Source organism: Pelobium manganitolerans, from assembly GCF_003609575.1.
Classification (GTDB): Bacteria; Bacteroidota; Bacteroidia; order Sphingobacteriales; family Sphingobacteriaceae; genus Pseudopedobacter; species Pseudopedobacter manganitolerans.
On sequence record NZ_MBTA01000026.1, the window covers coordinates 1 to 55,811 of the forward strand.

Annotated in this window: 59 protein-coding genes (1 of these 59 running past the window's edge); 23 read left to right on the top strand and 36 right to left on the bottom strand. The window is 40.8% G+C overall.

The annotated features are described in order from the left end of the window. Positions 1-266: 266 nt before the first annotated feature. The 4 genes from BCY91_RS11860 to BCY91_RS11880 all read right to left on the bottom strand — a co-directional run bounded on the left by BCY91_RS11860 (position 267) and on the right by BCY91_RS11880 (position 4,653). Positions 267-1,046, bottom strand: coding sequence for a DUF3883 domain-containing protein (locus BCY91_RS11860; protein ID WP_120182271.1), 780 nt, complete (start codon positions 1,044-1,046; stop codon positions 267-269). A gap of 8 nt (positions 1,047-1,054) precedes the next feature. Then, positions 1,055-2,254 (bottom strand): DNA adenine methylase, encoded by a 1,200-nt coding sequence (locus tag BCY91_RS11865; protein ID WP_120182272.1) that lies wholly within the window; start codon positions 2,252-2,254, stop codon positions 1,055-1,057. Positions 2,255-3,455: 1,201 nt separating this feature from the next. Further along, a complete protein-coding gene (locus tag BCY91_RS11875; RefSeq protein ID WP_120182274.1) occupies positions 3,456-3,896 on the bottom strand; it encodes a DUF6680 family protein in 441 nt (146 codons plus the stop codon). Positions 3,897-4,086: 190 nt separating this feature from the next. Beyond that, complete coding sequence (locus BCY91_RS11880) at positions 4,087-4,653, bottom strand: hypothetical protein (RefSeq protein ID WP_182995372.1); 567 nt, start codon at positions 4,651-4,653, stop codon at positions 4,087-4,089. A gap of 359 nt (positions 4,654-5,012) precedes the next feature. On the opposite strand from BCY91_RS11880, the gene BCY91_RS11885 reads away from it, so the two are divergent. After that, complete coding sequence (locus tag BCY91_RS11885) at positions 5,013-6,332, top strand: DEAD/DEAH box helicase (protein ID WP_120182275.1); 1,320 nt, start codon at positions 5,013-5,015, stop codon at positions 6,330-6,332. On the opposite strand, the gene BCY91_RS11890 is transcribed toward BCY91_RS11885, so the two are convergent. The 3 genes from BCY91_RS11890 to BCY91_RS11900 all read right to left on the bottom strand — a co-directional run bounded on the left by BCY91_RS11890 (position 6,329) and on the right by BCY91_RS11900 (position 8,218). Next, a complete protein-coding gene (locus BCY91_RS11890; protein WP_120182276.1) occupies positions 6,329-6,934 on the bottom strand; it encodes a hypothetical protein in 606 nt (201 codons plus the stop codon). The two genes, BCY91_RS11885 and BCY91_RS11890, sit on opposite strands and share 4 nt — an antisense overlap. Then, positions 6,921-7,418 (bottom strand): RNA polymerase sigma factor, encoded by a 498-nt coding sequence (locus BCY91_RS11895; RefSeq protein WP_120182530.1) that lies wholly within the window; start codon positions 7,416-7,418, stop codon positions 6,921-6,923. The genes BCY91_RS11890 and BCY91_RS11895 overlap by 14 nt, the downstream gene beginning before the upstream one ends. Positions 7,419-7,690: 272 nt before the next feature. Continuing rightward, positions 7,691-8,218, bottom strand: a complete 528-nt coding sequence (locus BCY91_RS11900; RefSeq protein WP_120182277.1) for a hypothetical protein — start codon at positions 8,216-8,218, stop codon at positions 7,691-7,693. A 76-nt stretch (positions 8,219-8,294) separates the two neighbouring features. Here BCY91_RS11900 and BCY91_RS11905 point away from each other — a divergent pair, with 76 nt between their 5' ends. Beyond that, on the top strand, positions 8,295-9,674 hold the full coding sequence (locus tag BCY91_RS11905) for a dicarboxylate/amino acid:cation symporter (RefSeq protein WP_120182278.1): 1,380 nt from the start codon (positions 8,295-8,297) through the stop codon (positions 9,672-9,674). A 1-nt stretch (position 9,675) separates the two neighbouring features. Next, positions 9,676-10,167 (top strand): hypothetical protein, encoded by a 492-nt coding sequence (locus tag BCY91_RS11910; protein WP_182995373.1) that lies wholly within the window; start codon positions 9,676-9,678, stop codon positions 10,165-10,167. 155 nt (positions 10,168-10,322) lie between these two features. Here the strand turns inward: BCY91_RS11910 and BCY91_RS11915 are convergent, their stop codons facing one another. The 7 genes from BCY91_RS11915 to BCY91_RS17640 form a co-directional block, all read right to left on the bottom strand. After that, positions 10,323-10,538, bottom strand: coding sequence for a hypothetical protein (locus BCY91_RS11915; RefSeq protein ID WP_120182280.1), 216 nt, complete (start codon positions 10,536-10,538; stop codon positions 10,323-10,325). Between the two features lie 5 nt (positions 10,539-10,543). Continuing rightward, complete coding sequence (locus BCY91_RS11920) at positions 10,544-10,981, bottom strand: VOC family protein (protein WP_120182281.1); 438 nt, start codon at positions 10,979-10,981, stop codon at positions 10,544-10,546. A 46-nt stretch (positions 10,982-11,027) separates the two neighbouring features. Then, positions 11,028-11,444, bottom strand: coding sequence for a VOC family protein (locus BCY91_RS11925; RefSeq protein ID WP_120182282.1), 417 nt, complete (start codon positions 11,442-11,444; stop codon positions 11,028-11,030). Positions 11,445-11,523: 79 nt separating this feature from the next. Next, positions 11,524-12,078, bottom strand: coding sequence for a dihydrofolate reductase family protein (locus BCY91_RS11930; protein ID WP_120182283.1), 555 nt, complete (start codon positions 12,076-12,078; stop codon positions 11,524-11,526). 35 nt (positions 12,079-12,113) lie between these two features. After that, complete coding sequence (locus BCY91_RS11935; protein ID WP_182995374.1) at positions 12,114-12,299, bottom strand: hypothetical protein; 186 nt, start codon at positions 12,297-12,299, stop codon at positions 12,114-12,116. 2 nt (positions 12,300-12,301) lie between these two features. Then, positions 12,302-12,571, bottom strand: a complete 270-nt coding sequence (locus BCY91_RS11940; RefSeq protein ID WP_120182284.1) for a hypothetical protein — start codon at positions 12,569-12,571, stop codon at positions 12,302-12,304. Continuing rightward, on the bottom strand, positions 12,571-12,738 hold the full coding sequence (locus tag BCY91_RS17640) for an SRPBCC family protein (protein WP_182995375.1): 168 nt from the start codon (positions 12,736-12,738) through the stop codon (positions 12,571-12,573). Before BCY91_RS17640 ends, BCY91_RS11940 begins: the two co-directional genes overlap by 1 nt. A 218-nt stretch (positions 12,739-12,956) precedes the next feature. Between BCY91_RS17640 and BCY91_RS11945 the strand changes: the two genes are divergently transcribed. The 4 genes from BCY91_RS11945 (at position 12,957) to BCY91_RS11960 (ending at position 16,034) form a co-directional block, all read left to right on the top strand. Next, entirely contained in the window at positions 12,957-14,189 is a 1,233-nt protein-coding gene (locus BCY91_RS11945) for a nucleoside recognition domain-containing protein (protein ID WP_120182285.1), read from the top strand. Further along, positions 14,186-14,560 carry a methylglyoxal synthase gene (locus BCY91_RS11950; RefSeq protein WP_120182286.1) on the top strand — a complete coding sequence of 125 codons (375 nt, stop codon included), beginning with the start codon at positions 14,186-14,188 and terminating at the stop codon, positions 14,558-14,560. The genes BCY91_RS11945 and BCY91_RS11950 overlap by 4 nt, the downstream gene beginning before the upstream one ends. A gap of 180 nt (positions 14,561-14,740) precedes the next feature. Continuing rightward, entirely contained in the window at positions 14,741-15,511 is a 771-nt protein-coding gene (locus BCY91_RS11955; protein ID WP_120182287.1) for a hypothetical protein, read from the top strand. Between the two features lie 40 nt (positions 15,512-15,551). Then, positions 15,552-16,034: a GAF domain-containing protein gene (locus BCY91_RS11960; protein WP_120182288.1), complete on the top strand. Its 483-nt coding sequence runs from the start codon at positions 15,552-15,554 to the stop codon at positions 16,032-16,034. On the opposite strand, the gene BCY91_RS11965 is transcribed toward BCY91_RS11960, so the two are convergent. From BCY91_RS11965 to gpmI, 3 genes are read right to left on the bottom strand one after another with little or no spacing between them, the layout of a single operon-like run. Beyond that, positions 16,021-16,623 carry a TIGR04282 family arsenosugar biosynthesis glycosyltransferase gene (locus BCY91_RS11965; RefSeq protein WP_120182289.1) on the bottom strand — a complete coding sequence of 201 codons (603 nt, stop codon included), beginning with the start codon at positions 16,621-16,623 and terminating at the stop codon, positions 16,021-16,023. The genes BCY91_RS11960 and BCY91_RS11965 overlap by 14 nt on opposite strands. 3 nt (positions 16,624-16,626) lie before the next feature. Continuing rightward, positions 16,627-17,148 (bottom strand): hypothetical protein, encoded by a 522-nt coding sequence (locus BCY91_RS11970; protein WP_120182290.1) that lies wholly within the window; start codon positions 17,146-17,148, stop codon positions 16,627-16,629. Then, positions 17,148-18,668, bottom strand: a complete 1,521-nt coding sequence (gene gpmI / locus BCY91_RS11975; protein WP_120182291.1) for a 2,3-bisphosphoglycerate-independent phosphoglycerate mutase — start codon at positions 18,666-18,668, stop codon at positions 17,148-17,150. Before gpmI ends, BCY91_RS11970 begins: the two co-directional genes overlap by 1 nt. Positions 18,669-19,041: 373 nt before the next feature. Between gpmI and BCY91_RS11980 the strand changes: the two genes are divergently transcribed. From BCY91_RS11980 to BCY91_RS11995, 4 genes are read left to right on the top strand one after another with little or no spacing between them, the layout of a single operon-like run. Next, entirely contained in the window at positions 19,042-19,428 is a 387-nt protein-coding gene (locus BCY91_RS11980) for a DUF4783 domain-containing protein (RefSeq protein WP_120182292.1), read from the top strand. Between the two features lie 43 nt (positions 19,429-19,471). Continuing rightward, entirely contained in the window at positions 19,472-20,317 is an 846-nt protein-coding gene (gene nadC / locus BCY91_RS11985) for a carboxylating nicotinate-nucleotide diphosphorylase (protein ID WP_120182531.1), read from the top strand. 49 nt (positions 20,318-20,366) lie between these two features. Further along, on the top strand, positions 20,367-21,032 hold the full coding sequence (gene plsY / locus BCY91_RS11990) for a glycerol-3-phosphate 1-O-acyltransferase PlsY (protein ID WP_120182293.1): 666 nt from the start codon (positions 20,367-20,369) through the stop codon (positions 21,030-21,032). Continuing rightward, entirely contained in the window at positions 21,032-21,832 is an 801-nt protein-coding gene (locus BCY91_RS11995) for a M48 family metallopeptidase (protein WP_120182294.1), read from the top strand. Before plsY ends, BCY91_RS11995 begins: the two co-directional genes overlap by 1 nt. 69 nt (positions 21,833-21,901) lie before the next feature. On the opposite strand, the gene BCY91_RS12000 is transcribed toward BCY91_RS11995, so the two are convergent. Together BCY91_RS12000 and BCY91_RS12005 are read right to left on the bottom strand one after the other, a co-directional pair. After that, entirely contained in the window at positions 21,902-23,236 is a 1,335-nt protein-coding gene (locus BCY91_RS12000) for a type IX secretion system plug protein (protein ID WP_120182295.1), read from the bottom strand. A gap of 146 nt (positions 23,237-23,382) precedes the next feature. After that, positions 23,383-25,260 (bottom strand): Nramp family divalent metal transporter, encoded by a 1,878-nt coding sequence (locus BCY91_RS12005; protein ID WP_120182296.1) that lies wholly within the window; start codon positions 25,258-25,260, stop codon positions 23,383-23,385. Between the two features lie 176 nt (positions 25,261-25,436). Between BCY91_RS12005 and BCY91_RS12010 the strand changes: the two genes are divergently transcribed. Both BCY91_RS12010 and BCY91_RS12015 read left to right on the top strand, forming a co-directional pair. Continuing rightward, a complete protein-coding gene (locus BCY91_RS12010) occupies positions 25,437-25,901 on the top strand; it encodes an Lrp/AsnC family transcriptional regulator (protein WP_120182297.1) in 465 nt (154 codons plus the stop codon). Between the two features lie 66 nt (positions 25,902-25,967). Then, on the top strand, positions 25,968-26,987 hold the full coding sequence (locus tag BCY91_RS12015) for a LacI family DNA-binding transcriptional regulator (protein WP_120182298.1): 1,020 nt from the start codon (positions 25,968-25,970) through the stop codon (positions 26,985-26,987). Here the strand turns inward: BCY91_RS12015 and BCY91_RS12020 are convergent. Both BCY91_RS12020 and BCY91_RS12025 read right to left on the bottom strand, forming a co-directional pair. Continuing rightward, positions 26,979-28,232: an anthranilate synthase component I family protein gene (locus BCY91_RS12020; RefSeq protein WP_120182299.1), complete on the bottom strand. Its 1,254-nt coding sequence runs from the start codon at positions 28,230-28,232 to the stop codon at positions 26,979-26,981. The two genes, BCY91_RS12015 and BCY91_RS12020, sit on opposite strands and share 9 nt — an antisense overlap. A gap of 27 nt (positions 28,233-28,259) precedes the next feature. Continuing rightward, complete coding sequence (locus BCY91_RS12025) at positions 28,260-28,727, bottom strand: universal stress protein (RefSeq protein WP_120182300.1); 468 nt, start codon at positions 28,725-28,727, stop codon at positions 28,260-28,262. Between the two features lie 130 nt (positions 28,728-28,857). On the opposite strand from BCY91_RS12025, the gene BCY91_RS12030 reads away from it, so the two are divergent. After that, entirely contained in the window at positions 28,858-29,646 is a 789-nt protein-coding gene (locus tag BCY91_RS12030; protein ID WP_120182301.1) for a C40 family peptidase, read from the top strand. Positions 29,647-29,652: 6 nt separating this feature from the next. Then, positions 29,653-30,186, top strand: a complete 534-nt coding sequence (locus BCY91_RS12035; RefSeq protein WP_120182302.1) for a DUF4256 domain-containing protein — start codon at positions 29,653-29,655, stop codon at positions 30,184-30,186. A gap of 72 nt (positions 30,187-30,258) precedes the next feature. On the opposite strand, the gene BCY91_RS12040 is transcribed toward BCY91_RS12035, so the two are convergent. From BCY91_RS12040 to BCY91_RS12065, 6 genes are all read right to left on the bottom strand, one after another. Next, positions 30,259-31,359, bottom strand: coding sequence for a glycosyltransferase family 4 protein (locus BCY91_RS12040; RefSeq protein ID WP_120182303.1), 1,101 nt, complete (start codon positions 31,357-31,359; stop codon positions 30,259-30,261). Positions 31,360-31,363: 4 nt separating this feature from the next. Then, positions 31,364-32,572: a glycosyltransferase gene (locus tag BCY91_RS12045; protein WP_120182304.1), complete on the bottom strand. Its 1,209-nt coding sequence runs from the start codon at positions 32,570-32,572 to the stop codon at positions 31,364-31,366. Between the two features lie 52 nt (positions 32,573-32,624). Further along, on the bottom strand, positions 32,625-34,109 hold the full coding sequence (locus tag BCY91_RS12050) for an O-antigen ligase family protein (protein WP_120182305.1): 1,485 nt from the start codon (positions 34,107-34,109) through the stop codon (positions 32,625-32,627). 135 nt (positions 34,110-34,244) lie between these two features. Continuing rightward, positions 34,245-35,402: a glycosyltransferase gene (locus tag BCY91_RS12055; protein WP_245989114.1), complete on the bottom strand. Its 1,158-nt coding sequence runs from the start codon at positions 35,400-35,402 to the stop codon at positions 34,245-34,247. After that, positions 35,403-37,598 (bottom strand): exopolysaccharide transport family protein, encoded by a 2,196-nt coding sequence (locus tag BCY91_RS12060; protein ID WP_120182306.1) that lies wholly within the window; start codon positions 37,596-37,598, stop codon positions 35,403-35,405. After that, complete coding sequence (locus BCY91_RS12065) at positions 37,598-38,290, bottom strand: TolC family protein (RefSeq protein ID WP_120182307.1); 693 nt, start codon at positions 38,288-38,290, stop codon at positions 37,598-37,600. The genes BCY91_RS12060 and BCY91_RS12065 overlap by 1 nt, the downstream gene beginning before the upstream one ends. A 402-nt stretch (positions 38,291-38,692) precedes the next feature. Here BCY91_RS12065 and BCY91_RS12070 point away from each other — a divergent pair, with 402 nt between their 5' ends. The 5 genes from BCY91_RS12070 to BCY91_RS12090 all read left to right on the top strand — a co-directional run bounded on the left by BCY91_RS12070 (position 38,693) and on the right by BCY91_RS12090 (position 45,828). Beyond that, the gene (locus tag BCY91_RS12070) at positions 38,693-41,236 is read left to right on the top strand and encodes a T9SS type B sorting domain-containing protein (protein WP_120182308.1); all 2,544 of its coding nucleotides are present in this window, start codon (positions 38,693-38,695) and stop codon (positions 41,234-41,236) included. A gap of 2 nt (positions 41,237-41,238) precedes the next feature. Continuing rightward, complete coding sequence (locus tag BCY91_RS12075; protein WP_120182309.1) at positions 41,239-42,159, top strand: PorP/SprF family type IX secretion system membrane protein; 921 nt, start codon at positions 41,239-41,241, stop codon at positions 42,157-42,159. Positions 42,160-42,167: 8 nt separating this feature from the next. Next, positions 42,168-44,276: an OmpA family protein gene (locus tag BCY91_RS12080; protein ID WP_120182310.1), complete on the top strand. Its 2,109-nt coding sequence runs from the start codon at positions 42,168-42,170 to the stop codon at positions 44,274-44,276. A gap of 116 nt (positions 44,277-44,392) precedes the next feature. Then, entirely contained in the window at positions 44,393-44,947 is a 555-nt protein-coding gene (locus tag BCY91_RS12085) for a carboxymuconolactone decarboxylase family protein (RefSeq protein WP_120182311.1), read from the top strand. After that, a complete protein-coding gene (locus BCY91_RS12090) occupies positions 44,947-45,828 on the top strand; it encodes a hypothetical protein (protein ID WP_120182312.1) in 882 nt (293 codons plus the stop codon). Before BCY91_RS12085 ends, BCY91_RS12090 begins: the two co-directional genes overlap by 1 nt. A gap of 86 nt (positions 45,829-45,914) precedes the next feature. Here BCY91_RS12090 and clpB read toward each other — a convergent pair whose 3' ends face one another. Then, positions 45,915-48,512: an ATP-dependent chaperone ClpB gene (gene clpB, locus BCY91_RS12095; protein ID WP_120182313.1), complete on the bottom strand. Its 2,598-nt coding sequence runs from the start codon at positions 48,510-48,512 to the stop codon at positions 45,915-45,917. A 205-nt stretch (positions 48,513-48,717) separates the two neighbouring features. Between clpB and vapB the strand changes: the two genes are divergently transcribed. Next, entirely contained in the window at positions 48,718-48,924 is a 207-nt protein-coding gene (gene vapB, locus BCY91_RS12100) for a type II toxin-antitoxin system VapB family antitoxin (RefSeq protein WP_182995376.1), read from the top strand. Continuing rightward, complete coding sequence (locus BCY91_RS12105) at positions 48,924-49,307, top strand: type II toxin-antitoxin system VapC family toxin (RefSeq protein ID WP_120182315.1); 384 nt, start codon at positions 48,924-48,926, stop codon at positions 49,305-49,307. The genes vapB and BCY91_RS12105 overlap by 1 nt, the downstream gene beginning before the upstream one ends. 274 nt (positions 49,308-49,581) lie before the next feature. Here the strand turns inward: BCY91_RS12105 and BCY91_RS12110 are convergent, their stop codons facing one another. The 5 genes from BCY91_RS12110 to pyrE all read right to left on the bottom strand — a co-directional run bounded on the left by BCY91_RS12110 (position 49,582) and on the right by pyrE (position 53,427). Next, positions 49,582-50,679, bottom strand: a complete 1,098-nt coding sequence (locus tag BCY91_RS12110; protein WP_120182533.1) for an MBL fold metallo-hydrolase — start codon at positions 50,677-50,679, stop codon at positions 49,582-49,584. 64 nt (positions 50,680-50,743) lie between these two features. Continuing rightward, positions 50,744-51,622 carry a pirin family protein gene (locus tag BCY91_RS12115; RefSeq protein WP_120182316.1) on the bottom strand — a complete coding sequence of 293 codons (879 nt, stop codon included), beginning with the start codon at positions 51,620-51,622 and terminating at the stop codon, positions 50,744-50,746. A gap of 69 nt (positions 51,623-51,691) precedes the next feature. After that, a complete protein-coding gene (locus tag BCY91_RS12120; protein ID WP_120182317.1) occupies positions 51,692-52,282 on the bottom strand; it encodes a Crp/Fnr family transcriptional regulator in 591 nt (196 codons plus the stop codon). A 100-nt stretch (positions 52,283-52,382) separates the two neighbouring features. Continuing rightward, a complete protein-coding gene (locus BCY91_RS12125; RefSeq protein WP_120182318.1) occupies positions 52,383-52,778 on the bottom strand; it encodes an SRPBCC family protein in 396 nt (131 codons plus the stop codon). Positions 52,779-52,785: 7 nt separating this feature from the next. Then, the gene (gene pyrE, locus BCY91_RS12130) at positions 52,786-53,427 is read right to left on the bottom strand and encodes an orotate phosphoribosyltransferase (protein ID WP_120182319.1); all 642 of its coding nucleotides are present in this window, start codon (positions 53,425-53,427) and stop codon (positions 52,786-52,788) included. On the opposite strand from pyrE, the gene BCY91_RS12135 reads away from it, so the two are divergent. After that, complete coding sequence (locus BCY91_RS12135) at positions 53,426-54,031, top strand: NUDIX hydrolase (protein ID WP_120182320.1); 606 nt, start codon at positions 53,426-53,428, stop codon at positions 54,029-54,031. The genes pyrE and BCY91_RS12135 overlap by 2 nt on opposite strands. 5 nt (positions 54,032-54,036) lie before the next feature. Here BCY91_RS12135 and trxA read toward each other — a convergent pair whose 3' ends face one another. The 3 genes in view from trxA to BCY91_RS12150 are tightly spaced (at most 53 nt apart) and all read right to left on the bottom strand, a layout consistent with a single transcriptional unit that may run on beyond the window. Beyond that, complete coding sequence (gene trxA / locus BCY91_RS12140; protein WP_120182321.1) at positions 54,037-54,333, bottom strand: thioredoxin; 297 nt, start codon at positions 54,331-54,333, stop codon at positions 54,037-54,039. Positions 54,334-54,386: 53 nt separating this feature from the next. Next, the gene (locus tag BCY91_RS12145) at positions 54,387-55,562 is read right to left on the bottom strand and encodes a glycosyltransferase family 2 protein (RefSeq protein ID WP_120182322.1); all 1,176 of its coding nucleotides are present in this window, start codon (positions 55,560-55,562) and stop codon (positions 54,387-54,389) included. Beyond that, positions 55,559-55,811 carry the end of a glycosyltransferase family 2 protein gene (locus tag BCY91_RS12150; RefSeq protein WP_120182323.1) on the bottom strand. Its footprint extends 659 nt past the window's final position, so the window shows 253 of its 912 coding nt (coding positions 660-912); the start codon falls outside the window, past its right edge — the gene reads right to left on this strand; it ends in the stop codon at positions 55,559-55,561. The genes BCY91_RS12145 and BCY91_RS12150 overlap by 4 nt, the downstream gene beginning before the upstream one ends.

Consider the following 55,811-nt stretch of genomic DNA (forward strand, 5'->3'; position numbering starts at 1 on the left):
TCAATTTTGTTTTAGTTCGGTTTTTTTGTTCGATTCCTCAAATGCTTTCGGTCAGTTCAAATTATCAGTTTGCATTGGAGAAACTTCGTTAACTGATGCATTTCGTTCGGGGAACATTTGCCTATAACGTTCCGCGGCTTGGCGTAGTGGCGGATTTTTAGCACAAAAGTTCAATCGAAGAACCGCATTTGAACCTACCACAAAACTGTCATACGAAGCACCGCACCCGCCATTACGCCAAACCGCTGTTAGGCGTATGTGCTTTTTCATTTTGGAGTTACTTGCCAAGTGATTGTGTCAAAATTGAAATTTGAAAACAGTTCACTTTGACTTATTATTGTTACGTCACCACGTCTTGTGTCTCTGTTAAAATTATAAACTCGGTAAATAAAAGCGGAGTCTCCATACTCCTCAAAAAAATGTTTTTCGTTTTTGCTCATATAAAATGCTTGATTGAAACCTCCACTTGTAGTCTTAACTTCAATATATCGAGGAGAACCGTCATCATTTATTGAGGAAATATCGTAGCCCAGTCCGTCACCCTGCAATCGGCTCAAATGTTGAACATTTTGTATTGCACTTGCTCTGTTCATTGAGAGAGTTTCAATTAACCTGTCAATTTCAAACTCTAATACAAATTCTTCACCTTGGTCACCAATTTCATTGTTTCGGTCTCTTGCTTTTTCCCAATCGATTTTACGGGCAACGAAGCGTCTTGTTTTTTCCTTAATTGTTGTTACGACAGCAGGTGGAATAACCGTTTGTGTAATAGGGTTTATTAGAGAGAATTTGGCAGGGCGAAAATTCTTGTCAACTATAAAACCTTCATCGTAAATTTTTATTGTTTCTGTTTGGTGAGCAACAATATTGCCTATCCTTTGAATAATAAGAACTTCGTTTCGTGTTGCCGATGGAATATTATCCTCTTCACTAAATTCTAAAACTGTGTGCAAAAGAGTTTTTACTTCTGATGTGTTTAATTCACCATAAACCGTTAACAATGGTTTGATTGCTCTTCTTATCTCTGCTTCTGTATGTGCTGCCATTTTATTCTTTAGTAATTTGTTATTAAAAGGTGTTCCACATTTTTGTCATTACGGTTCATAAAACTAACGAGATAAGTTTTGTCAAATGACCTTATGTTTAGATTGTTATTGTTGTAAAGGTTGAAAATAAATTCTGTGTTTTTAATTATCATCATCCATTTTGCTTTGCAGTGATTAATTAAATAATCTGCAAGTCTTGCTTGGTCGTCTTTTGTAAATTCATTTTGTGCATAGGTGCTAAATTCACTGTCGTATGGTGGGTCAAGAAAAACAAAATCATTTTTTGTTGGTTTGTGCAAATTGAAAAAATCTTCAAAGTCAAGATTTTCAATAGTCGTTTGGTCTAAAAGAGATTTTAATTCTTTAGTTCTTAAATAGTCAACTTTTTTCAGAAAGTTTTTGCGATTGTAAGCAATTCCACCATAGGGGACATTGAAGTCGCCACTTGAATTATAGCGGAACATTCCACTATATGCAAAGTTCCTTATGAAAAGAAATATTGCCGATTTGAAAGCAGAATTTAGTTTGTATTTAGTTGAGTTGTTATAAAGATGTCTAAAGTGCATATAAAATGCACTTTTTAAAGCTGTTTCAATATTGTCAAGAATATCATTGTCAGGCAGCAGGTTTTTAATTTGCTCCAATTCTTTCATTCTTTTACTTTTCCTTACAAGATTTATCTTTATTTCTTTAATGAAGTTTTCAATATTGAAGTTGAATATAACTGAAAACATTCCGTTGAACTGCTCTGAGTTTTTTAAGATAAATTCAAATAAAATGTCCTTTAGTTTTGTTTCATCAATTTTATCTTGCGAATACTGTTTGTATGTAGTTATAAAAAACTTTGAATTGTCTTGAATAACTTTTGTCAACAAGTCCCAATTATGAATTATTTCGTCAACCGCTTTAAAAAATGTTTTTCTGTCGCCATTTGTTATGCTGCGATACAAACTGATTAATTCGTCTGATTTGTCATTTATGAAATAATTGTCAGCCTGAACAGCTGTATAGACAGCACCACCTCCTACAAAAGGTTCGTAGTAGTCTTTAAATTTACTCGGTAAATTCGGGATGATATATTTTAACTCTTGCTCTTTCCCGCCTGCCCACTTTAGTATTGGATAAAGTCGTCTTGTGTCAACATAGTTGCCAATAGCAAGTCCGATTTGGTTATATGTTTCTACTGGTTCTTCAACTATATTTTTCATCTGTCAAATGTAAGGTATGATACTCTTTTTTTATTCATTCTGTCCGAAAGTTTTTAACAACGAACTGTCGTCATAGCATTACGCCTAACGGTTTGCAGGTTTGAGAAATTGCGGTTTTTCCTGCAGAACCTCTGTCAGCCCGCACCAAATTAAATAAAAAACGGCAAAAGAAAGTGCAAGCACTTCGCCCCGCAATTTTGCAAACCTGTGGTTAGGTGTAGGTGTGTTTTTCCATATTTTATCCACGCTTTTTGGTTTTCAGTTCGGTCGGCATTTAAAAATACTTCAGTTTTTTCAATTTGTCCTTAAAGACCGAAAAAAAATCCGGTCGGTTAAGCGTATTGGTCGGCTAAAACCGGTTGAAATTGTCGTTCAATTGAGCAGTTAGGTCGGGCGTTTTGGTCGGTCTGCAAACTTGTTTTTAAAAGCTGTAATTTCTGTTTCGTTTATTCGGTCCGCCGATTCAATTTTGTTTTAGTTCGTTTTTTTGTTTGATTTCTTAAATGCTTTCGGTCAGTTCAAATTTGTCCGTTTGCATTGGAGAAACTTTCGTTAACTAACGCATTTAGTTCGGGGAACACTTACACCTAACGTTTGGCAGGTTTAAGAATTTGCGGTTTTACTTGGAGAACCTCTGTCAGCCCGCACTAAATTTAATAAAAACAATGAAGGAAGTGTAAGCACTTCGCCCGCAATTTTTTAAACCTGTTGTTATAGGTAGATGTGTATTGAGAGTCAACCTGTCTGTTAATTCATTTGTTAGTATCTTGCTTTAAGATATGGAATACAAGTCCGTGAGCAAAAAAGTTACATAAACCTAAATAAAGTGCGTAGCAGAAAACAGAAAGTATTATACTTTGAATGCTATGTATATTAGTAAAAAAAAATATAAATATTAAATATAGTCCTCTAAAAATCCAGCTCATTATAGAAGATAACGTCATTAAAGTTTCTGTACTTCCACGAACATTTCCTATTAAAACTGGAATTCTATTTAAGATTATTCGGGGAATTGTAATTACAAATATTGTTATAATTATTATCCATAATATGTTCTTGTTAAATACCCAATCAACATAATATTTTACTGCAATTGCAATAGTAATATAAATGATGACCATAAATATTGTAGCCCAAAGTAATTTTAATATTTTCATCAGTTTTTTTTAATATTTATTCAAGTGTTTCATTTAAGAATAAATTATGCCGTATCTATTGGTGGTTTTTGTATGTTCCTGTTTGGATAATGTAAGTCTAATGCCTTTGGGTCATAATATGTTCTGATTTCATGTAGTGTCAAATGTTTATATCCACTTGATTGAGCCATCAGATAAATCATTTGGTATAAAGTCTCAACCCATTGTAAATTTCCGTAATGAGGTTCCATAGTCTGAGCAAAAAAAGTGTGGAGTAATTCCCTGATTTTTTTATTGTCATGATAAACTACATCAATAGCATTTAGGGCTTTAATCCAATCTAATTCATTGGCTCCAACGTTTCGATACATCATTAATGTCTGTAATATGTATCTCTTTTCTCGATTGAGTTCGAGGGTGTGTTGATATCTAAAAGCCAAAATTGCACCAATTCCTGCTGATACAAGTGGGATTAAAAACTTTTCAAAAAAGTCAAGTGTCGTCATATTATTTGTAAATTAAATTATTCAGCACTAACAATAAATAGTAGTATAGGCTTCATACATTTACCTATAACGTTTTTGGGCTTTGCGTTCGGGCGGGTATAGAAGCACTAAACTGTCAATTTGTGTTGAACTAGGTTAGAAGCACCGAGTTTCAATTTTGCACATCAGCCCGCCTGACGCAAAACCCGTGTTAGGCGTTGTTGTTTCTTGTCTCCAGTTCAACTGTTAGGTCATTTAATTTGTCAACGTAACTTTTTCTTGCTTTCAAAGGAAACTCTGCCAAATCTAAGTCGCTGTAATATTCAATAACCCTTTTAAGTTCATTATCAGAAAAGTCTTTCGGTGTCTTTTTATGTAAAAGTGAATGGTCAAAAGGTTCTTCAGTCTGTTTGCTGTTTTCAATTTTCCTTGAAATTTCTTTGTTCGGAACGTTGTCAAGGTCTGCAAGTATAAATTTGTTTTTAGGCAAAGTTGTCTGTCCGATTATTTTTAAATAGTCGTCTATAACCACCTTGTCTATAAATATTTTACCTGAACCTGCCCAATGTCTGTCGGTTCCATTTTTTTTAACGCCAGAAACCCAATACTCGTCACCGTTTTCAATGTCAAAGTGATTGCTAATTGTTCCCTGTCCTTTTTTAAGAACTTTGCCGTCAAAATATACTGTCTGTCCGGATTTGGAAAAATGTCCGTAGCCAATCCAGGCTGGTCCGGAATGTCCTTGTTTTAATTCAACGTATAGAATTTCTGTTCTCATACAATTACGCCTAACTTATATATATGTGCAATAAAACCCCCGATAGCACTCCAAATTCTGTTGGATTTCGGGGGTTCTTACTTCTTCTTTCTCCGCTCCAAATTAAATAAAAAAACATGTACAATCTAAAAAATTTTAAATCAAAAATATAATTCCATAACCGAGCGAATCGCTCAATTTCCACCGACCTTGCTTTCAAACGCCCAGCCACAAACCATTGTTTTCAAAACATAAGTTAATTTGTACAAAGCAAGGCAGGCAACATTTATTTGCGATCTGCCTTCTTATAAAGCTATCTATTTGCGGAAATCTGTACCATCGGCTTAGCCGCGCAAATTAAAAACGCCATATTTGCAACAATGGAACAGCTTAATCACAGCCAATATTTACAACGTTTAAACATATCATCGCTAAACGCTATGCAGTTAGATGCCGAAAAGGCCATCGGCACGGCTAAAGATGTGATGATTTTATCTTCTACCGGTTCGGGCAAAACTTTGGCTTTTCTGTTGCCGCTTATCCATCGGCTTAAAGCCAGGCAAAAAACTTTACAATTGCTTATTGTGGTGCCTGCCCGCGAGTTGGCCCTGCAAATTGAAGAGGTATTCCGCTCGCTGCAAAGCGGTTTTAAGGCGACCTGCGTGTACGGAGGCCACTCGGTAAAAACCGAAGAACTGAGTTTGGCCGATACGCCATCGGTGGTCATTGGTACGCCCGGAAAAGTAAGTTTCCACATCAGAAAAGGGAACATCAATCCTACGCAAGTGGAATATTTAGTGTTAGACGAGTTTGACAAATCTTTAGAGCTGGGTTTTCAGCAAGAAATGGAGCTCATCTTTGGCGATTTAAGCCATCTAAAGCAAAAGATATTTACATCTGCCACCAAGCCGGATCGCTTTCCGGCCTTCGCGCGTTCGGCAGACTTGCTGGAAGTAAACCACTTAAACGCACAAGCCACCACACAGCACCTGAACCTGAGGGTTTTGCACACGGCATCAAAAAATAAACTTAAACTATTGATACAGCTGGTGGCCGAGCAACCTTTGGGGCCAACCATTATATTTTGCAACCACCGCGAGGCGGCCGACCGGGTAAGCGATTTGCTGTGGGATAAAGGCGTGGCTAACGGCATTTACCACGGTGGCATGGACCAGCCGGCGCGCGAAAAGGCGCTGGTAAAGTTCAGAAACGGTACCCATACAGCTTTGGTGACTACAGACTTGGCATCGCGCGGGCTGGATATTCCGGATGTGCAACAGGTAATCCACTACCAAATACCTTTTACAGAAGAATCTTTTATCCACCGTAACGGGCGTACTGCGCGTATGAAGGCTAGCGGAAGCGCTTTTTTGCTGTTGAGCGATGAGGAATATAAACCAGATTATATTGATGCCGAAGTAGAAGAGGTGGAGGCGCATGAAATTGCCGAAGTTGAGGAGCAAAGCCATTGGGCTACTTTATACATTGCGGCGGGCAAAAAAGATAAGGTAAACAAAATTGACATTGTAGGCTTGCTGCACAAAAAAGCGCTATTGCAAAAAGAAGAAATTGGCCGTATAGAAGTGTATGACCATATGTCTTACGTGGCGATAGCTAAAAAACAGTTAAGCAAAGTGTTGCGCCTGCTATCTAAAGAAAAAATTAAAGGCAAACGCTATAAAATAGGGGCCGACGCTTAAAGCTCGTCTGCCGAAAACTGCTGGTTTAAACGTTCTAAATCGGCCAACATCTCTTGTAGTTTTGCCTCTTCTTGTTGGATGTACTGCTTTAAAAAATAGAAGTAGCTAAGCGCAAACCAGGCTGCGGTGGCTGTTAGAATGATGCCCATAGTAAGCGGTCCCATTTTGTAAAACAGCTCTACAAAATACAGTAGCGCCCCTAAGCCTACAAACAGGGTGTACAGCTTATAGTTGCGTGTGTGTTGCACATGGCGCGATTGTTTAAAGGCTTTTAAAAAGCGGATATGGTCTGCCGGTTTATCAAATAAGGTATTGCTGTTGGCAATTTTGCGCATATTTATAAACTGCATTACTACAAAATAAGCACAGCAAAGAGCTACCAAGCCCAAGCCCAAATAGCTGGTCCAAAAGTCAAAATCTACGCTGGCAGCAACATAGGCAATGGCGCCTAAGGCAAGCAACATCAACAAAGCTTCGCGCAAAAGTTTGGCGCTCAGCTTGTTTCTGCCACGTTTGTAAGCAAAAATCACCTCCTTGTAATCAACTTTCGGCGCTGTTTTCTGCTCGTTCCAAATCCCTACTAATGAATCAAAGTCTTTCATGTTGATTGTATAATTCAGTAAGCTTATGTTTAATCCTGTGTATTTTAACCCGCAAATTTCCTTCAGAAATGCCCGAGATTTCCGCAATTTCCGGGTAGGGCAACTCGTCCATCACCATGGTGATGATTAAACGTTCGCTTTCTTCCAGTTTGGCAATGCATTTATATAAGGTGGCAATTTGCTCTTGTTTTTCAGAAACTTCTTCTTCTTTGGTTTCGATGATGTTGGGCGTTAGCTCGTCTTTTGCGGCGCGTTTTTCTTTTTTTAGATAGGTGAGGCAGGTGTTTACGGCAATGCGGTAAATCCACGTGGATATCATGGATTGGTTACGGAATTTGTCCAAATTTTGCCAAACCTTTAAAAAAGTCTCCTGCAGTAAGTCATTTGCCGCATCACTGTCGCCGGTATAACCCAAACATAGGTGATAGATTTTTTTGGAGTTCGCTTTAAAAATTTCTTGAAATGCCTGTTCTCTGTCGGACATTAGCTTGCCGTTTTTAGCTATTAGAGTTAGGTGCCGTTTTTTTGTTACAAACCCAAGTTCGATTATTATTAAAATCAAACTTCCAATTGTTAGGCTTTTAAAGCTGATTCAATTGCATCGGGCTTTAGCCCGATGAATAAGATTGTTAAGAATACGGCTTAAGCCAAAACTTTTTGTTCTCATTTTTGGCTAAAGCCAATTATAATTGTCATGTAAAACAGGCTGAAGCCCGTTCTTATCCATGATTTTTGAAATTATTAATCGAAATCAGGTTACAATTTAAAATTTTCCAAATCGTAAATAGGCGTTTTTTGCTTTTTAATTTGCGCCAGCAGCTGTTCAAATTGTTGCTGGTAATCAAAACTTAAATCTTCTTCTAATTTAGGCACTAGGCGCCAAATGCGTTTCAGTTGGCTGGCCAATACGCTTTGTGTGGTTTTTTGATTGTTGCGCGATATAGGATGTGCTAAAAAAAGCTGGGCAAAGTGAAGCGCTATTTCTACTTCCAAATGTTTGCTGGCCATAAATTTAATGTGCTTGTTGGCCGTGCGCAGCAATTTGCGCAACTGCTTGTTGGCTTTGTAAATGCTAGGGTGCAGTTCTTCAAAACCCTCGGCTAGCAGTTCTTTCACTTTTTCGGCATATTCGTCTGTTTTATCGCCGTAAAACAACAAATAATGCAACAGCTCTTTGTTTTCTGTTTTATGCTTGGCTAGGCGCAGGCACGCTTCCTTCAGTTCGGCGGGCTGTAAAAAATTCAGCTCTTTTTTCAGTTCTGCCAGTTTTGGCCCTTCTATCATTCCGTTTTGCTAAAAATTATATTTATCTATTTTTGTTAGGCCAGCCTATTACAGCGGCAAGCCATCAACTAAAGTAATGAAATTTAAGTCAATCCCCTTTATCGCGCTCGCCTTGGTTAGTTTGGCCATTATCCTTAGCGTGCTTTCGCATTACCAATTAATTCCTTTACCGCCGGTTTTAGTGCTTTCGGTACGCTGGGTGGCGGTACTTTCTCTACTGGCTTTTGCCTATCAAAAAAGAACCTTAACCGCATGGATTTTAGTTTCGATGGTGATTGGCGCGCAAATAGGTCACGATTTTCCGGACTTTGCCATCAACCTGCAGGTGCTTAGCAAGGTGTTTTTGAAAATGATTAAAACCATTGTGGCGCCCTTGCTGTTTGGAACTTTGGTGTACGGCATTGCCGGCCATGCCGATTTAAAGCAGGTGGGCCGCATGGGTTGGAAATCTTTGGTCTATTTTGAAGTAGTAACCACCTTTGCCTTGTTTATAGGTTTGTTGGCCATCAATATTTCGCAGGCGGGTGTCGGCATTAATCCGCCTAAAGCGGTAAACGAAACTTTAGAAACCGTGCCTCCGCAAAGTACCACCGATATGATTTTGCACGCTTTCCCAGAAAACATCGCTAAATCTGTTGCCGAAGGGCAGGTGTTGCAGGTGGTGGTTTTCAGCATTGTGTTTGGCATTGCCTTAGCCATGGTGAGCGAGCGCAAACGCAAGCCCATGCTCGATTTTTGCCAAAGCTTATCTGAGGTGATGTTTAAGTTCACCAATATTGTGATGTATTTTGCGCCGGTGGGCGTGGGCGCCGCCATTGCTTTTACCGTTGGCCACATGGGTTTGGGCATTTTGGTAAACTTGTTCCATTTGCTGGCCACGCTGTACTGTGCTTTAATAGCTTTTATATTGCTGGTGCTGTTGCCCATTGCGCTAGTTGCCGGCGTACCCATCAAAAAATTTTTAAAGGCTGTGGCCGAGCCTATATCTATCGCTTTTGCCACCACCAGCTCGGAAGCGGCCTTACCGCGCGCCATGGAGGCGATGGAGCGCATTGGCGTGCCCCGAAAAATTGTGGCTTTTGTGATGCCCACGGGCTACAGCTTTAATTTAGACGGCACCACGCTTTATCTGGCTTTAGCTGCTATATTTGTGGCCCAAGCGGCAGGCATACACATGAGCTTTGGGCATCAGCTGTTAATTGTTTTTACGCTAATGTTAACCAGCAAGGGCGTAGCGGGCATACCACGGGCATCTTTAGTGATTTTGTTGGGCACCGCAGCTTCTTTTGATTTGCCGGTGTGGCCCATATTTATCATTCTGGGTATTGATGAGCTGATGGATATGGCGCGCACCTCTGTAAACGTGCTGGGCAATTGTTTAGCTACGGTGGTGGTGGCCAAATGGGAAAAAGAGTTTGACGAAAACGCAAATCATCAAGAATTAATAGAACTTTAAAATGAGCGATAGAAACAAAAAGATATTTTTAATAACCTGTATAGCTGTTCCGTTTTTACTGTATTGCGTGTACTATTATTCGATTATGATTAAGAATGCGCCTTTTAAGTTTTCGGAGTTTGAAAATATTACGCTTAAAGCGGAGGTAGGAAACCATCTGGATAAATCTTTCGACTCTAAAAGCGGTGATTATCAATATTTAAACACGCGCGATTCTTTAATTAAGATGAACGTGAAAATGACCAAAGACGATTTATTGTATTTGCACCGCAAAGCAGTTGATTTAGGTTTTTGGAACTGGCCCGAAGAAATGATTGGCGATACCAGCGGTAAAGCACCGCGCTATACCATAGCATACCATTACCAGCGCAAAAGCAAAACCGTAACCGTTGACGCCGCCTATGAAGCCGACCCTAAACTAAAGGGCGCTTCTTTAGAGCTTATTAAAACCATTAACACCGCTATTGCTGATGCAGCCGATAGGGGAAGGTAGGGGAGACTATTGACTATTGAGTATTGAGTATTGAGTATTAGGTAGTGAGTATTGAGTAGCAAGATGGCGACTTTCATTACTAATGAACCAATGCCTAATGAACTAACCCCTAACCAACTAACAAACTAACGTTTAACCAACTAACCCCTAACCCCCTACACCAACACTTCCGCAGAGAAGCCATAATCTTGCAGTACTGAAATGATTTCTTGGACTTCAATAGCTGTGCTGTTGCTTTCTACGCGTAAAATACGGTCGCAATCATCCAAGTCGAAATTTACTTCGTAACAAGGGAACAGCTTGTTAAATTGTAGGAGCAAAGCATTTGCATGCTCGCTTTGCTCTACATTGGTGCGGTAAACTTCTACCATGGTGCTTATTGGTTTAATAAGTCGTGGTTAATCATCCAGTTAATCCCAAATTTATCTGTCCACATGCCAAAGTACGATCCCCAAAAAGTATCTGCCAAAGGCATGGTAACCCGGCCGCCCTCAGAGAGGTTCGCAAATAATTCTTTGGCTTTTGCTTTGCTACCCACCCCTAAAGAAACCGAGAAATTATTGCCTACCTGTAGTGGGGGACTCATTCCGGGCATATCATCACTGCCCATTAATACCGTTTCTTTGCTGATGGGCAAGCTCACATGCATGATACGTTGTTGTACTGCAGCAGAAAGTTGCGGAACCCCTTCTTGTGAGGGCATGTCGCCAAAACGGCTAAATGCCGCAAACTCTCCGCCCAAAGCGGCTTTATAAAAATTGAAGGCTTCTTCGCAGTTGCCAGCAAAAACGAGGTAAACGTTTACAGTTGTCATAATTTTTTAATTGAGATTGATTTACAGCTAATTTGTTACGCTTGGTTTATTCGGTTTTTACATCGTTCAGCAGCATCCACGAGGTGCCAAACTTATCCCGCAGCATCGCAAAACGGTTGGCGAAAAAAGTTTTTTCCATCTTCATAAAAACCTCTCCGTCTTTGGAAAGTAAAGCATAAACTTCTTCTGCTTGCGCTGATGATGCAAACTTTAGCGTGAGATAAGCACTGCGCATGGGCTCGGCATATGGCACATCAGCGCCCCTCAAAATGGTGCCGCCAATCTCCATGGTTGCATGTAGAATGGGGTTTTTCCATTCTTTTGGAAAGTTAGCAGGAACCTGTTGGTGGCTAAGCATATCATTGATCTTTCCGCCAAGATGTTGCTCGTAAAACTCAAAGGCTTTTTGGCAATGCCCCGGATAGTTGATATATATTTCGAGCGATAAACTTTTGTTTTCCATATTTTTGTTTTAAATAAACTTAAGTACTAACATCTAACCACCTAACCAACTAACACCTAACCAACTAACACCTAACCAACTAACCACCTACTAGAGGCTGATAATAAAGCATCAAGATTCCGTTATTAAAAGTTTTGGTTTTAAGTAGCTTAAACATCATTTGCTGTTTTATATTTTCAAATAGCTGCAAACCTTTGCTCGCAATTAAGGGATGTATACAAAGCTGAAGTTCATCCACCAAGTTGAGATTTAGGGCTTGTATAATTAAGCTGCGGCTACCTATTAAAACATTTTTTTCTTCGGTTCGTCGCAGGTTTAAAATAGTTTCCTTTAGTTCGCCTTTAGCCAAACTTGCACTTGCCCAATCAACAGATTTAAGAGTGTGCGAAAAGACGATTTTTGGGATTCTGTTAATGGCAACAGCAAAATCTTTCATTGACTGTTGTTCGGCAGAATTGTCTAAAACCGTTCTCCAATATTCCATCAGCTGGTAAGTGGTTTTGCCATAAAGTATTGCATCTGCCTCAGCCAACAATTTTGTATAGTGCTGGTGTAGCACTTCATCCGCAATTCCGGCGGTATGGTCGCAAACTCCGTTGATAGTTACATTAATTGCTGCAATTACTTTACTCATAAAACTTTCTGGCTTTTTTAATTACTTGCTCGCGCTTAGTAGTCTAGGTCTGTATTAATGTCGTAGCTCATGCCCTTTAAACCCAAAAGCTTGCGCATTAGCCCCATTTGCCCTAGCAAATAATCTTCGCGCCCAATGCACATCCCAATCATATTTAGCACGTTTTCATCTACAAAAGGGATGTTCATGCCATCCAGCTTTGTTGATGTTGGTTTATCCATATTTAATTGTTTTCAGATGCTGTTTTTATGATCTGCAGCGCTTCTGCAAAAACTTTGTTGAAGTAGGCTTCCATATCAGGTGCAATATCTACCAGCACCTGCAGCTCGGTCCGTCGCTCACCTTCCTTTTTAAGGCTGTAAATTTCTTTTGCGCCCTGCCAGTCAAAATCTTTCTCTACACCGTCTTTCAGCTCTTTTTGGTGCGAAAAAACCATTTGTTCACCAGGTACCAAGCGTTCAATGTACGAGCTCATCCCGTTTTTGTCGTCCATCAAAATCTGATGGTATTTCCTTCTTTTAGTTCGCCTGTGTAATGGCTGCCTTCCATAAATACGCGCGTCCAGTTGCGGTAACTGTTTGGCTCCCAAAGTACCTTCCATACATTTGCCCTGTCGGCATCAATTTGTATCGAAAAAGAAATGGTTTTAAAATTTTTCATATTGTCCCGATTTGGTGTATCGAAATTAAAACACTCAACATTAAATCGGCTTTACATAGGTCAAGAAAAACAGTAAGAGGCGCACCCGGTCGTATCGTCAGGTTTAGCGTCTCCTGAGGTTGAAAGTTCGCGCGTGGTTGACGCTTCTGTTATAATTCGGCATTGCTTTTTTTTGATTTTCCTAAAATCTTTATAAACTTTAGGCACAAATTCTCCGCATGGCATTAAACTACGTTTGGATTGCTTTCTTCTTAATTTCTTTTGCAGTAGCGCTGGTAAAATTGGTTTTTTTTCAGGATTACCAAATTTTCCAAAACATGGTCAACAGCACCTTTGAGATGTCTAAAACCGGTGCCGAAATTTCTCTGGGCTTAATTGGCTTAATGACTTTTTGGCTCGGCGTAATGAAGGTGGGAGAGAAGGGCGGAATGATCAACGTGTTTGCACGCCTAGTAGGGCCTTTTTTTAATAAGATTTTTCCCGAGATACCTAAAAACCATCCGGCAATGGGGTCTATCCTCATGAATTTCTCGGCAAATATGTTGGGTTTAGATAATGCGGCTACTCCCTTGGGTTTAAAAGCCATGAAAGAACTGCAGGAAATTAACCCGCAAAAAGATACCGCCTCTAACGCGCAAATTATGTTTTTGGTGCTAAATGCCTCAAGTTTGGTGCTTATCCCCACCAGTATTATGGCTTTCAGAAAAGCCGCCGGCGCCGCAGATCCTTCAGATATTTTTGTGCCTTGCCTGCTGGCTACTTTCTTTTCTACCTTGGTGGGTTTAGTGGCAACGGCCATTTATCAACGCATCAACCTGTTTCAGCGAACCATTATGCTTTATTTGGGCGCGGTGACTTTGATAATTTGTGGTGCGCTTTATTATTTTAGCACTCTGCCCGAGGCCGATTTAGCCGTTGTATCAAACGTGGTGGGCAATGTGCTGTTGTTTTCAATTATTGTTTCTTTTATCGTGTTGGCGCTCATAAAAAAAGTAAATGTGTTCGAAACTTTTATTGAGGGCGCTAAAGAAGGTTTCGAAATTGCGATAAAAATTATCCCTTACCTGGTGGCTATTTTGGTTGCTGTTGGGGTGTTTCGTGGCTCGGGCACTTTAGATTTTTTGGTAGAGGGCATTAAGCATTTAGTGGCATTTGCGGGTTTAGATACCAGTTTTGTACCGGCCTTGCCCGTTGCTTTTATGAAACCTTTAAGCGGCAGCGGCGCCAGGGGGTTAATGGTAGAGCTGATGAACACCAGCGGTGCAGATAGTTTTGCATCTCGTGTGGCCTGCGTGATACAGGGATCCACCGAAACTACTTTTTATGTGCTGGCCATTTATTTTGGCTCGGTATCTATCAAAAAAACACGCCACGCTTTGCCCGCAGCCTTAATGGCCGAACTGGCAGGGGTTTTAGCTGCTATATTTATTGCTTATATATTTTTTAAATGATGACGAAGAAAAGGATTGCTTTGATTGCGCATGATGGGAAAAAGGCCGAAATGGTTGCTTTTGTTAAAGACCACCGCCATATACTAGCCGAAATGGAGATTACCGCTACCGGCACCACTGGTGGTTATGTTGAGCAAACCGGGCTAAACGTAAACAAGAAGTTAAGCGGGCCAAAAGGTGGCGATGCGCAAATTGCCGCTATGGCAGCGGAAGGATTATTAGATGGGATTTTGTTTTTTCGCGATCCGCTAGGTAAACATCCGCACGAGCCAGATGTACAAATGCTGATGCGCATTTGCGATGTACACAACGTGCCTATTGCCACCAACCCAGCTACCGCGAGTTTGATTTTAGAAGCTTTGGCGAGTTAACTTTTGTTATTGATGCTTTAACATCGATTTGCAATGCTGGCTTCTATCTTGTTTTTCCTTGGCTAGGGCTACAAGTTTTGAACTAAATCCGTGAATATCCTTACTTTAAAGTACCCAAAATCCACAATAACATAGGCGTGGCTAGCTGTTAATTTAGTGAAATATCTAAAACCACAGCAAATGAAACCACGCCTCAGCATCTTAATTGTATTGTTATTATGCGGCTTTAACAGCTTTGCACAATCTTTTGAAGATTTAGAACGTAAAAACGGTGATAACGCTTTTACCGAAGACTGGTTTAAGGTAATCGTACGTTACACCTCGGTTAAAAGTACGTACACCCCTAATTATAGCGGCGGAACCGTAAACGTTGCGTTTAGATGGGATAAAACCGAGAAATGGGATATCCGTTCGAGATACGAAAATCCGAGTCTGGGTGACTTTATTTATGCCCTAGTGAATTTGTCTAAACAAATATCTAACGGAAGATCAACTAAAGACGACTATGACGACCATGCACATGGCGGGGGCATTTTAGGCTGGGCACAATTTTATGCCAACGCGGTTGCTAAAGATAAGCTCTTAATAAGTCCGGGTATAACCATGGGCGATTATATGTTTGGCTCGCGGTATCAAAAGAACAACCAAAACAAAGCAAAACACGATCCGTATGGCTATTATTTGGCCGCAGGACCTGCCTTCATGGCCACATATCTTGTTAACAAGAAATTGTGGATTGATGGATATGTAAATTACGACATTGCTTTAGTAAAGGTTAAAAATGATTCTGTGGATCCCAAATATCCTAAGCCGTCTTTCTTAACAGTTGGCGCCGATCTAAACACCGTTTATCAATTTTTTGGAGGTTTCCGCATTAACCAGGTGATAGACAGAGGCTACAATAAAGACAAATCATCTAGGCTGGATATTTCTGTGGGAATGTGTTTTTAATATTACGTTTGCCTAGGCTAAAAATGGCGATATTCGCCTTATGGCAGAAGATTTAGCTATACGCAAAGGCAATAAAAGCGAACAGTACCGATCCATTGTTCCTCAAATAAAGTCTCTATTAAGCGGAGAAACAGACTTAGTGGCTAATCTGGGGAATATTTGTGCGGCTTTAAAAGAGCAGTTCGGATGGTTTTGGGTAGGTTTTTATCTGGTGAAAAATGATGAGCTGGTTTTAAGCGCGTTCCAAGGTCCGGTTGCTTGTACACGCATCCAAAAAGGCAAAGGCGTATGCGGACAGGCTTGGGAGCAAGAACAAACATTGATTGTGGAAAACGTAAACCAGTTCGACGGCCACATTGCCTGCAGCAGCAAGTCGCAATCGGAAATTGTAGTGCCGATTTTAAGAAACGGAAAATTTATTGGCGTGTTGGATGTTGATAGCGAACATCTGGCACATTTTGACGAGGTTGATCAGCTGCATTTAGAGCAACTGCTCAGTTTGGTTGATTTTAGTAGTTTATAAGTTGCTTTAAAGCTTCGGGCAAATCTTCTAAAGTATCAATATCCGATAAAGTAGGCGCAATGCCGTAAGATATTTGCCCCTCCTCTAATTGAGCAAGACTTTGTTGAAATACGTTTTCTGTACTCCAGGCTATATTTTCAAACAGACAATCTTGTTGGCTTTTTAAACCGAGAAGGTAATATCCGCCGTCTTTTGCGGGGCCAACCACAGCTTCTTTATCGTCCAAATCAATAAAAACTTGCTCAATAATTTCTGTATTTAGCTCATAGCAATCAGAACCGATGATGATGACTTTGTTGTAGCCCAAGGCAAAAACATCGGCAAAGGCTTGTTTCATCCGTTCGCCCAAATCACCGGGTTTTTGGAAAGCGGTGGCATATCCGGCGCCCCAGTCTAAAGTTTTTCCGGGAGATTTATCGTAATACAAAAACTTATCGCAGCTCAGCTTATCTGTAATTAGGTTGGTATGCTTCAATAATTCCAAATAAACTTTTAGCGCTTTTTCGTCGCCAATATTTTTTGCCAAACGTGTTTTTGCGTGGCCAAGCTCTGGGTATTTTAAAAAAACAATAAGGGCATTTTGTGGCATAAATTAAAACTTACCGTTAATAAGATAGTCATTTGCGCCTAAAAGCAATACTTTTTGGTGCTTCTCTATCCGGTAAGCAGAATCAGCAACAAACAATAAATTTTCGGTGGTATGGTAAAGTAGGTTGGTGCTTTGCGTGCTTATGGCAATTTGTTTCACCTGCCCCTCATTGGCAAAGTTGATTGTAATTTTTTGTACCCGTAAATCGGCTTCTTTGGCGGTGTAAAGCAATTTATTAGCGCCAGAGTCTACTTTGTAACTGTTTTTCCAGGCCGGCTTATTAATATCAGCCTCTGTAAACAAAGCCAACTCTTGTTGCCAATCGCTTATTTCAAGTGTTTTAGTCTCCGACACACCGTTCTTCTGCACCGTTTTTAAAACCTTTTTATTTTTCAATATTTCGGCTTGGCGCTGGAAATAGCCCGCGATATCAAAAAAATATTTTTGTTGTCGGCTGGGCTCACTGCTTTGCGAACAAGCCGACAACAAAATAACTGTAAATAATAAACAGGTTACTTTCCTCATTAAACTAAAACCTCTCCGCTCATTTCTTGAGGTGCGGCAATGCCCATTAATTTTAAAATAGTTGGTGCAATATCGCCCAATTTGCCGTCTTTCACAGCTTTATAATCTTCATCAATTAAAATGCAAGGCACCAAATTAGTGGTATGTGCGGTATTCACCGAGCCGTCTTCGTTAACCATATAATCGGCGTTGCCGTGGTCTGCAATAATGATAAAAGAATAACCGTTTTTTAGTCCGGCTTCGACTACTTGCTGTGCACAGTAATCTACGGTTTCAACCGCTTTTACTACCGCATCAAAAACCCCTGTATGGCCCACCATATCCGGGTTGGCAAAGTTTAAGCAGATAAAATCTGCCCAACCTTTTTCAATTTCTGGGATAATAGCGTCTTTAATTCCGTTTGCGCTCATTTCTGGTTGCAAATCATAAGTAGCTACTTTTGGCGACGGAATCATAATCCTTTTCTCGTTTTCGAACTCTTTTTCGCGTCCGCCAGAAAAGAAAAAGGTCACGTGCGGATATTTCTCGGTCTCTGCTATCCGGATTTGGTTTTTATGGTTCCGTTCTAAAACTTCGCCCAGCGTGTTTGTTAAATCGTCTTTAGTAAAAACTACTTTAACCCCTTTAAAAGTTTCGTCGTAGGTGGTCATGGTTATATAGTCCAAGCTCAACGGCGTCATTCCCTGCTCGGGGAATTCTTTTTGGGTAAGCGCGATAGTAATTTCGCGGCCGCGGTCCGTACGGAAGTTGAAGCAAATCACTACATCGCCATCTGCGATAAGGGCTAAGGGATTGCCATTGGCGTCGGTTTTTACCAAAGGTTTGATAAATTCATCAGTTACACCCTCGGCGTAAGACTGTTGCATGGCTTCGGCCAAGTTCTGCGTTTTTTTGCCTTCGCCTTTTACCAGCAAATCATAAGCTTCTTTTACGCGTTCCCAACGGTTATCGCGGTCCATCGCGTAATACCTTCCGATAACGCTTGCCAATTGCCCAGTCGAGTGTTGTAAGTGCTGGTTCAAATCGTTTACATAGCCTACGCCAGAATTTGGGTCGGTATCGCGGCCATCGCTAAAAGCATGAATAAAAACTTGGTTTAAGCCGTAATGCTTGGCCGCATCGCATAAACCTTTTAAGTGCAGGGTGTGCGAGTGTACGCCGCCGTCGGATAGCAATCCAATAAAATGCACTTTTTTATTAGCCGATTTTGCATATTCAAAAGCTTCTTTTAAAACCGGATTTGTATTAAAATCACCGTCTCTAACAGCTTTATGTATCCGCCCCAGTTCTTGGTAAACCACTCGGCCGGCTCCCAAATTCATGTGGCCCACTTCAGAGTTACCCATTTGGCCTGCCGGCAAACCAACGGCCTCTCCAGAAGCTTCTAGCTTGGAGTTTGGGTATTGTTTAATGCATTGATCAAAAAATGGAGTTTGTGCTGCAATGATGGCGTTTGATGAGTCGTTTTTTCCATATCCCCAGCCATCTAGGATAAGGAGCGCAACTTTTTTATCTTTCACATCGCAAATATAAAGCTTATAGCTAAGAGCCTGTTTAAAATTTATCTAATAATTTGTTTATGCTTCTTTTCGGTTGCAACTTCGTTATGTTTTTTTGAGGTAGAAGCCCCGCTATCTCTACAAAAACAAGCCTTGTTCGCTCAAAAAGGCAATAAGCCTTCTTGAATGCCTTGAACAACAATAAGCAGCTGATGAAAAAATAAGCGATAAACATTTTTACAATATAAATTTTAAACAGGCTCTAACAACATTTTGAACAATTTGTTAAATTATGGCACTCTTTATGGATTTATGCTATAAATTTAGCTGTCGTAAAATTGTTTTGGAAAAATAGCCAACCTCCGCCCCGTAACCAAAAAAACTAAATAAAACTATGAGATACATTTTTACAATTTTATTGTTGCTAAGCCTGAAATCTGCTTTTAGCTTTGATGTGATAGACGACGTAGCGGCCGCGGTAAAAAGCGGCGATGCTAAAAACGTAGCGAAGTTCTTTTCTACCACGGTAGAGCTTTCGGTTAACGATCAGGAAGATATTTATTCGGCAGCGCAGGCCACTTTTATTTTAAAAGATTTCTTTGCAAAACATGCGCCCATCGGCACAAAAATAGTGCATAAAGTAGTTTCAAACCCTAATTATAAGTTTGGTGTTATTTTGCTGACTACCAGCGATGCCAAGTATCGCATTAGCTTTGATTTGAAGATGAATGCGTCTAAATTTATCTTGACGCAGATGAGAATTGAAGAAAATAAAGAATAAAGCAAGCATAAAATTTATATTTTTGGCATCAAAAAATATCATTTTGGACAGTAAAATCCTGCAAAAATTCATTAAAGACGCACTAATTGAGGACCTTGGCGATGGCGACCATACCTCTTTATCTACCATACCGGCTACGGCAACAGGGAAAGCTAAACTGTTAATTAAGGAAAATGGCGTTGTAGCTGGCGTAGAAGTGGCGAAAGCTATTTTTGACGCTGTGGACCCCTCTTTAAAGGTAGAAGTGCTTATTAACGATGGTGCCGAGGTAAATGTAGGAGATATTGTGCTTTATGTGAGCGGTAACTCGCAGTCTGTTTTAACTGCCGAACGTTTAGTGCTAAACACCATGCAACGCATGAGCGGTATTGCTACTACCACCCGCCGCATCGTAAATTTAATTAAAAGCACCGGAACCAAAGTTTTAGATACCCGTAAAACAACGCCCAACCTTCGTTTTTTAGAAAAAGAAGCGGTAAAAATAGGTGGCGGTGTTAACCACCGTTTTGGTCTTTATGATATGATTTTGATTAAAGACAACCATGTTGATTATGCCGGTGGCATTGCGCAGGCCATTGCTTCAGCAAAAAAATACATCCAAGAAAAACATTTAAATATCCAAATTGAAATTGAAGTTAGAAATTTGGCAGAGCTGCAAGAAGTGATGCAGAGCAGCGGAGTGGACAGGATTTTGCTAGACAATTTTACGTTTGATGCTTTAAGAGAAGCCGTAACTTTAATTAACGGCCGGTTTGTTACCGAAGCTTCTGGCGGAATTACTGAAGAAACTATTTTAGATTACGCAAAATGTGGGGTTGATTATGTTTCTATGGGCGCGCTTACGCATTCGGTAAAAAGTTTAGACATGAGCCTTAAAGCAGTTGTTTAATTTATTGTAGACCATTGGAACCTTTATTTAACCATAATTTACAAGCTTCATGATTTCTATTTATTCTGTTGGAGCTTTGATTTTGGCCTATCTGTTTGGCTCTATACCAACCGCAGTTTGGATTGGACAGGCATTTTACGGCATCGATGTTCGCGAGTATGGCAGCGGTAATGCCGGTGCAACAAATACTTTTAGGGTGTTGGGCAAAAAAGCCGGTATCCCGGTAATGATTTTAGATATCTTAAAAGGATGGACAGCCACCAACCTGGTATCGTTTATCGGTCTTTCTGTAACGGGTCCGGCGCATTCCATACAATTTGTTAATTATCAGTTGGCGCTAGGTATAGTTGCTGTAATGGGACATCTTTTTCCTGTTTTCGCAGGCTTTAGGGGCGGTAAAGGCATTGCCACCTTGTTTGGTATGGTTTTGGCAGTTCACCTCCCGTCAGCTTTAATTTGTGTTCTTGTATTTCTCGTTATCCTTTTGTTAACCAAATATGTGTCTTTAAGTAGCATATCTGCCGGTTTCGCCTTCACCTTTAGCGTGATATTTATTTATCAGGTATCCGTGAAAGCGATTGTAATTTATGGGATGTGCATCTGTATTTTAATTTTGGTCACGCATCAAAAAAACATCGAAAGGCTGTTACGGGGTAAAGAATCCAAAGTAAATCTGTTTAAAAAAAGCAGTAATTCTAGTTCTAATTTAAGATGATGAAATTTAAATGGTTAGGCGTGCTTGCATTAAGCGGCCTTATGGTAGCTTGTTCTACAGTTCCGCTTACCGGGCGTAGGCAGGCAAATTTAGTTAGCGATTCGGAAATGCAACAAATGGCCGCAAGCAGCTATAAAGAGTTCCTGTCTGATCCGAAAACTAAAGTGGTAAACAATGCACAAAGCCGGATGGTAAAATCTGTGGGTGCAAAAATAGAAAACGCGGTGACCCGCTTTATGACGCAAAATGGCTATGCCGATCAGATTGCCGGTTTTAAATGGGAATTTAATTTGGTAGAAAGCCCAGAAGTTAACGCATGGTGCATGCCTGGCGGTAAAGTGGCGGTTTATACAGGCATTTTGCCGGTAACGCAAAACGAAGCCGGTTTGGCTACGGTAATGGGGCACGAGATTGCGCATGCCATAGCTAAACATAGTAACGAACGCTATTCGCAAGAAATGATTGCGCAAGGCTTAGGTGCTATTTTGGGTGCTGCCGTGACTAAAAGTGAAGCCGGGATGAATGTGTTTAACCAAGTTTATGGTATTGGCGCACAAGCCGGCGTTTTATTGCCGAACTCGCGCAGGCAGGAGTCTGAAGCCGATCGTTTAGGATTAACTTTTATGGCTATGGCCGGATACAACCCGCAAGAAGCAGTGTACTTTTGGCAAAGAATGGCCGCAAAAAGCAACGGGCAGGCACCTCCCGAATTTTTAAGCACGCACCCTAGTGATGCAACCCGAATTGCGGATATCAAAAAATATATACCAGAAGCTAGCAAATATTACACAGCTAAATAAAAAATACGTCGGAGACGAAAAAGGCTGTTTTGAATGGGATGCATTTTCCTATCAAAACAGCCTTTTGTATTAAAAATTCCTTGGTGCTTTCACACTATTCAACTGGGTAAAAGCAATGAGTTGGTCGTAACGTGCGCCCGGAGCGCGATAATAGATCAAAATCTGATAGTCGTTTTCGGTTTGGTAGTAAGAACCTTCAAAAGCGCTAGTGTCTAAGATATTCCCTTTTTCATCTGCCCATACGTAGCGATAATCAACCACGCCTTGCTTAACTAAGCTGTTAAGTATAAAAGTTTTGCTGTTTTCGTCATATACCATCCGGTTAGCTGCATTTTTTTGGTAGCCATTAAATTTCCCTACTACATAAGCAAAACCCTCATCGTTCGGTTTTTCGGCTTTTAGCACAAAACTTACGTTCGCGTAGTCGCCATCGTAACGGGCGTCGGACCCATCCTGATTGATGGTGAAAAAACTTCCGTTTTCATCAAACTGATGTGCATAGGTTTGCCGGTTGCGGTCTTCATCTGCAAATAATGCCACCTGATAAATGGAGTCGAGCTGGATAGCGTATACACCGTCAGACTTGTATCGGAAACTGCGTGTATCAAAGCGATGAAATTCATTACCGCCGGCAAAATCATTGCTGCTGTTATCGCTATAAACCAGTTGCGCATTGCGGATAAACAGAGGCCTGTTTGTTGTTTTTGCACTGGCTTGTTGGGCGTTTTGCAGCACAACTGCTTTAATTTCTTGATAAGCATTTTGGATGTTTAAGGCGGGGTGAGCGACTGTGAAATTGATTTTTTGATTGCTATCGCGATGTGCAACAGACGGCGAAGGCGCAACTTCGGCCTGTAAACCTACTTTTTGTTGTAAAATATAAAACCGGCGACTGATTAAGAGCTTATTGGGATCGCCATCCTCAAAAACTTTTAATAAATAATTGCCCGAGAGTTTTGGCCTTACTGCAAAATTGGGCAAGCGCAACTGGTAGTGCGTGTATTTTTGATAAGTATTGTAAGAGAAGCGGTAATCTGTAATGCGGTCTTCGCTAAAACTTTCCAAATATTCAATGCTTGAAATAGAGGATGGGGTCCAATCGGAATTACAATGTACTACGCTATAAGATAAATTTCTGCTTCCGCCACGCAGGTCATCAAAGCCCAACAACAACTCTTCGCCGCCGGTTAAATTGATGATGGGGAACGAACCCTCGCGTTTTGCATTGTAAAAAGCAACAGTTTTTATTTCTGGGATGTAGTTTACATCATCATAAACTAAATCTGAAGAAGGTACTTCTGCATACTTCGGACGTTCTTTTTTTGCCCTTTTTTGCGCCACACTCGGCTGAAAAGCAAAAAGCCCCAATAAAATGTATAAAGATGATTTTAATAAAAGTGACATAGCAAATCTTTATCGCAGTTTGTGAACTACTTAACGTTTGCAAGGTATAAAAGCTTATTAGATTCAAAATTAAAAACTCAAAATTCATTCATTCACTCATTCAATCCTTCAAAATTCAATCCTTCACTCATTCAAAATTCACTCCTTCAATTAATTATCAAAACCGGAATGCTAATTTTATGCCTTACACTGTCTACGGTGGTACCAAACAACAAATCTTTGAAGCCTCGGTGTCCGTGCGCACCCATAATCAACATATCTATGCCCGAGCTGTTCACTATTTTAGCGATGGCTGTGGCGGTACTTCCGTATCCGATTTGGTAGTCGGCGGTGTAACCTAATTCTGATAAATTTTTGGCGTAGGCTTTTAAGTTTTCTTCATCTGAAATTGTTTCCTGGTCTAAAACTTCTGTGCCGTGGTAGCGTGCGGCTGCCGTTTCCACAATATGGATAAAAGTGTAGCGTGCATTAAGTCCGCCCTGTGCAATGGCACTATTGATAATTTGTTGGTCTTTTGCCGAGAAATCCGTGGTAATGCCGATGTGTTTATAAGGCACAACCGGACTATCAATATATTTTACAGCCGTACCGTGCGGAACGCGTAGCTGTTTTTCTTTACGTTTTACGATTAAAGGATGCACAAAAACGTAAATGAGCAAAGCCAGCGCGGCCAACAGGAGCGGAATTACCGCAAACTCTATTACAGCAGCGTTCAGTTCGGGATTGTTGAGCCAGCCCTGTACTTCATCAACTACCAAATGAATGTTGAGGTAAACAATTACCGCCGAACAAAGCCAGGCAAATATTTTTGTCGGTGTTTTTATGGCAAAAGCACCCATCAGTTTTTGGTCTGATGTGGAGTGGATTAATGGAATAATTGCGAATCCTAATTGTAAACTCAAAACCACCTGACTAAACACCAACAGGCTTCCCAAAGCATCCTCGCCAAAGTATAAAACGGTAACAAAGGCTGGGATAATGGCAATTAATCTGGTAATTAAACGCCGCAACCAAGGTTGAATCCGTAAGTTAAGATGGCCTTCCATAATAATTTGCCCCGCCAATGTTCCGGTGATGGTGGAGCTTTGCCCGGCAGCAATTAAAGCCACGGCAAAAAGGGTAGGAGCTGCTTTGCCAAAAATATTTTCTAAAAGCACGTAGGCATCTTGAATCTCGGCAACTTCGTGATATCCGTTAACGTAAAACGCTGCCGCTGCTAAAATTAATATCGCCGCGTTTACCAAAAATGCCAGGTTAAGGGCAATGGTGGTATCAATAAAATTGAATTTAAGCGCTTCCTTAATGCCTTGTACAGAACGATCAAACCGGCGCGTTTGCACCAAAGAAGAGTGCAGGTACAAGTTATGCGGCATTACCGTGGCGCCAATAATACCTATGGCAATATACAGGGCATCGCCACTTAATGCCGAAGGCGCTAAACCACCGATAACATCTTGATAAACAGGTTCCACAATCAACATTTCTACAAAAAAAGATATCCCGATAATGAAAACCATAGACACGATAAACAACTCCAAGGTGCGCATACCATGTTTAATCAAAAACAATAACAGCAGGGTATCTAGCACGGTAATGCTAATTCCCCAAATTAAAGGCAAACCAAAAAGTAAGTTGAGGCCAATAGCCATTCCAATGATTTCTGCCAAATCACAAGCGGCAATGGCTATTTCGGCGAGAAAATACAGCGGAAAATTGGCCCATTTTGGGTACCGGTTTTTAGAAGCCTGCGCCAAATCAACACCGCCAACAATACCTAAGCGCGCGCTTAATGATTGTAACAGCAAAGCGATGAGGTTTGACATTAGTAAAACCCAAATAAGTTTATAGCCAAACTGCGAACCGCCGGCAATGTCTGTAGCCCAGTTTCCGGGATCCATATAGCCAACGCTAATCAGATAAGCGGGACCTAAGAAGGCAAAAATTTTGCGCCAGCCTTTTTGCTTATGAGTGGCCACACTTCCATGCACTTCGCTTAAAGATTTTAAATCGTCGGTTGTACTCATAAATAAAAAAACTGCCTGATTACGGCAAAACTAATGAATTTTGTTGTGTATTTAAATTAAAATTTTAGACTAGTCTAAAATTTACAGCCGTAAAATTATAGCGATATGAGGCATCAAAATCTAAAATATAATTTGGGATTTCGCTTTTAAAGTTATTTTTGTACAAAGCCATAAAAATGGAACTGGATAAGATAGATTTTAATATTTTAAAAATACTTCAAGAGAACGGGCGTATTACCAATTTGCAGCTATCGCAACACATTGGTTTATCACCGGCACCCACCTTAGAACGCGTGCGTAAGCTCGAAAATTCGGGTTATATTAAAAGTTACCACGCGCTGGTAGATGAAGAAAAACTGGGTTTAGGGATTAAGACTTTTATCCAGATATCGCTTGATTTTCACCAGCCCGATACCATCCAAATATTTTTAAAGGAAATTGCGGCAATTAAGGAAATTACAGAATGCCACCATGTTACGGGGCAGTGCGATTTTTTGCTGAAAGCTTACGTAAAGGATATTAAAACCTACGAACAGTTGATTATGCAAAAAATCAGTAAAATATCGGTAGTAAAAACTTTCCAAACAATGATGATCATGTCTACCAGTAAAAAAGAACCTATTGTGCCTTTGGAATATTAAACCGCGGCACATGGATTGGTTAAATTTTAAGCATTTGGCAACAACAAGCATCTGAAATTTAAACTGATGAAAAATGTTACTTTAAAACAGCTAGCAAAAAAACTCGGTTTATCCGTATCTACCGTTTCGCGCGCTTTAACAGATAGCTACGAAATTAATGTAGAGACAAAAAAGCGGGTGAAGGCTTTGGCGCGCGAACTAAACTACCAGCCAAACCCTTTTGCGGCCTTTTTAAGGAAGCATGTAAGCAAAACAATTGCGCTTATTATCCCCGAAATTTCCAATAACTTTTTTTCGCAGGTAATTAAAGGGGTAGAAACTGTTTGCCAAGAGAAGGATTTTTATGTGCTGATTTATGAAACGCACGAAGATTACCAAAAAGAAGTGCGTATTATCAACCATTTGATTGGTGGCCGCGTAGATGGGGTGCTTATTTCGGTAAGTTCGGATAGCGACAATCCAGATCATTTAAAACAGTTGCTAGACAGAAATGTGAAGTTGGTGATGTACGATAGGGTAATTGAAGATTTTGAAGCGTCCAAAGTTTACAGCAACGATTACGAAAGCACTTTTAACGGCGTAAGCCATTTAATAGATAGGGGATGCAAACGCATTCTGTTTTTGAAAGCGGGCGAAAACCTATCAACCATGAACCAAAGGGAGAGAGCGTATTTTGATGTGTTAGAGAAAAATGGAATTGAAGCCGATTACTCTTTGGTGAAGTCTTTTGTGCCCTCGCGCGAAGTTGATTTAGATGATCTGACTGCTTTTATTCTGGAAAAGAAACCCGATGCCATCTTCTGTTCTATTGAACGCTTGGCCATTGCTTGCTATGATATTTGTAACAAGCTAGGGGTTAATATCCCTAACGACATTAAAATAATCACTTTTTCGTGCTTAAATGTTGCCCGTTTACTAAAGCCGTCTTTATCTACCATTACCCAGCCCGCGTTTGAAATTGGCAAAACCGCTGCACAGCTTTTGCTGGACGAGATAGAGGGAAAAAACGAACAGCATGAATTTGTGAACCTGAGCCTTCCTTCCACCATTATCAAAAGAGATTCTACAAAACGCTACTTAGGTTAACACCTCTAAAATTGCCTTCGCTTTAAGTAAGCACTCCTCGTATTCCTGCTGTGCCTGGGCATAAAAAGTGATGGCGCTGCCCACCTGAAAAGATAAATAACGGTTTGTCCGGTTGTATAAAATACTGCGGATAACCACGTTAAAATCAAAATCACCGTCGGGCGAAAAATAGCCAAACGCCCCAGAATACATTCCTCTCTTTGTTTTTTCAAAGTGGTCCATCAGTTCCATCGCTTTTATTTTTGGTGCGCCGGTCATGCTGCCCATTGGAAATATATTTTTTATAACCTCAATGTTAGTTAGTTGTGGGTTTTTAATACAAGTGATGGTTGAGATGAGGTGTTGTACTTGTTTAAAACGGTAAACGCCAAAAAGTTCCTCTACTTGCACCGTTCCGCGTTGTGCAGAGCGGGTAAGGTCATTACGCACCAGGTCAACAATCATCACATTTTCTTGCTGTTCTTTTACGCTATTTTGCAAGCGCAAAGCTAGCTCAAGGTCTTCTTGTTCATTTAGGCCTCTTTTTATGGTTCCTTTTATAGGTTGCGAGATTAGCTTTTTTGCGCGTTTGGCTACAAAACGTTCTGGACTGGCGCAAAGAAGGTAGTTATCGTTCCAACTTAGAAAGGCCGAAAAAGGAGTGGGAGAGGCTTGATTAAGTTTTTGATAAACGCGATACGGGCTAATATTGGCTCCTTCCGCATAAAACTCCATGCAAAAATTGCTTTCGTATATGTTGCCCCGTGCAATTTCTGCCTTAATCTGGTTAACGGTGTTGATGTACGTGGCCTTATCAAAACGTTGTTTCACCTCAACGCTTTCATGTATGGTTCGGCTATCTAACGTTAAATTGTTGATGCTATTAAAAAGTGTTTCAGCATTGTCGCTCACAATCTCGGCAACATCATTTTTGAAAATAAGGAGATGCTGTGGAACAAAAAAGAAAGCTTCTGGGAATTGGACATAATCTGGGTTTAACGAACGGAGATTCTCCAAACTGTTTTTTAAATCGTAACTAAAGCCGCCAAATACCCATTTATTTTGGTGTTGCGATACAAAACTGGCTACCTCATCAAAATTCTTCGCTTCTATCAAATCTGCAGCTCCAATAGCAATTGTTAGCTCAAATTTAGAATAAGCATCTGCGTAAGCGTTTGAATCTAAAATGCAGCTAATGCGGTGCGCGGACGCAAAATGCTTTGCTTTTTCGGTAAAGCTGGGGAATTTAGCGAGGTCGACAATCATAAACCCCGCTAAATTAGAATATTTTTATCAGTCCTTAGAAGGGATAATGAGTACTGGGCATTTTGCATGGCGGCTTACGCTTTCGGCGATAGAACCGGATATAAAATGGTCAAAACCTTTGCGGCTGTGCGTTCCGATAATAATCATCGAAAAGTTTTGTTCTTTGGCCAAAGACACCACTTCTGTACTTACATCGCCAATTAGGATATATTCGTCAACATCGGCCCCGGCCGCATATTTTTCGCGCATATCTGCAAAAAGGTGTTTCGCATTTTCTTGCTGTATATCCATCATGTTTGGCAGTATAATCCCCGGGTCGCCCAAAATAGGATCGCCGGTAACATTTGTAGCAATAGGAACTTGGTTAATGTGCACCAGCGCCACCTTAGCGCCAATTTTTTGTGCCAATGCAAAACCGTACGAAGCAGCTTGGTAAGCATATTTTGAATCGTCTACCGCAATAAGTACGCGATTGAAAGTTATTGGATTTTCCATGGTTAAAGTTTTATTTTTATTTAACTAAATTACGCAAAATTCAGACCACTGGATAACATGTGAAAGTTCCATAAATATTAATTGCTTTCTTGCATTTTACTTTCGTTTGATAACACTACTGAAAAAGCCAATGGAAAACTTTTTTGCCACAACTACACTTTCAGCTATCCCTTTAAGAGCTACGCCTTCGCACCGGGCCGAGATGATTTCGCAACTCTTGTTTGCGGACTACTTTGAGGTTTTTGCGCAAGAAGGTGAATGGTTGCAAATAAAAACTTTATCAGATAATTACGTGGGCTGGGTAGATGCTAAACAAACCACAAAAATTGAGGCGGAATATTTGAGCCAGCCAAAAGATGATTGCTGTTTTGTGAGCAATGAGGCCAATATGCTGGCATTAAAAGGAACTGCAAAATCGGCCGTTTATTTACATGCCGGCACCAGTTTGCCCAATTATAACGAGGGCAAATTTTCTTTAGCTGGCGAACAGTACCAGCTTGCCTCTAGCAACGTGGTGGCGCCAAATGCCGATGATTTTGATGCAAATTTAAGCGAAACCGCAAAGTCGTTTTTAAACGTGCCTTATTTATGGGGCGGACGCACGCACGCTGGTATAGACTGTTCTGGCTTTGCACAAATTGTATTTAAAATTTTAGGAATTCCGCTTAATCGCGATGCCTGGCAACAAGCCGAGCAAGGCGACTTGGTTGATTTTTTAACAGAAGCAAGGGCCGGCGATTTAGCGTTTTTTGATAACGAGGAAGGCCGCATTACCCATGTAGGCATTATGTTAAATAACAGCCAAATTATTCATGCTTCTGGCCGGGTTAAAATTGACCGTATTGATAACCAAGGCATATTTTCTGGCGATGAGCAAAGGTACACCCATAAATTAAGAATTATTAAAAGGTACCATTAAACAGATATGGAAAAGAGTGAATTATTCTCCGTTTTAAAAACGCGATTTGAGCAGAACATGCACCGTCATAAAGGTTTAGCTTGGGCAGATGTTTTCAGAAAACTAAATAAAAACGGTAAGACGGTAAGTGTGCTTTTAAAAATGGAACAAAGCGGTGGCGAACCGGATGTGCTTGGTGCAGACGATAAACAAGGTTTTCTTTTTTGCGATTGCGCTAAAGAAAGCCCTAAAGAACGAAGAAGTTTTTGCTATGATGCTGATGCATTGGCCAGCCGTAAAGAACATAAACCCAAGAATGATGCTTTAAGTGCAGCGGCCGAAATTGGTGCCGAACTGATGGATGAAGCTCTTTATTACAAACTACAACTGGTAGAAAGCGTTGATTTAAAAACTTCTAGCTGGGTAAAAACGCCGGATGAAGTTAGGCGTTTAGGCGGAGCCATATTTTGCGATAGGCGCTATAATCGTGTTTTTACCTACCATAACGGAGCCGAATCTTACTATGCCTCGCGCGGTTTCAGAACTTTTTTGTGGTTGTAGAAAGTGAAAAGTAAAAATTCAAAAGTAAAAACAACTAGCACCTAACAAACTAACACCTAACCACCTCACCACCTAACACAACTCCCGGTAAACATTTAAGGTTTGTTCCATTGATTTTTCTATCGGGAAATGCGCCAAACGTTCGGTGCCTTTTTTTATTAGATTTTTCCGTAAAACTTCATCGCCTAGCATTTGCTCAATTTTATACACCAAATCGTCTAAAGCATGTTTGCCGAAAAATAAGGCGGCATCTTGTGCTATCTCTTTGAAGCAGGCTGTATCACTCAATAAAATTGGGCATTTGGCTTTAAAAGCTTCTAAAATAGGCAAGCCGAAACCCTCGTATAAAGAAGGGTAAACAAACAGCTTGGCTTGTTGATAAAGATAATTTAACTGAGCATCGTTGGCTTGGAAATGGTGTACCCGCGTGTTCAGCTTTTTACGGTTGATGATTTCTACATCTGCACCTACAAGCTTTCCGCCACCGGCCAATACCAAATGCAGGTCCGGATGCTTGTTTGCCAGCAGGGCAAAGGCATCTAACAGCAGATAAAAGTTTTTATAGCCGCCTCTATCCCCCACAAAAAATACGTAATTCTGTGGCAAGTTTGAGATGGGTTCCAGCGCTAAAGGCGAAAAAACGTCTATGCCGTGGTAAATTACCTCAATCTTGCGTTCATCCACCTCTAAAATTTCCACCAAATCCTGCTTGGTAGTTTCAGAAATTGCGATAATCTTATCGGCGCGTTGTGCGCTGATCCGTTTTTGAGAAGTTAAAGGATCTTGCACCCAAAAATACGCTGGTAAGCGCTCATAAGTCATGTCGTGGATGGTGGTTACCATCGGTTTACGTAGGTATTTGATAAAATATGGGTCGTAATACGTGGGGTGAAAAACGTCGAACTTGTTTTTTCCGAGCAGATATTTGCTGTATAACTCGTTCAGCCTAAATCGGCGGAAGCCAAATTCAGATTTTAGCAGCTGATTGGCCAGGGCGTTGTTAAGTGGAATTTGTTCGTCCTTAATGTAAAAGTTGTCTGAATTGGCAACTCCTAATAAATAATCAAAATCTGGGTTTTCTTTGATAGCACCAATGATGTTTGCAAAATATCGGCTAATGCCTCCAAATTTTTGTGTGCTAAATTTTTGGTGGTCAAAAAATATCCTGCGCATGGTTTTATGGCTTCTTAGCTTTAAAAAATTGCTCTAAAATTTCGGAAAACTCACTTGCTCGCTTTTCCCAAGTATTTTGTTTGGCAGCGTTTAAGCGGGCCATTTTTTTCTCTTCGGTATCTTGCGTTAAGGCTTCGTTTAAAGCATCGGAAAATGATTGTGCGTTTGCACAAAACGGCACAGTGCCCTCGGTTTGTTCTTCTAAATCCAAATTAAAGTCTGTAGCCACAACCGGCGTCCCACTTCCCAAATATTCAAATAATTTTAATGGAAAAATAGTGGCGCTGGCTTCATTTTTCTCAAAAGGGATAATGGCCACATCAAAACCTTTTAAAACCTGGGGCATTTGCGCATAAGGCACGCTGGGTAAATGATGTACGTTGTTGCTCAAAGCCATTAATTTGTGTAAGTACGATTGGGCGATAGGTCCTATAAATACAAAGTTTTTATCCGGATTTGCCCTGCACACCTCGCCCAATAATTTAAAATCAGTTCTGCCTTCTATACTTCCTAAAAACCCGACAATCGGTTTTTTGAATTTTAACAGTTGCGGATAAACGGGGGTACTGGCTAAGGCACTCTGTTGGCTCAAATTAAAATCGGCAGCGTTGGGCACAAAAAATACGTGCGGGTGCCGTGCCTTGTTTAAATTGTACAACTTTTTACTGGTGCAGATCACCACATCGCTTTGCGCCACCAGTTTTGCTTCGGAAATTAAACCGTGCTTGGTATCATAACCGGACACCAGCGGATCTACACAATGGTAAACGTTTAGCGTTGGCGAAAGCATGGCGCCCACGTTAGGGTAGTGGATGTTAAACGAATTGATGAAGATGAAATCTGTGATACCGAAAGCTTTTTTTACCCCTTCGATACGCTTAACAATACGCTTTTCGTTTAAATGCAACAGCTTTCGGTAAAGCCAGCCTTCGGGTAAAAAGTTGATAGAGAGCAGTAAACGTGTAATTACAATTTTTAGGCTATCAAATTCGGTGTTTAAAACTCCAAGCGATTTACGGTTGTAAAGTTTTTTCTTTTTTTCAAACTCGGGGAGGTGCTTAAACGCAAAATAATCGCGGATGGTAGCCGGATATTCTATATAAAAAACCCGGTTATCTTTTGCCAGGTGCTTTGCTAATGTATAGCCGGTAGATTCTATTGGAGCGTCGTATTTAGCATTGCTCAGAATAAAAACTACGGCATTTTTTAACATGTAACAGGTGTGTTTTTGAAGTGCTAAAATAAGAAAAACTTAACTGTAAGGTTCAATATACGCGCGCGTCAATCTTTTTTGCAGGTGCGGGAGTTTCCTTTTCTTCGCCTTTTGTTTGGTTATCCAGCAGTTTGGTAACAGTAATAATGGCCAACATCAGGTAAAAATAAATGCTGAGCGGAAACTGCACAATGGCTTCTTGCGGGTAATTGCCGATAGACAAAGCAAAAACCATCAATACCATAGCTAAACAATATGATTTAAGCTCGGGATCTCGGATGGTAAAGAAATTGCGAATCCCAACATATAAAGCGGTGAAAATCAAGGTGCAAATGAGGATAAGCCCAATCCATCCCAGCTCCATTGCCACGCGGACATAGCCACTGTCTGGCGGAAACTGCGCCAAGTAAGAGTTGGGCGCAAAACGCACGCCCCATATACCCGATGCACCTAAACCGCCCCCGATGGGATGCGATTGAATATAAGGCTGAACTTTCTTTTGGTTTACCTTCCGTACGTTAAAAGAAGCATCTTGCCCGGGCTTAAACGCCGATTGGAAACGCGTCATGGTAGGGTTGCTGGTAGGTACGCGAATTAAAATCAAAAACAAAAGCAATGCTGGAAACGACAAAGCTAAGGTCCAGCGGTTTAATTTTAATATGAAAAATAATAATAAACCTGCGGGTATCAACACATAAGCCGCACGCGTCCCTGAATATGTCATTACCACGGCAAATAAAACAGCCAAAAAACCTAGCAACACTTTGTATTTAGTTTTAAACGGCCCAGTCATTAAGCCTATGCACAATAAAGCAGAAACGGCCATATTGTAAGAAAACGCTACCGGATCAGAAAAAATGGAGTTTTTGCGCCAGTGGCCGTCGATAAAGTTGAGGCTGTAAACCAACGGGTCGTAGTGGTTACGTTCCTCAAACCAAAAAAAGCCAAAAAACTCTTGCTTGATAGCGTACAGTGCGCCAATTACTGATAAGGCCAACCATAAGCCAATAAGCGTGCGTAAAAACTTTTTGCTATCCAAATAATAGGTGAAAATATAGTAGGAGAGCATTACCACGGCCACGCTTCGGATGGTATAAAGCCAGGCCATTTTAGATGCCGCAAACGGATTAGCAAATTGCAATAGGTTATAAATTACCCAGATGGCAATCATGTAACCGATAGGGTTTTTGAGGATCCAGTAGTTGCGGTTGTACTTCTGTTGGATAAAAAAGCCCAAAATCATCACAGCCAACATAGCGTCCATAATGGTCCCGAGCGGAAATGTAGTGTTGATGGCAATAATCAGGAACATGATGAAATAGGCCAGCAACATAATAGAAATTACCGCAAATTTGGGTTCTTTGATTACAATGTAAACGAACACTAAAGCCATTGAACCCAGCAAAGGAAAAACGCCAGCCTTTGAACCATAGAAAGCAAAAATGCCTACCGTGGTAACAGAAAGAGTTAATAAAACCAACCACAATAGGTAGTTTATTTTTTTACTTCCGGAAGCGTTTATGTTGATACTTTCCATTAAAAAAACAAGATTTTAAAGAAGAAAAAGAATACGGCTATAAAGCACAAAATTATCGCTGCCCATTCTTTAAACCATAGAAAATAGGAAGCCTTCCGTTTGATGATTTTTTGATCTGGATCAACTCTCATAACTTCATTTTTCATGTTTGGTTGCCACCGATATTTTGTTGGCAACCCTTACTTTGGTTAAAGAAAGCACTTGGTAAAATACAAACTTCGGAATTTTAGCCAATGCGCTATAAATGCGTTTATCGGTATCTGCTGATGCTAAAGCAATAAAAAATGCAACAATGAAAGCCACAAAACCCGCAACCCAAAGCCATACATTTAAACCTAAAACAATATTGATTACTAAAGCCAACAATGATAGTATTAAGAAGATAAACAAGGGCGGGCGCAACAGCACCAAACCAAACAAAAGCTGGTTAAATGAAAAGTGGCTAAGGCCCTTAAACAACAAGGTAAATCCGTACTTAAAATACTTAAACCAAGTATTAATCCACCTGGATCTTTGCTTTACCAATGTACTAGCGTTACTGGTTTTCTGATCAAGCAGTACCGCCTTTTTGCAAAACGCAATCCGTATATCTTGTTGTACTAAAAAAGCTTGCAGTACTTTATCAAAACCGGCACCGCTCACTTTGCATTTACTTAAAAAATCCGAATATAAATTAACATCAAAAGCCATGGCCGAGCCCGATAGGGTAGCCGATGAACCCACATTATACAGTAACTCGCCATCATAATAATGGTAATAAATGTCACGTGCAGCATCTAGGCGGGCATAATCACTATCCAGATTTTTGGCGGCCCGCAAGCCTTGTACGGCTTTAAAACCTTGGCTTAAACATTGGTTTAGCGCAAAAAGATAATTTTTGTCAATGATATTGTCGCTGTCAATGATGGTAACCACGTCATGTTTTTGTTTAAAATGTTCAAAAGCATAGGCGTGTGAGCCGGTGTTGCTTCCAATGGTTTGTGGCGGAACCAACACATTTACACGCGGATTATCAAAGTGCAGTTGGCTAACATCACATTTATCTGCTACTAAATAAATGGTATAGTTTTCATAACGTTGTTGGCTAAAGGCATCAACCACATCATGAAGGTTAATTGTTTCCTCGTAAGCGGTGATAATTACCGCAAAATCAAGCTGTTTGACAGCTTCTTTTGAAGGCGTAGTTTTTCCTTTTACTTTGCTTAGTAAAAACAAAAACAAAGGAAAAAACAGGTGGAAGCCAAACGCTATCTGCAAAATAATCCAGACGATATGAACCGCTTCCGCCATCATTTACTGCAATAAATTTGTTGAACTGCTGCTTTTAGCGCCTAAATCTACGGATACCTTATTAATTACCCATCCAATAAATTGACCATTTAAGGCTTTAAGATAGTTAATGTGCTGTTTTTTGTTTTGTGATAATGCTTGGTTAGCTTCAAAAACACCCATCACTTTATCGGCAACTAAGTTCCATTCTTTGGCTTTGCCCAGGGTTTCTAAAGACGGGGTTTCTACTAAGATAATATCAAACTCGTTCCGTAATTGGTCCATGCGTTGTTTTACGGTTTCCTCGTCCGCAATTTCAAACAACGATTTATCTTCGCCCCGGTTGCCCATCACCATAATCCCGGCACTAAACTCAGACGAACCTAAATTTCCCGACTTCAGATAATCTTCAATGTAAAAAGACGAGTTAGAGTTTTCGGTGATGCTTGGATGGTCAAAGTTACCGTCAATTAGCAATACTTTTTTGCTGATAACTACGTAAGAATAGGCGATACAGGCCACCAAAAGCGTTTTGCCTTCCGAGTCGTTCATGCTGGTAATATTTAGCACTTGGCCTTTGCGCTCGTTCGGTTTGTGCAACATCTCCCTGCTAATTTCGTACCGTGCAGAACGCAACTGCTTTTTTAGTTCCTGCATTTCTGGGTTAGAGTTGAGGTTGCTCCAGATTTCCTTTAGCGCCAAACTGGCCGAGTTTACACGGTTAATTTTGCCTAGCACGGGTATCTCTGTAATCTGTGCAAGCTCGCGCGGGGTGCCAATTTTATTGTCAAAATAGAAGATGATGAAGAAAATTAACAAACAGAATACAAAGCTGATGATGCCGCTGAGGATAATCAGCAACATTTTTTTGGAAGGCTGCTCTATTCCAGGGTTTGCTACTTGTACCTGGCGTAACCTTGAGGATAGGCTAGCTTCTAAACTTGCACTGTTGTATTTTTCTAAAACATCCAAATATTCGCGGCTGGCGATGTCAATTTTACGCTCTAAAGACTGGATCACCGCTTCGTGAGGCACCAACTTATCAAAACGCGAATTCATATCGGCTAACTCGCGCTTAAGCGTGGCCAAGCTGTAACGTGCAATATCATATTCTACCTGTAAATTCAGCTTTTTAGCAATCAGGTTTTGCTTTTGCACCATTGGATTATCAATGTACTTACTTGATTGCACCAGAATTTGTTTGTTGATTACCTCTTTAAGCGAATCCATCTTCGGCATGTACTCGTCGTCAAAACCGCTTTGGATATATTTTTCGGTAATGGCGTTCAGTTCTTTTTTAGACTGTACCAAATTTTGGTTTACCTTTTCCAGAGAAGCTTCAAAATACCTGCGCTGATTAGGGTCAAACTGCCTGTCGATGTTTGCAATTGCGCCTTTTAAGGCTACAATGCTTTTTTCGGCTTCTTGTTTACGGGTTTCGTACTCGGCAGAAAGCTCGTACATTTTGCGCGATTGCTCTACCAAATTGATGATGCGGTTTTTAATTTTATATTGCTTTAAAGCGGCCACACTTTTATTTAGCGTATCGCTTTTTTCTTTAGCACGTTGCGATAAAAACTTTACGGCCTTGGTTTGGTTCTCCTTTAAAATTGCAGTGTAGTAGCTTACAAACTCTCCGCACTCTGTATTAACCACAAAAGCTGATAAATCTGGATTTTCGGAAACAAAACGGACGGAGATGAAATCGGAGTTCTCTAAACGCTCTGCAGTTAAGTTTTCAGAAATAAAATCAGAATTGTAATCCATTGATTCCAAGATTTCTACCAATTGCTTATCATCCGGATTAAAAGCGTTTAAAGTCTCGCGGTTAGCGTATTTCTTGCGGAACGAGTTGAGGATTTTTCTACGGTCAACCTCAGCCAAATCTTTAATTTTCGGACTTAAATCACGGAAAGGTTTTTCTGCGGTTAAATCGTGAATAATTAGCTGGTAAGAAACCAAATTGATGATTTTCTCCAACTTCATAATCTCTATCAGGTTGCTAAACTCACGCACCACGCTAGATTCCTGCTTATCTGCAGCGTTGGTTAAAATTTGAGTTTCGTCTACAATACCGGTAGCAATTTGCCCTTCAGAAACGTACTGATCGGCCAGGTTACGCACTAAAAAGTACGCTATAATGATGGTGATCAGAGGTACCGCAATAACTATAAAACGGAACCTATAAAGCAGGTTATAAAACTTTTTTAACTCTTCCATTATTTAATATCCTCCAATTTGGTAACCGTTAATTCTTCTATAGATGCTTTTGCAGTTAGCAATAAAGCTTCTGATTCTATTTTTGACTGACTGATGGTGCTGTAACCGATAAGGCCTTCGCTATAATCCTTAAAAGTAACTTCCCCGCGTTCGTAACGCAGTTTTAAATCATTTAATAAACCCTCTGCATCCTGCAAAGATTTAGTAAAAAGCTTTACATTATTCAGTTGCTGGATGTATAAAAAGTAGCGCTGTTTTACCAATAGCTCCAGATTATTGTCTGATTGCGCGGTTAACTGTTCTGTAAAGGCTAAGTTTTTTTTCGCGATTTTGACGTTGCCCGGCTTCTGTAAAATCTCGCCTATATTAACGCTTACCCCAACTTGGTAACCGGTAAAAAAACGCGGATCAACCAGGTTGATGGTGTTGTTTGGCTGCGAAAGGTACGAAACGCTTAAAGGCGAAAACCAGTTTAGCACCTGCTGTTTTACTTGCAAATCGGCAATTTCCTCTTTGATTTTGTTTTGCTTTACCACAGGATAGTTTTGCTTAGCCGTAGCAATCAATTTTTCCAAAAACAGATAGGAAACATCTGGTACCATAGATTGTTGCGCAAAGGCCTGGCGGTTATAGGCGCCAATGCCCGCAAGCAACGAGAGAGAGAGCAGAAATTTTTTAGTAAAGCTTATCATAGTTCATCTTATACGGTACAAGCCAGCTTGCGCAAGCTTCTACTTTCGTGGCTATATGGTAATATGATGCCAAAAAGCTGTTTAAAGTAACCAAAACCCGCTTTTTATTAGCATCTGGCGGTTTTTAGCTTGTTTTTATTTTTTATTGGGATGATGCTAACGTAATCAATTCGTTACCAAATGTAGAAACAATGAGGAAAAAAATCCCTTAATGGGGAAAGCTTTTCGTGGCGATGCACTATGCATATTTATATTTTTTGACCTTGTTTTTTTTAAATGCGCCAAAAAACGTGCTTACGCTCGCATATGGCTCTATTTACAGGGTTTAAAGCATGTTGTGGAGTGATATTTGGAGAAGGGCGTTTATTAAATGAACCCCCGGGGTTTAAATAACGCTCAAATATGAAAATACATTTTACGCTTAAAAAAGGTGTGTTTTGTGCTTTTATGCTTGCTTTACAAACGGCAAGTGCTCAAAATTTACCTTATTTCCAAAGCTTCAAAGAAACCACCGCCAATAAAATCGAGTTTGGTGGCACACCAACCGCCTTTTTAACCGCTGCACAAGGTATTGACCCGCCGGGGCAGGGTTATTTGCGTTTAACTGGCATTGGAAATAACGAAAAGGGGTTTATTTATAGCAAAGAAAATTTTAACACTAGCCAAGGTTTAAGCATCTCTTTTGAATACTTTGTTTACGGTGGCAGTGGGGCAGATGGTATCTGCTTTTTCTTGTTTGATGGATCTACAACTAACTTCAACATTGGAGGCTTCGGAGGTTCTTTAGGCTATGCACAATGGCATCCACTTTATACCAGTACACCACTTTTACCGGGCGTTAGCAATGGTTATTTAGGCGTAGGGATTGATGAGTACGGAAACTTCTCTAACCCGGTTGAGGGGAGACAAGGCGGTATTACCGGCCCGGATTTGTTTGGAACCACCAAAAAGTCGGTTACTTTAAGAGGTAAAGGAAACGGAGACGCCTTAACAGCAAACAATTACCGTTATTTAACCTCTGTAAGGGCAGAAGATAAAGGGGTAGATTTGGTACGCTACGATTTGCCGCAGCGTTTTCCCGATAGTACAGAATTGGCTTATCGTAAGGCTTACATTGATTTAAAGCCTGCACCGGGCAGTGGTTATTATATCACTGTAAGAATAAAAGAAGGTGGAACCCCAACTAAAACTACCACTTTAATAGAAGATTTTTTATACAGTGATACGCCACCGGCAAATATCGCTTACGGCATTTCATCATCTACCGGAGACCAAACCAACTTTCACGAAATAAGAAACGTATCTATTGATATTTACCGGAGGCCTTTAACCGCAGCAAGCGCGGTTGATGATGTAGTAAATGAATGTTTAACCAAAACCTCTACGTGGGATGTGTTGGCTAACGATGCGTCTACTAACCCGGGAGGGATTTTGGTAAAAACCTCTTTAGATTTGGATCCTTCAACTCCGGGAGAGCAAAAAAGCAAATCAGTAGCAGGTAAAGGAACTTTTACCGCGAATATCGATGGCACCATCACTTTTACGCCGGCTAACGGCGATGTAACAGGTTCTGCATCTGTGAAATATTTGGTTACCGACGATAAAGGCGCGGTATCTAACGTGGCAACTTTAACCATTAACGCGCCGGTTAATACTATTCCAGCTAATGCAGGCGCAGATCAAACAATTCACATCGCTACGCAAACCGGAACTTTTAATCTAAGCGGAAACGGACCGGCCGGCTACACCGGTTTATGGACTCAGAAATCGGGACCAAGCAGCGCAACGCTTACAAACGCAACATTAGCCAATGCCACAGCAACTAACCTGGCTTTAGGAACCTATGTTTTCACCTGGACCTTAAACTTAGCCGGACAATGCGCCGTGTCTGATGATGTGACGGTGCTGGTTAATGCTATTCCGGTGGCTGTGCCTGATGATGCAGTTGGAAAAGTAAACACGTCAACAAACATCAACGTTTTGGTCAACGATACCGACCGCGATGGCAACGCCACAATTGATAAAACAACAGTGACTATCAAAACACAGCCCGCACATGGCAGTCTAGCAGTGGACCCGGTAACTGGCGTAGTTACTTACACGCCAACTACAGCGGGACCGGATAGTTTCACTTACACCGTGAAAGATAACCATGGTGCCGAATCAACCCCGGCGCTGGTAAACATTGCTGTACCACAACCGGCTAAAATAGGTTTGGCTAAAGCTTTTATTAGTGCGGATGAGCAGGCAGACGAAAGCTACAATGCAAAATTCGTATTCACCATTAGCAATTTTAGCAATGTAGCTTTGCAAAATGTGTCTTTGACAGATGATTTAACTACCACTTTTGGCGCTACGCCATTTACCATTGTAAGTTTAACTTCTACTGATGGCCTGTTGACTACCAACGCCGCTTACAACGGAAGTTCGATTATCGAGTTGTTAGCGCCAAATAACCAATTAGCAGCATCGGCAACAGCAAAAATTGAATTAGTGGTGAACGTGAAGTTAAGCACAGGCGTGTTCAACTTCCAAAACGTAGCTTTTGCAGAAGGCACTTCGGTATTAGACGGAACGGTGACTCAAGATCAATCTACAGATGGTTTAAAGCCTGATCCAACTACGCCAGAAGATGTAAGTCCGAAAGATCCAACGCCTGTAACATTTAAAGTGGATAAGATATTTATTCCCGAAGGTTTTTCTCCAAATGGAGATGGCGAGCACGATACGTTTGTAATTAATAACGGAGGCTTAACGCCATTGGTTTTGGAGATTTACAACCGCTGGGGTAATGTCGTCTACAAATCTAACAACTATGTGAATGATTGGGACGGCCGATCTAACAAAGGGCTTTCTATCGGAAGCGATTTGCCGGTTGGTACTTATTATTACATCGTTAATTACAACGGTAAAAAATACGTTGGATTTATCACGCTAAACAGATAATCATGAAAAAATATCTTTATATAACACTCTCCATTTTTTCGCTTTTAGCTGTGACTAATTCTGTTAAGGCGCAGCAAGAGGCCATGTATACACAATATATGTTTAATGCTTTGGCTTTAAACCCGGCTTATGCAGGCAGCAGAAACGTTATTTCTGCAACGGCTTTATACCGCAACCAGTGGTCCGGAATAAAAGGCGCACCAGAAACCACAACTTTAACTATTGATGCGCCTATTGATGATAAAAAGATAGGCTTAGGTCTGCAGCTTTTTAGCGATAAGTTAGGCATCACCAGCAATACCGGCTTGGTGGCCAGCGGAGCCTACCGCATCCGTATGGATAAAGGTTCTTTGTCTTTTGGTTTGCAAACCAGTTTATCCGGCTTTAAAGCCAATTATCAAAACGTAGTTCTGGACCCAAGCGGTTCAAACACCGATATGGCTTTCCAAGACAACGTAAACAAGTTTTTGTTTAACGTAGGTACAGGCGTTTATTATAACTCTGATAAGTTTTACGTTGGTTTATCTGCGCCACAACTTTTACCTAATAAATTGTACAGCACCAACCTTTCTAAGCAAGAAATCCACTTGTTTTTAACTGCCGGGGTTGTTTTTGCGTTGAACGATGATTTTAAACTGAAGCCGTCTATCATGATAAAAGAGGTTAAAGGGGCGCCTATCGAGGGCGATTTAAATGCCACGCTTTGGATAAAAGATGTACTGGCTATTGGTGCTCAGTATCGCTCAAATGCAGATGTTTCCGGTTTGTTAGAGGTACAGGCTACACCACAAATACGCATCGGCTATGCCTATGACCATAGCATCACTAAACTGCAACAATTTAACAGTGGAAGCCACGAGATTATGTTGCGCTACGAGTTTGGTTTTAGCAAAGACAAATTTATTTCACCACGTTATTTTTAAGCTAGGTTATGAAATTCACACATATCAAAATATATCTGATTGCGAGTGCTTTGTGCTTTAGCTTAGCTTCGCAAGCGCAAAAACAACAAGCCGAATTAATAGCAGCGCGCAATGCTTACAAAAACTTGCGCTATGCAGAAACAATCGCGCTTTTAAAGCCAGTTTTAGCCAAAGATTCGGCTAACACAAGCGCACTGGAAATGATTGCTAACAGCTATCGTTTAACCAAGCAATATCCGGAAGCGTTGCGTTATTACGAACAGCTTAACCAAAAAGATATTGCTAAACCCGAGTGGGTTTTACATTACGCCGAAGCGCTCGCCAACCATGCAGAGTACGAAAAATCTGAACTTTGGTATCGCAAATATTTGGCGATGGTGCCAAGCGATAGGAGAGGGCAATACTTTTCGGAAGTGGATTTTGAAAAATTAGGTAAAGGCTTTAGCTGGTCGGTAGGGTTTTTAAATATCAACAGTCCTGCCTCTGAGTATGCGCCAATGCTGTACAAAAACGGTTTGGTTTTTACCAGCAACAGGTATCAGCCAAAGGCGGTAGAACATGTTTTTGCTTGGGATAATACGCCTTTTTCCGATTTGTTTTACTTAGAAGACATTAACAGCTTAAACGTAGTTGATGCCGACTCGGGCGCTACCGCCACCAACAAAGCTACGGCCACCGTGGGTAAAATCAACGATGATAATACGGCGCCAACCAGCAATGACAGTAAAATAGTTGGCGTTTATGACCCGGCGGTTTACGCAGCTTTAGCAAAAACATCGGCAAGCTTAAACATCAGGCCTTTTTCGGGGAAAATTAATACTAAGTTTCACGAGGGCGTGTCGACCGTGTTGCCAGATGGCTCTATCATGTTTACACGTAACAATTATTTTAAAGGAAAAAAAGGCAAGGGTAAAGACGGCGTGGTGCGTTTGAAGCTATTTACCGCTAAAGGTACAAACCATCAAGATATTGTGGCTTTCCCTTTTAACAGCGACAGCTATTCGGTAGGGCATCCCACAGTAAGCAAAGACGGTAAGATTTTAATTTTCACTTCGGATATGCCAGGCGGATCGGGAGGTACAGATTTATACTATTCTGTGCGCTTGGATGAAAAATCAGACTGGGGACGCCCGGTAAATTTAGGACGTAAAATTAATACCGAAGGAGACGAAGCTTTCCCTTATTTTGATGAAGATAATACGCTTTATTTTTCGTCTAACGGTTTGGCTGGTTTGGGAGGTTTGGATGTTTTTAGTGTTAAACTGAAAGATTTACGCCCTGTTGGCAGTCCGCAGAATTTAGGTGCGCCGTTTAACTCACCTTACGATGATTTCGGTGTAGCAAAAACTAGCGAATTAACAGGTTACCTAAGTTCTAACCGCGCTGGTAACGACAATATTTACTCTTTCGTAAAAAAAGAATTCGGTATTATTTTAAAAGGCGTGGTTACAGATGCAAGCACCGGTTTGCCATTGAAAAGCGCCACGGTGATTTTGAGAAACGGAGACAAAGAAGAGGTGCTGACTTTGAATGATAAAGGCGAGTTTAGAAAGCCGCTGATGAAAGATACCGGTTACGAGTTAAGCGGTAAACTAAAAGATTATCTGCCAGAAAGAAGGTACGTGGGTACAGATGGAATCAACAAAGATTCGGTGATTTTTGTTCCGTTGAAGTTAAAAGGCACTAACGATGCGCAAAAATTTGTGATAGACCATTGCGATTCTTTAAAGAAAGTTTTTGCTCTACAAAACATTTATTACGATTTAGACAAATACTTTATCCGCGCAGATGCAGAAGCTGATTTAAATCATGTGGTAGCGCTGATGAACAAATATCCGGATATTGAATTGGTGACCAAAAGCCACTGCGACAGTCGCGCTTCGGAAAGTTATAATCGGGTGCTGTCTTTGCGAAGAGGCGAATCGGCGAAAGCCTACCTGGTAAAAAAAGGTATTGCGCCAACACGAGTTTCTGTCCAGTATTTTGGGAAAAGCCGTTTAGTTAATGGGTGTACCGATGGCGTTCCATGTTCGGAAGCCGAACAACAGATGAACCGCCGTACCGAATTTGAAGTGGTTTATAACGGAATAAATTTAGCGCTGATTGATTGTAAGTAAGTCGATATAGAGCCTGTTTATAGCTGTTTTCCGGAAAAAAAATAGACGCTTGATTTTAATTTTCTAGCTCTATATTTAATAAAAATACAGATTAAAAACTTTACTAAATAAATTTTATGTACAAAGTAGTGAATTATGACGATGCTTCTGCCGAGACAAGAGCGATTTACGATGACAGCATGAGGACATTGGGTATTCCCTTTGTGCTTAATTGGTTAAAGTGCCAAGGTGAAAATCCTGCCATTTTAAAAGGAAATTGGGAAAAATTGAAAGGCACGTTAATTTTAGGCGATGTTCCGAACGTGCTAAAGCAGATTATTATCCACAACATCAGTAAAAGAAAATCTTGCAGCTATTGCACCACTGTGCACGGCATTTTTGCCAACTCGATGAGTGCGGCTCTTACGGATGATAAGGATTTTGTGCTTACGGAAAACCTAAACAGCGATATCATTCCATCAAGCTATAAAACGGCCATTAAAGTAGTAACCGATGCGGCTTTAGAACCTCAAGCTTTCAAAGACGAGCAGGTGAAGCTTTTGCAAGAGGAAGGTTTTAGCGCTACCGAAATTATTGAGCTCTTAAGTTTAGCAGATTTTGTGAACATGGCCACTACTATTGCAGAAATTTCTGGAATTAAAGTGGATAACGAATTGGCAGAAGCGGCCTAATGGTTTCTGTAGAAGCCGTATCGCTTAGGCTGCGTTACGAGGCATTTTCGAAATATGCCGCCGGCATTTCAAAATGCAAGGATACTGATGCTTTAGCGCATATGCTGGTAAAGCACGTGAAGTACCTGATGCCTTTTAATTTCGGACGCGTCGTGGTTTTTAAATCCGATTATTTTCATGAAATACGCTACGATAAACATAAAACTTTAATTACTGTAGGGACGGGGTTAGTGTTGAAAGGCCTTGAGCGACTTGCGTTGACAACCATGATTCCTAAGTTGGTAACTAAACAAGAAATCCCATTTGAGCTTATAGCTGATATTTTCGAAGGTTTCGACATCAACGAAAACGATTATGAGGAGCTAGCTTTGGTGCCCTTATCCAATAAAACAGTTTATACCGCTTTTTTTGGTTTTGCATCTCGGCCAAAGCTGAGAATTTCGCAAATTGATAACCAGTTTGCAAAGCTGATGCTGGATTTATACCTCACTAAATTTTCGGAGATAAAGCTTTCGCTTGATGCACAATTGCAAAGCGCAGTTATCGAGAGCAACTTGCAACTGATCAGTGCAAAAAACGCGGAAATAGAGCGCGTATTGGTTAATCAAGAACAGTTGATAAAAGAAAGAACCGCACAGTTACAGGCGAGAAATACGGCTTTGGAAGAGTATTCGTGGATTACCTCGCATGAAATACGCCGACCTTTGGCCAATATTTTGGGTTTATTGCAATTAGCGCAAGCCGATATGAACGATTTAGACAATTTGCGCGATGTGATAAATCTATTGACCAGCTCGGCTTATGAACTGGACGAAGAAATTAAGCGCGCAAATATTTTACTGAATAAAGATTTAACCGGCGGTTTTATTGCCGAGGCTTAGGTTTATTGCGCCGTTGGCTCCAAAAAAAAAACACTCATTCTTTTTTTAAATTCGAATGAGTGTTTTGTTTTTGGAGGGAAGCTGTTTTATTCGGATGCGTTCATGAAAACAAAGTTTTTATCAAACACATCTAATTTTATTTTGCTATCGCGATCCACTTTTCCTGCTAATATCTGTTTAGAAAGTTCGTTCAAAACACGTTTCTGAACAACTCTTTTTAACGGACGTGCGCCAAATTGCGGGTCGTAACCCAACTCGGCCAGCCAATCTAAAGCTTCTTCCGATGCGTCTATCTGGATGCCCATTTCCGCTAGTGATTTTTGTACACCGGCAAACTGCAGCTTCACAATGTCGCGTATTTCATCGCGGTTAAGCGGCGTAAACATAATCACCTCATCAATCCGGTTCAAAAACTCGGGTCTGATAGATTTTTTCAGCAATTCAAAAACCTCATTTTTGGTTTTCGCAATCACTTCCTCGCGGTTATCATCCACCAGCAAACTGAAATTTTCTTGTATTAAGTGCGATCCGATATTCGACGTCATGATGATAATGGTGTTCTTAAAATTCACCACCCGGCCTTTATTGTCAGTCAAACGGCCATCATCCAAAACCTGTAGTAAAATGTTGAAAACGTCTGGATGCGCTTTTTCAATTTCATCCAATAAAATCACAGAATAAGGTTTTCTGCGCACAGCTTCTGTCAACTGTCCACCTTCATCGTAGCCTACATATCCCGGAGGCGCACCAATTAAACGGCTTACGGCGTGGCGTTCTTGGTACTCGCTCATGTCAATACGCACCATGCTGTGTTCATCGTTAAACAAAAACTCGGCTAAAGCTTTGGCCAGTTCGGTTTTACCCACGCCGGTAGTTCCCAAGAAAATGAAAGAACCTAAAGGCTTGCGTTGGTCGCTTAAGCCCGCTCTTGAACGTCTAATCGCATCGGATAAAGCCTCAATAGCTTCTTCTTGCCCCGCAACGCGCTTGTGCAGTTCGCTTTCTAGACTTAACAATTTCTCGCGTTCGCTGGCTACCAGTTTATTTACCGGAATACCGGTCCAACGCGCTACCACACCCGCAATATCTTCAGAAGTTACTTCCTCTTTTAACATGCGGTTGTCTGATGTTTTGCTCTGCAATTCGGTTTTTAGCCGCTCAACTTCTTCTTGCGCTTCTTTGATGCGTCCGTAACGGATTTCAGCCACTTTACCGTAATCTCCGGCACGTTCTGCTTGCTCGGCTTCCAGTTTTAAATCCTCAATTTTTTCGATTTTACTGTTTAGGTTATCTACCAAATCTTTTTCGCCTTGCCATTTTGCTTTTAACTCGTCGCGTTCCGATGTTAAATCGGCAATTTCTTTAGAAAGATCGGCAACTTTGCGTTCATCTTTTTCACGTTTGATGGCTTCCCGCTCAATTTCCAGCTGCATAATTTTACGGTCCAGCTCATCCACCGCTTCTGGAACAGAGTCCATCTCCATCCTCAGTTTGGATGCCGCTTCGTCCATTAAGTCTATCGCCTTATCTGGCAAAAAGCGGTCAGAAATATAACGTTGCGAAAGCTCAACGGCAGAAATTATCGCTTCGTCTTTAATGCGCACTTTGTGGTGTGTTTCGTAGCGCTCTTTTAAGCCCCGTAGAATAGAAATAGCGTCGGCAGTATCTGGCTCTTCTACCATCACTTTTTGGAACCTGCGTTCCAAAGCTTTGTCTTTTTCCAGGTACTTTTGGTATTCGTTTAACGTAGTTGCGCCAATGGCTCTTAATTCGCCACGCGCTAATGCAGGTTTTAAGATGTTTGCCGCATCCATAGCGCCCTCGCCACCGCCGGCGCCCACCAAGGTATGTATCTCGTCAATAAACAAAATGATTTCGCCATCACTGTCCGACACCTCCTTTACCACCGCTTTTAAACGTTCTTCAAACTCGCCTTTATATTTTGCGCCAGCTACCAAGGCACCCATATCTAAAGAATAAACCACTTTAGAGCGTAAATTCTCTGGCACATCACCTTTGATAATCCTAAACGCAATGCCCTCTGCAATAGCGGTTTTACCCACGCCCGGTTCACCAATTAATATCGGGTTGTTTTTTGTACGGCGAGATAGAATTTGGATTACCCGCCTAATTTCCTCGTCGCGACCAATTACAGGATCCAATTTGCCCGATTCTGCATACTCGTTTAAGTTGCGGGCATATTTGTTTAGGGCGTTGTAAGTGGCTTCCGCGTTTTGGTCGGTCACTTTTGCATCGCCGCGCAAATCTTTAATTGCTTTCTTTAGGTCTTTTTCTGTAACGCCTTGGTCTTTTAGCAAAGCCGATGTTTTATCGCCCGCAGCTAAAATCCCCAAAAGGATGTGCTCTACAGAAACAAATTCGTCTTTAAACTCTTTTAAATAAGATTGTGCTTTTTGCAATGCCGAGTTTGCGGATGATGAAAGATAAACCTCGCTTCCGCTCACTTTAGGATAGGTGGCAATTTGCCCGTCTAAAGAAGTATTTAAACGGTTAATGTTTACGTTTAGCTTTTTTAATAGGTAACCGACTACATTTTCATCTACAGATAAAAGACCTTTTAAAATATGCGCGTTTTCAATAGCTTGTTGCTGAAAACCTTGTGTAATCTCAGAAGCTTTTTGGATAGCTTCCTGAGCTTTGATGGTAAAATTGTTAAAGTTCATGGTGTTTGCTCCTCGGGAATGAGGCATCAAAAATAAAACCAAACCGCGTTTTAGATAGTAAAAGGAATGTTTGACTTAAGTGGTTGGTAGGTAGTGACTTTTTGTCCTGAAAGATTGGATTATAATGCCAAAATTTCATATCTCCCAATGGTTTAAGCTTTTGTTTTCAGATAATTAACCTTTATATTTGGGTATGACTACCACAATGCTAAATAAAATAAAACTTTTACCGGCTACTAAACAAAAGGAGATAGAGGATTTTGTTGAGTTTTTAGCTAGTAAATATTTGTCTGTAGAGGAAGAATCGTCTTTGGAGAATCGACGAATGCAAATTATGGGGCGTTATAAAGGCAAAATCAAAATGTCGGATGATTTCAATCAAACACCTGATGATTTTCAAGATTATATTTAATGGCATTATTGATTGATACCCAGGTGATAATTTGGCTGGAAAGTGATCCTCACAAATTATCCAGAGAAACAAGAACACTTATATCCAAAGAATCCGAAGTTTATTTTAGTGATGTTTCTATATGGGAAATGGCAATTAAGATAAAAACCGGTAAATTGTCATTTGACCAGAATTTAGAAACTTTTATTCAAAAGTTTCAGAAAGACTATCAGTTCATTCATTTGCCGATTGCATTGGAGCATATTTATAAAACTCAAGAACTTGAATTTCATCATAAAGACCCATTCGATAGATTAATAATCGCTCAGACTATTATTGAAGGTTTTGCTATTGTAAGCTCGGATACCATTTTTGACCAATACTTAAGTAGTAGAATTTGGTAAAGGACTAGAAGAAAAATGTTTGTCCGAAGAATTGAGCGAAGCGTTCTTCGGATAAAAGAATGGAAAAGAGTCTCCAGACTCTAAAATAGCGTTGTTTTTCCCAAATTGTAATAGATGCAATCTAATATTTCCCGAAAAACAGTTGATTATATAGCTTGCTAAAATGCGGTATGGTGCTCATACAACCGCAAGGAAAAAAATATACTTTTTGCTAAGTTAGTAAAAAGTGAGGAAGAATATGATTTTGGGTTTGTTGTGAATTTAAACGTCGCCCTCAATCCACACTTTCCCACCAAGCTTCAAACTTTTCATCCTTGTTATCTAAATTTACGCGTTGCCCTATGATGGGGGTAACTAAGCAGAAATGGTATTTTTCTGAGGCTTCTTTCGCTTTAATCAAAGGCTCGTCCCATGGGTGGTTTGCCAGTGCAAATTTAGAAGAGTGAACAGGCAATACGCGCTCCGGGTTTAAAATCTGGATTACCTTCACCAAATCGGCAGGAAGATGATGAATGTGGCACCAAGCGGGGTTATATTGCCCGTTATCCAAAATTGCTAAATCAATATCCGGATGCTGTTGCGCAATAAGCTGATAATGCGAGCCAAGGCCGCTATCGCCACCTAAAAATATCTTGTTGTTTGGCGTTTGCAATACATAAGAAACCCATAAGGTTTGGTTGCGCCTAAATCCTCGGCCAGAGAAATGACGCGTAGGCGTTACAAACAACTTTAGGTCTGCGCTCAGGTTAACATCGTCAAACCAATCTTTTTCAATAATTTGCTCGGGTTGGTATCCCCACATTTCAAAATGCGCAGCCACACCTAGGCCACAAACAACGGTTTTTATCTTTTTTTGCAATTGTTTAATAATTGGATAATCAAGATGGTCGTAATGATCATGCGTAATCAGCAAAAAATCAATTTCTGGCAAATCATCAACGGTGTAAACATCTGTTCCTTTAAAGGCACGCATGGTGCCGGGCAAAGGAGAGGCGTTACCGCTGAGAACAGGATCCACCAAAAATTTCTTCCCGCTCAATTGCAGGTAGTACGAAGAATGTCCGAACCAAACTAAAAAGTCGGCTTCGGGCCTGGCATTTAGCAAATCTGTTTTTACAGAAGGAAGCGGCGTACTGGGTTTGTGCCTAGGCTTATTTACAAAAAGGTTCTCGTACAAGACGCTCTTATACGAGTAACCTTCTGCAAGTACCGGTGTTTTATCCAAGTTTTGAAAAGCACCATTGCGGTAATTGGGCGATTGCCGGATTTTTACTAAACGCGCTCCGCTTGGCCTAGCGCCAAACACTGCCGAGCTAAAAAAAAGAAAAATGGATAAAATCAGCAGAGTTAATACGATTGCAGCAATCAGCATTTTTATAAAGATTAACATTAAAACTAAGTACAGTTGCCGTAAAGGTAACTAGCTATAGCCAATATTAATCTTCTAAAAATCCAAATTTGCCTTCGTTAAAATCGTTAAATGCTTCCATTAACTCGGCTTTGGTGTTCATCACAAAGGGGCCGTGAGCAGCAATAGGTTCGCCGATAGGCTTGCCGCTTAAAACCAGCACCAAGGCGTTTTCTGTGGCAGTAACACTAAATTCTTCGCCATCGTTAGCCATCAAGGCCAAATGGTCTGTTGGCACTTTCTCCAAATTATTAACAGTGATTTCGCCCTCTAAAACCAGCAATACGGTATTGTAGTTTGCAGGAAAGCTGAATTTTGCCGTTGCAGACGGGTTAAGCCTAACATTAAACATATGGATAGGGGTAAAAGTATTTGCTGCGCCGTTTACACCTTGGTAGTGGCCGGCAATAACCTCAACTGTTCCACCATTGTTTGGCAATTGGTAGTGCCCAATGTCGTCCTTTTTTATTGCTTGGTATTTTGGATCCGACATTTTATCTTTTTTAGGCAAGTTTACCCATAACTGCACCATCTGAAAATCGCCACCGGTTTTGCTCCATTCCTCTTCATGAAATTCTTTGTGCAGCACACCACGTGCAGCCGTCATCCACTGCACATCGCCTTCGCCAATAACGCAACCGCCGCCACTGCTATCATGGTGTTGTACTTTGCCTTTATAGGCGATGGTTACGGTTTCGAAACCGCGGTGCGGATGTACGCCCACGCCTTTAGGTTTTGCGGACGGCTCAAAACGATAGGTAGAGTTATAATCCAGCATAATAAACGGATCCATTCTTTGCATATCCATGCGGAATGTGCTTGGAATAAAGTTATGAACCCTAAAGCCGTCGCCAACAAAATGTGGCGCTTTAGGTTGTGCTACTAGTTCTACAGTTTTTGTTTTCATCGTCTGATAATTTTATTGATGTAAAAGTAGCCAAGGTTTAAATGCTGTGCATTGATGTATGTTAAGAAATCACCGGGTTTTCCTGAGCGCTAAATCGCGCCTTAAGCGGCTTAAACTTTCGGGGGTGATGCCTAAGTAAGAGGCAATCATGGTTAGGGGCACGCGCAAAGTTACATCAGGGTAGGTTTTAATAAATTTAAGATAGCGTTCTTCGGCGGTGTCGCCTAAAAGGGAGTTAATTCTGCTTTGCAAAACCCTGATGTGGTTATGCAGTAATTTGTTGTTGAACTCTGCAAAAGAAGGGATGCTTCCGCCGATTGTTTGCAACTGATTTTCATCCAACAGCACAACCCTGCTGGCTTCTAACGCTTGTATATAATAAACCGAAGGCTGGTTAAAGTAACTGCTTTCCCGGTCCGTAACAAACCAGTTTTCCGGCGCAAATGAAATAATATGTTCTTTCCCTTTGCTATCAACAGAAAACTGCCTTAACAAGCCGCTTTCTACAAAAAAGCTTTGTTTGCAATATTCATTTGCCCGCAATAAAAACTCATCTTTTTTAACCAATTTCGACTTAAAGTTTTTGGTCAGCTCGTTTAAATCAACTTCGTTAATGCCTAAGTTAGAGGTTAAATAGCTTTTTAGGGTAAAAGTGTTCATAAAGGTTTGCTATGCAAGTAATGCACAATTTAGCAATATACACCAACAAAAAAAGCGATGAAAACCGGTTCATCGCTTTTATATGATTAGCTTGTGTAAGTTAACCCAATACTTTTGCCAAAGTAGCTACCTGGTGGTCTACCAGTTTTTGCAAAGGTCCGCTGGCCATCATTTTCAGCATCATGTTTAATTCTGCAGCTACCACTAATTTTGCGGTAGTGCCAGCACCGTCAGCAGCAGTTAGCCAGCGCATGTTTAGCGCAAAGGGTGCCTGTTCTGCCGGTTCAATCAAAATTTCTTGATTTTGGATGCGCTCAGTCACTTTCAAAACCAGTTTTGCCATGTTTTGGATGGTGAAACGGGCTTCATCTGCACTGCTGCTCCAATTGTAAATATTTTCGGGCATTAACTGCTGGTGGTTGTTTAAATCGCTTAAAAAAGCGAATACTTCTTCCACCGGTTTTGCTATGGCTACGCTACTTTCAAAAGTTGTCATGGCTAAATTATTTTCCCCACTCCGACGGGTTTTTACGCCAGTCGCCTAAAAGTTGGATGTCGTTTTTTTGGATAAAGTTATGCTCTGCGGCATACTCAATTAAAGCGCTGTAATTAGATAAGGTTGCATAACGGCATTTAGCTTCCGCAAAATTTTCTGCGGCTACATCAAAACCGTAAGAAAATATCGCAACCAAGCCTGCTACCTCATAACCGGCATCGCGCAAAGCGGCAACAGCCTGCAAGCTACTTTTACCGGTCGAAATTAAATCTTCTACCACTACCACACGTTGGCCGGGATTAATTTCACCTTCTATTAAGCTTTGCGTGCCGTGTTCTTTGGCTTTAGCGCGCACATAAATAAAAGGCAAGCCTAAATCTTGCGCCACCAATGCGCCCTGCGGAATACCGGCAGTGGCTACACCAGCAACTACGCTGCAAGCGCCAAATTCTTCTTGTATCAGCTCAGAAAGTTTTTGCCTAATATAAGTTCTGATGGAAGGGTGGGAGAGCGTAATTCTGTTGTCGCAATAAATAGGAGATTTCCAACCCGATGCCCATGTAAAAGGATTATTAGGTTGTAATTTTATTGCTTTAATTTGCAACAAAAATTCAGCAATTTTCTGTTCAATCTCACTTTTGTTGTACATGGCGCAAAAATACAATATTTATATCAACGAAAAGGCTCTTATTATTACATCTAAACTTCCCGAAAGTGCAAGCAATTATCAACTTGTTGAGCTTCAAGGTTTTGATTTTGAAAAATTTTACCACGACCTTTCTAAAAACCCAAAGTCCAAATTTTTGTTATTATCAGACGAGCCTAAAGCCGTTTTCCAATCCATAAAAAAGAAGGTACGCGTAATTGAAGCTGCCGGTGGTTTGGTGCGTAACGAAGATGGGAAATACCTGTTTATCCACCGCCACGGACGCTGGGATTTGCCGAAAGGAAAGCTAGAAGCAGATGAAAAAAAGAAAGATGCAGCTGTGCGCGAAGTGCAAGAAGAGTGTGGGATTAAAGTGAAAAAACTGCGCCAGAAAATCATCAAAACCTATCACGTTTACGAGATAAAAGGCAAACCGGTATTAAAAGTTTCGCATTGGTATGCGATGGATGCAAAGGGCAAGCAAAAACTTATTCCGCAGTTAGAAGAAGGGATTAGCGAAGTTAAGTGGTTTGCAAAAAACGAATTTAATGTTGTGCGCGCCAACACCTTCGCCAATATATTGCAAGTCATAGATTGCGCCAGCTAAGGCCGTTACCGAAACTGTTTTACAATTTGTGCCAACTGGTTTGCAGGAACTACGCCAGATTGCCGCCATTTAATTTGTCCGTTTTTAAATAGGATAAGCGTAGGTACGCCCTGGATCTGGTAAGCATTCGCCGCCTGCGGATTTTTGTCGACATCTACTTTAATAATGGAAAGCTCTTCGCCCAATTGCGATTTCAATTCGCTTAAAATGGGTTTCATCATTTTGCAGGGACCGCACCACTCGGCAAAAAAATCAACCAGCACGGGTTTATCGGAGTTAATAAGTTCTGAAAATTTTGACATGACGATAGTTTTTCAAAAAGCGCTACAAAATAGTTGCCAAGCAGAAAATGCTGTCAATTGGTCTTGCGTTTTGATTTTTCCCAAGCCGCACTCTGCTGTCCCTTAAAGTATCGGATGGTGCCGGCAATGGTAGCATAATTCATCATACAAAAATAAAAAGGAACAAACAGCAGTTTGATTTTGATGGCCTTGGACTCTAGCACTGCTCCAACAGCGGCAGCAAGGTAAAACAATATTTGTAAAGCCAATAGCACCTGGTATAATTCCAGGTTGGGGTGTTGCAAACAGATGCTGATGTTTGCAAAAAACACGGCAATCATTAACCAAGGCGTAATGGTCCAGCGTAATACGCGGTGGCTAACGTACTGAAAGGTTAAGATTGGGTTGCGGAAAGGGTTTGCGGCTTTTTTTAAACGGAAAATAGATTGGATACCACCTGCCGCAATTCTGATTTTCCGTTTCAGCTCTTCGGCGCTATTGGCAGAAGCGCTTTCCAAAGCGTAAGCCTTAGGTTCATAAGCGATGATATAGCCTTTTTCTGCAATGCGCATGGCAATCATGTGGTCGTCAACAATCGTGTCCGACTCTACCGGCGTATAAAGTGCGGTTTTAATGCTGAATAATTCGCCCGCAGCGCCCACGTTAGAATAAAGTTGGTAATCCCAGTTTTTCAATGCCGATTCGTATTTCCAGTAAAAACCCTCACCGGCGGCGCTTGCATCGGCTTGTTCGGCTACTAAAATGCGCTTCTCGCCCGCAACTGCGCCCACCTTGTCGTTTTGGTAATGTTTCACCAATTCTGTTATTGCGCTGGCATTTAAAAAAGTATTTGCATCTGTAAAAACCGTAATCTCTGTATCAACAAATGGCATGGCACGTTTAATGGCTGCCATTTTTCCGCTCCGCTGGTTTTGGTGTAATAATTTTACTTCCGTATATTTTGAAATAAGCTGCGGCGTGTCGTCGCTGGAGCCATCGGTAATAAAAATTACTTTTAGCAAATGTTTAGGATAGTCCAGAGAAAGGCAATTGACAATTTTTTGCTCAATAATATCGGCCTCGTTATAGGCGGCAATTAAAAGGCTCACACTAGGCAAAGGGACGTTGTTTTGGAAATTAAAAGGCTTTTTAAAAAATTTTTTAAGCCTCACCAAAAAAAACAGCAAAATGCCGTAACCAAAAAAGGTGTAGAATATGATAAATAGGGCAATCCAAAAAAAAGTGATCATTTTAATTTATATCCTAGATTTTTACTGTTTTTGGAATGAAAAAGATTCCATTTTACTGCTTTTATAACTTGGAGGGCTAAATCACTTCGTCTGTTCAGCAAATATTTTAAAACCATTTTGGGGCAGGCTACCAACAAATAATAAACAGAAAAGCCAATTGTATTTAGCAGAGAAGTGTTTTTGCGGATAAACAACATGCGGTTGCGGGTTAAAAAATAGGTTTTCAGCGGACTTTCTTTACCCACGCTA

What these genes read in the sequence shown, in the direction of transcription:
- BCY91_RS11905 (WP_120182278.1), top strand. Translation starts at nt 8,295, where the DNA reads ATGAAATTTAAGTCAATCCCCTTTATCGCGCTCGCCTTGGTTAGTTTG.
- BCY91_RS12010 (WP_120182297.1), top strand. Translation starts at nt 25,437, where the DNA reads ATGGAACTGGATAAGATAGATTTTAATATTTTAAAAATACTTCAAGAG.
- BCY91_RS11920 (WP_120182281.1), bottom strand. Translation starts at nt 10,981, where the DNA reads ATGACAACTGTAAACGTTTACCTCGTTTTTGCTGGCAACTGCGAAGAA.
- BCY91_RS11955 (WP_120182287.1), top strand. Translation starts at nt 14,741, where the DNA reads ATGAAACCACGCCTCAGCATCTTAATTGTATTGTTATTATGCGGCTTT.
- BCY91_RS11890 (WP_120182276.1), bottom strand. Translation starts at nt 6,934, where the DNA reads ATGAAAGACTTTGATTCATTAGTAGGGATTTGGAACGAGCAGAAAACA.
- vapB (WP_182995376.1), top strand. Translation starts at nt 48,718, where the DNA reads ATGCTAAATAAAATAAAACTTTTACCGGCTACTAAACAAAAGGAGATA.
- BCY91_RS11875 (WP_120182274.1), bottom strand. Translation starts at nt 3,896, where the DNA reads ATGACGACACTTGACTTTTTTGAAAAGTTTTTAATCCCACTTGTATCA.
- pyrE (WP_120182319.1), bottom strand. Translation starts at nt 53,427, where the DNA reads ATGTACAACAAAAGTGAGATTGAACAGAAAATTGCTGAATTTTTGTTG.
- BCY91_RS12005 (WP_120182296.1), bottom strand. Translation starts at nt 25,260, where the DNA reads ATGAGTACAACCGACGATTTAAAATCTTTAAGCGAAGTGCATGGAAGT.
- BCY91_RS12025 (WP_120182300.1), bottom strand. Translation starts at nt 28,727, where the DNA reads ATGGAAAATCCAATAACTTTCAATCGCGTACTTATTGCGGTAGACGAT.
- BCY91_RS12110 (WP_120182533.1), bottom strand. Translation starts at nt 50,679, where the DNA reads ATGCTGATTGCTGCAATCGTATTAACTCTGCTGATTTTATCCATTTTT.
- BCY91_RS11915 (WP_120182280.1), bottom strand. Translation starts at nt 10,538, where the DNA reads ATGGTAGAAGTTTACCGCACCAATGTAGAGCAAAGCGAGCATGCAAAT.
- BCY91_RS11880 (WP_182995372.1), bottom strand. Translation starts at nt 4,653, where the DNA reads ATGAGAACAGAAATTCTATACGTTGAATTAAAACAAGGACATTCCGGA.
- BCY91_RS11970 (WP_120182290.1), bottom strand. Translation starts at nt 17,148, where the DNA reads ATGAGGAAAGTAACCTGTTTATTATTTACAGTTATTTTGTTGTCGGCT.
- BCY91_RS11995 (WP_120182294.1), top strand. Translation starts at nt 21,032, where the DNA reads ATGAAATTTAAATGGTTAGGCGTGCTTGCATTAAGCGGCCTTATGGTA.
- BCY91_RS12115 (WP_120182316.1), bottom strand. Translation starts at nt 51,622, where the DNA reads ATGAAAACAAAAACTGTAGAACTAGTAGCACAACCTAAAGCGCCACAT.
- BCY91_RS12015 (WP_120182298.1), top strand. Translation starts at nt 25,968, where the DNA reads ATGAAAAATGTTACTTTAAAACAGCTAGCAAAAAAACTCGGTTTATCC.
- BCY91_RS12120 (WP_120182317.1), bottom strand. Translation starts at nt 52,282, where the DNA reads ATGAACACTTTTACCCTAAAAAGCTATTTAACCTCTAACTTAGGCATT.
- BCY91_RS12030 (WP_120182301.1), top strand. Translation starts at nt 28,858, where the DNA reads ATGGAAAACTTTTTTGCCACAACTACACTTTCAGCTATCCCTTTAAGA.
- BCY91_RS12135 (WP_120182320.1), top strand. Translation starts at nt 53,426, where the DNA reads ATGGCGCAAAAATACAATATTTATATCAACGAAAAGGCTCTTATTATT.
- BCY91_RS12080 (WP_120182310.1), top strand. Translation starts at nt 42,168, where the DNA reads ATGAAATTCACACATATCAAAATATATCTGATTGCGAGTGCTTTGTGC.
- BCY91_RS12045 (WP_120182304.1), bottom strand. Translation starts at nt 32,572, where the DNA reads ATGTTAAAAAATGCCGTAGTTTTTATTCTGAGCAATGCTAAATACGAC.
- BCY91_RS12105 (WP_120182315.1), top strand. Translation starts at nt 48,924, where the DNA reads ATGGCATTATTGATTGATACCCAGGTGATAATTTGGCTGGAAAGTGAT.
- BCY91_RS12075 (WP_120182309.1), top strand. Translation starts at nt 41,239, where the DNA reads ATGAAAAAATATCTTTATATAACACTCTCCATTTTTTCGCTTTTAGCT.
- BCY91_RS12070 (WP_120182308.1), top strand. Translation starts at nt 38,693, where the DNA reads ATGAAAATACATTTTACGCTTAAAAAAGGTGTGTTTTGTGCTTTTATG.
- BCY91_RS11960 (WP_120182288.1), top strand. Translation starts at nt 15,552, where the DNA reads ATGGCAGAAGATTTAGCTATACGCAAAGGCAATAAAAGCGAACAGTAC.
- BCY91_RS11865 (WP_120182272.1), bottom strand. Translation starts at nt 2,254, where the DNA reads ATGAAAAATATAGTTGAAGAACCAGTAGAAACATATAACCAAATCGGA.
- BCY91_RS12035 (WP_120182302.1), top strand. Translation starts at nt 29,653, where the DNA reads ATGGAAAAGAGTGAATTATTCTCCGTTTTAAAAACGCGATTTGAGCAG.
- BCY91_RS11940 (WP_120182284.1), bottom strand. Translation starts at nt 12,571, where the DNA reads ATGGACGACAAAAACGGGATGAGCTCGTACATTGAACGCTTGGTACCT.
- BCY91_RS12145 (WP_120182322.1), bottom strand. Translation starts at nt 55,562, where the DNA reads ATGATCACTTTTTTTTGGATTGCCCTATTTATCATATTCTACACCTTT.
- BCY91_RS12040 (WP_120182303.1), bottom strand. Translation starts at nt 31,359, where the DNA reads ATGCGCAGGATATTTTTTGACCACCAAAAATTTAGCACACAAAAATTT.
- BCY91_RS12050 (WP_120182305.1), bottom strand. Translation starts at nt 34,109, where the DNA reads ATGGAAAGTATCAACATAAACGCTTCCGGAAGTAAAAAAATAAACTAC.
- BCY91_RS11980 (WP_120182292.1), top strand. Translation starts at nt 19,042, where the DNA reads ATGAGATACATTTTTACAATTTTATTGTTGCTAAGCCTGAAATCTGCT.
- BCY91_RS12125 (WP_120182318.1), bottom strand. Translation starts at nt 52,778, where the DNA reads ATGACAACTTTTGAAAGTAGCGTAGCCATAGCAAAACCGGTGGAAGAA.
- clpB (WP_120182313.1), bottom strand. Translation starts at nt 48,512, where the DNA reads ATGAACTTTAACAATTTTACCATCAAAGCTCAGGAAGCTATCCAAAAA.
- BCY91_RS11945 (WP_120182285.1), top strand. Translation starts at nt 12,957, where the DNA reads ATGGCATTAAACTACGTTTGGATTGCTTTCTTCTTAATTTCTTTTGCA.
- BCY91_RS11895 (WP_120182530.1), bottom strand. Translation starts at nt 7,418, where the DNA reads ATGTCCGACAGAGAACAGGCATTTCAAGAAATTTTTAAAGCGAACTCC.
- BCY91_RS11885 (WP_120182275.1), top strand. Translation starts at nt 5,013, where the DNA reads ATGGAACAGCTTAATCACAGCCAATATTTACAACGTTTAAACATATCA.
- BCY91_RS11930 (WP_120182283.1), bottom strand. Translation starts at nt 12,078, where the DNA reads ATGAGTAAAGTAATTGCAGCAATTAATGTAACTATCAACGGAGTTTGC.
- trxA (WP_120182321.1), bottom strand. Translation starts at nt 54,333, where the DNA reads ATGTCAAAATTTTCAGAACTTATTAACTCCGATAAACCCGTGCTGGTT.
- BCY91_RS11965 (WP_120182289.1), bottom strand. Translation starts at nt 16,623, where the DNA reads ATGCCACAAAATGCCCTTATTGTTTTTTTAAAATACCCAGAGCTTGGC.
- BCY91_RS11910 (WP_182995373.1), top strand. Translation starts at nt 9,676, where the DNA reads ATGAGCGATAGAAACAAAAAGATATTTTTAATAACCTGTATAGCTGTT.
- BCY91_RS12090 (WP_120182312.1), top strand. Translation starts at nt 44,947, where the DNA reads ATGGTTTCTGTAGAAGCCGTATCGCTTAGGCTGCGTTACGAGGCATTT.
- BCY91_RS12085 (WP_120182311.1), top strand. Translation starts at nt 44,393, where the DNA reads ATGTACAAAGTAGTGAATTATGACGATGCTTCTGCCGAGACAAGAGCG.
- BCY91_RS12055 (WP_245989114.1), bottom strand. Translation starts at nt 35,402, where the DNA reads ATGATGGCGGAAGCGGTTCATATCGTCTGGATTATTTTGCAGATAGCG.
- BCY91_RS12020 (WP_120182299.1), bottom strand. Translation starts at nt 28,232, where the DNA reads ATGATTGTCGACCTCGCTAAATTCCCCAGCTTTACCGAAAAAGCAAAG.
- plsY (WP_120182293.1), top strand. Translation starts at nt 20,367, where the DNA reads ATGATTTCTATTTATTCTGTTGGAGCTTTGATTTTGGCCTATCTGTTT.
- BCY91_RS11950 (WP_120182286.1), top strand. Translation starts at nt 14,186, where the DNA reads ATGATGACGAAGAAAAGGATTGCTTTGATTGCGCATGATGGGAAAAAG.
- BCY91_RS12060 (WP_120182306.1), bottom strand. Translation starts at nt 37,598, where the DNA reads ATGGAAGAGTTAAAAAAGTTTTATAACCTGCTTTATAGGTTCCGTTTT.
- BCY91_RS12000 (WP_120182295.1), bottom strand. Translation starts at nt 23,236, where the DNA reads ATGTCACTTTTATTAAAATCATCTTTATACATTTTATTGGGGCTTTTT.
- BCY91_RS11935 (WP_182995374.1), bottom strand. Translation starts at nt 12,299, where the DNA reads ATGGATAAACCAACATCAACAAAGCTGGATGGCATGAACATCCCTTTT.
- BCY91_RS11900 (WP_120182277.1), bottom strand. Translation starts at nt 8,218, where the DNA reads ATGATAGAAGGGCCAAAACTGGCAGAACTGAAAAAAGAGCTGAATTTT.
- BCY91_RS11925 (WP_120182282.1), bottom strand. Translation starts at nt 11,444, where the DNA reads ATGGAAAACAAAAGTTTATCGCTCGAAATATATATCAACTATCCGGGG.
- BCY91_RS17640 (WP_182995375.1), bottom strand. Translation starts at nt 12,738, where the DNA reads ATGAAAAATTTTAAAACCATTTCTTTTTCGATACAAATTGATGCCGAC.
- BCY91_RS11860 (WP_120182271.1), bottom strand. Translation starts at nt 1,046, where the DNA reads ATGGCAGCACATACAGAAGCAGAGATAAGAAGAGCAATCAAACCATTG.
- BCY91_RS12065 (WP_120182307.1), bottom strand. Translation starts at nt 38,290, where the DNA reads ATGATAAGCTTTACTAAAAAATTTCTGCTCTCTCTCTCGTTGCTTGCG.